Below are 45,575 nucleotides of genomic sequence, written 5' to 3' on the forward strand. Positions count from 1 at the left end.
TATTCACGCTGTAAGCAAGAAAGGGCTGAGTGTTAAGCTCTTACTCTTCACAATCGCTTATAACCTTAAAGTGTTAGATGAAGTTAATTCAATTAAATAAATATTTAAATTTGTGATGGGAATTACGGTTTTTTAATCTTCCTTGAGAAAGATATCTGAATTAAGGGCATATTCAATCTTTTCAACCCATTCATCAATATTTTCTAAGTCGTTTACAATATAATCTTTATTTTTATTAGCTTCAGGTAGCCCCCCTCTATTACTTGTTATTGCTGGAATCCCTAAATAATTAGCCTCCAATACAACCCTACCGAAAGCTTCATTCCATCGAGATGGTACTAGAATTAATTTAGACACCTTATAAATCTCCATAACATCTTTTTGATATGGAACAAATAAAATATTTTCTTTTTTAAAGGGTTTTTTATAAGGACCTACAATTAAAAATTCTTCATTTTTCAATTTTTTTGCAATTTTTAGAACTATATCATGCCCTTTCATGGAATTTTCCCCACCAATAAATGCGATATACTTTTGATTCTCTTTTTTGATTTTAGTTCTATCCAATTTTGAGTGATCAATTTTCGGGTATTTAACTTCCGAATCTAAGTTAAATTTCCTCTTTAATAATTGTTGGATGTATTTAGAATTTGATATTATTTTATAAGCATTTCTTAAAGCAACTTCATTCTTACTCATATAATAGTATATAGCAGGAAATTCAATTATTGATTTAAATATCTTGAGTACTTTCCTTAATCCAACTTCATAATTACGAAATTCATTTAAATTTAGTTCGTCCCTTAGATAATATATATATTTAATATTATTTTTAATACAAAATTCTGTAATTATTGGTGTCATTAAATTTTGGGTAATTGCGATAGACTCTTTTAACTCTTCTTTATGTTTTTCCAATGTTGATAAAACATACTCTCTGTTTAAAATTAGTGTATAAAATCTGGAATATTTTGAGAGAGAAACTCTCAATCCATAGTTTTTACCCTTAATGCCATCTATTATAAAGTCCCCTTTGGGATAAAATTCATCAAAACATATGACAAAAATATGATAACCTTTCTTTTCATATTCTTTTAACTCATATAGAATAGATTTTTCAGCACCTCCAGGAAAGGATGGAAAATACCAAGTTATTAAACACATCTTTTTCATTTTTTCACCGCAATAACTAAAATTGAAGGTCCTTTTCCTCTTTTAAATCTTAAATCATCAATAAATTTAAAAGGTTTCCATAAAATATTAGACACTTTAAAAACAATCTCATCAATACCAACGAACTCTTTCCCACTTGCGGTGCTTTTATTTCTTAACTCACCCCTTATGTTCTCCCTGATTTTCAATAATTTTTCCCTTCCGACAATATACTTTAGACCATAAAATAGAAATTGCTTTGATGATAGATAAAGGTGAAAAAGCAAATTTCCAGCAGAATCACCTTTATAAGTCTCTAAATAAATAACTTCAAACCCATGTTTTTCTAACATATTTTCAATGGTTTTCGGGGAGTAATAAAAGAGATGGGCAGGTGGAGATAACCACTCCCAATATCCACCACACAACTTAAATTCATAGGAACTAATATTTGGTAGGGTAAGAACTAAAAATCCTCCTTTCTTTAAAACTTTGTTAATATTCTTTAAGATTTCATTTTGATTGGTCAGATGTTCTAAAACATCCAATAACACAACTACATCAAAAAACTCTTCTTTGTTTGCATACTCAGATTGTAAAAAATCACAATTTTCAATCTCAATACCAAAATATCTTTTGGTATTTTCACATGCTTCTTTCGAAATTTCTACTCCATAAGGAATAAATCCTCTTTTTTTAACTTCATTTAAGAAAAATCCATGCGATGCACCTATTTCTAAAATTTTAGAATTTTTCTTAACTCCAAATTTCTCTAATAAGTTTAAAATCTTTTCTGCTTTTTTTATAATCTTTAATCTCTGATACTCTGGCACTGAATATTCGAAATTATAATATTCTTTTAATTCCCCATCTGTTGGTAGTGGATTTATAAACATCAATCCACAATTTTTACATTCAACTAAATTGTAATATTTATTTAAATCATCCTTTTTTAGGATTAATTTAAAGTCTTTTTTTCCACATAATGGACATTCTATTTGTTCATCCATTTTCTCACCTTTTTAGTAGAATTTTCCCCCTTCAAAAAATTTGTAAATTTTATTTTTTACATCCTCAACCGGTATGGTTTTTAAACCCTCAACATCTTTATCAACATACTCATATTCGTAATTATAGAACTTCTTTAGGGGTTTGTAATCATTATACCATAAATAATCATAAATTCCATATTTCTTAAAGTTTTTTGGTAATCTATAAATTGGGTTTACTGGACCAAATAACGCCAAAGTAGGCGTTCTCATTAAAAAAGCAAAGTGCATTGGACCGCTGTCTGAGGTTATAAATAAGTCGGCAAATTTTAAAAAATATATTGCCTCTTTAATGTTGAACTTTCCAGCAACATCTTCAACAAAAATATTTTTTTCTTTTAGTTTATTTTTGATATAATTAACTGTCTCAACAGCATCAGGCCCCCCATACAAAATGATGTTAAAGTCTTTATAAATTTCTTCAATTAATTTGACATAATTGTCTCTATCCCACATTCTTGTTTTCCATAAAACAAAAGGATTGATTACAACTGTTTTTTTGTTTTTATCTAATTTTAAATTATTTAATATTTTTTCAACATTTCTCTTTACATCTTCAGAGAAATCAACTGTTATTAGTTCTTCCTCTAAATCCCCTATACCCAAACTCTCTGCAATTTTAAGAGCCATATTCCAATAATGTTCATTTTTTGTGAATCCTAATCCTTTCTTTTTTACTTTAAAGTTAGATAAAATCTCCCAACCACCTAAATAACCTAATTTATACTTTGGATTTAGAATCTCTAAATAAAATGTTTGATTTATTCCCCTATTCATTATAATTCCCAAGTCATATCTCTCATTTTTCAATTTATAAAACTCTTTCATTAAATCAAAAATCCCTCCCTTTAGAACAATTATCCTATCCAATTCATCAACTTTGTCAAAAATATCTTTATCAGTAATTAGATGAATTTCTGCATTGGGAAAATGTTTCTTAAGTGTTTTTATAAATGGCGTGTCCATTATTAAATCCCCAAATCCCATTGGCTTTGTGCATATCAATGCAATTTTTTTGAATCCTTTTTGATAATCTACACTTTTCTTTGGAAAATACTTATATCTAATATAAAAAGGAAATTCCAATGTTTTAACAACAACGTATTTGATGTAATTTTTTAGGTGTTTTAATATTAGTTTATCCATCTCTCCCACCATTTTGTAAATAAAAACAACCTAATCTTATAGATATTATGAAGTTTATTATTTCCTACTAAGGCGTCATTCTTATAAAATTCAACTAAATCCTTAAAATTTAATTCCTCCAATATTCTTATCCCATCATCTAAAATATTTTTATACTTTCTTTTTAGAATCCACTTATCCAACGGTGGTTCAAATCCTCCTTTCCCCCTATTTAAAATCTCTTCTGGCAGAATATCTTTAACAATCTCTCTCATTAATTTTTTTGTTTTAAAAAAATCAACCTTCCATTCGTTAGGAATTTTTTGGCTGAACTCTGCAAATCTATAATCTAAAAATGGACTTCTAACCTCTAAGGCATTTGCCATCGATGCCCTATCAACCTTAACCAAAAAATTATCCGATAGAGTTCTAAATAACAAATCAAAAACCCTAATTGACTCAGGTAAATTATTATTTGTTTTATTTAAGGAGTATTTTAAGTGTTCCTCCACCCATATTTTACCCCTATTGGAGATCATAAATTTCCCATCAAATAATTTAGAGTAAAATTTCTCATTATTTTCAATTAAAGATAAATTAATCGCTTCTCTAATTAAAAATAAAGTGTAATTTTTCAGTAAATTGTTATTGAGGATTTTTAAAAGTAACATTCTAACAAACTTGGGGATTTTTTTTAAGTATTCTATCCTTTTGCTAATCAAATGAAACCTATATCCGCCAAAAACTTCATCTCCTCCATCCCCACTCAAAACAACAGTAACAAATTCTCTTGCCATTTCAGAAACTTTATAAGTAGGAAATCCACTATAATCTCCAAAAGGTTCATCATAAATCCAGATATATTTATCAATTAGTTTCTCAAAATCTTCTTCCTTAAAATAATAATGGTGATGGTTTGTTTTAAAATAATCAACAACTATCTTAATATATGGTGTTTCATCATACTTCCCCTCAAAACCAATAGAGAAAGTATGTAACTTACTTAAATCAGTGAAATCTCTCATAATCCCAACAACCGTACTTGAATCTAACCCCCCACTTAAAAACGCTCCAACTGGAACGTCACTTCTCATCCTTATCTTGACGGCATCATATAGGAGTTTTTTTCCTTCTTCAATTAATTTATTTTTATCATAAATTGGTTTATAATCCGGTAGTTCCCAATAACAAAACTTTTTAATTTCTTTTTTATTCAAATCAAATATCAAATTCTGCCTTGCCTCTAATTTAAAGATGTTTTTATAAATTGAATAAGGTGAAGGAATAAATCCCAAAGCAAAGTATAACTCAACTGCCTCCTTATTAATATTTTCTTTTTTGTTTATCTTTTTAACTGCCAAAATTCCCTTCAATTCAGAAGAAAAAATAAATTCTTCCCCATCCCAATAATAATAAAGTGGTTTAATCCCTAATCTATCTCTTGAACAAAAAATTAAATTTTTTTGTTTATCAAAAATACAAAATGCCCACATACCGTTAAATTCCTTAACGCAATCAAAGCCCAATTTATCATAAAGTTTTAAAATAACTTCCGTATCTGTACCAGTCTCTGTTTTTAAATTAAATTTTTCTTTTAACTCCAAATAATTATAGACCTCTCCATTATAAACAATAATTATATCTGCATTATCCAATTCTTCATCCCTATAGGTGATTTTATCCTCTTCAATGTTATAACCCATTGGTTGATGTCCCTTCTCTGACAAATCCAAAATTGCCAATCTAACATGCCCCAAACCAATAGAATAATTTTTAGAATTGAGGATAAAAACCCCTTCATCATCCGGACCCCTGTGTCTTATAGCGTTATTCATCCCATCAATTTCTTCTTTTAAAATCCCCCTATCAAACCTAACAATCCCGTTTATCCCGCACATTATTACACCAAAAATTAAATTTTTAACAGCCAATCTCTATTCTCTAAAAACCAATTACAAAATCTTTTTAAACCTTCCTCGATAGTAACTTTTGGTTTATATTCCAAAAATTTCTCACTCTTAGTTAAATCAGCGTAGGTTCTTAAAACATCCCCATCTTGTAGAGGTAAAAATTTCTTTTTTGCTTTTTTGTTAAGGTATTTCTCAATTAACTCAATAAAATACATTAACTTGACGGGTTTGGAATTACCTAAGTTAAAAATCTCATAATCAAAGTTCTTTTCAATAGCACTTACAATGCCCCCTATAACATCGGATATATACGTAAAATCCCTTTCCATATTTCCATAGTTATAGACCTCAATCTCCTTACCTAACAAAATATTCTTTGTAAATTTGAAATACGCCATATCTGGTCTTCCAAACTCACCATAAACTGTGAAAAACCTCAAACCAACCATTTTAATGCCGTATAAATAATAAGTATAAGCCATTAACTCGTTACTTCTCTTAGTTGCTGCATATAATGAGATTGGATTATCAACCCTATCCTCCTCACTAAAAGGAATCTTTTTATTCCCTCCATAAACTGAAGAGGAAGATGCATAAACAACCTTCTCTATATCAAATCTCCTTGCAAATTCAAAGATATTCAAAGTCCCTAATTCGTTGGATCTAATATAGGCCCATGGATTTTCTAAGGAATATCTAACTCCTGCCTGAGCACCTAAATGAACAATTAAATCAATTTCTTTGTCTTTTAAATTTTCAACCAATCCCTCCCAATCTGAGAAATCTAATTTTATAAACTCATAGTTTTCGTAATTTTTTAAGATTTCATTCCTTTTTTCTTTTAATAGAGGGTTGTAATAATCGTTTAGATTATCTATTCCAATAACTTTTACATCTTCATGGGTATCCAACAAATATTTACTCAGATGAAAACCAATAAATCCAGCACATCCAGTGACTAAAATGTTTCTATATTTCATCTCCCCACCCCATAATATTTAAATCCTAATTTTTTAACCTTTTCAACATCTAAGATGTTTCTTCCATCGAATATAACTTTTTCTTTTACTAAATTTCTTATTTTCTCCCAATCTTCTTTGTTATAGTTGTATTCAGTCGTTATTATTATCCCATCCGCATCTTTAACTGCCTCATATAAATCATCTAATACATATAGGTTGTATCCATAGAATCCCTTGGATTTATCCAGTTTGTACATGTTAATGGTGTTTTCCCTCGCTTTTGCAACGTAATCAAACCCCTTAACAATTGCTCCACTACCTAAAAGTAGATCTATCAACTTTATTGCCCTACTCTCCCTTAAATCGTCAGTATTTGGTTTAAACGCTAAACCTAAGATAGCAAAAACCTTTCCATTTAGGTTTTTATAGTAGTTTTTAATCTTTTCAAAGAACCATTTTATTTGTTCTTCATTAACTTTATCAGTTGATCTGATTAATATTGGCTCTATATTGTTGTTTTCAAACTGTTTTATCAATGCTTTAACATCCTTAGGAAAACAACTTCCGGCATATCCAATTCCAGCATTTAAAAACTTATTTCCAATTCTATCATCCAACCCCATAGCATAACTCACAGTTTTTATATCTGCATTAACTATATCAGATAATTTTGCCAATTCATTTATAAAAGATATTTTTGTTGCTAAGAAAGCATTTGAGGCATATTTTATCAACTCCGCTGTTTCCCAATTAGTTATTATAAAAGGAACATTTTTTTCTTTAAAATAGTTATAAACTTTGTTCATTATTTCTATTGGCTTTTTGTTTTCTAAGTTTTCAAAACCTAAAACTATCCTCTCTGGATTAAAGAAATCATAGACAGCAATCCCCTCCCTTAAAAACTCAGGATTTGAAACAACATCAACATTATAACCACTTAAAAGTTCTTTAACCTTCCTATTTGTCCCTACTGGAACGGTAGATTTTATAACGATAACTTTATAATCGTCTTTGTCTATTGTCTCTTTTATCTTCTCAACTGCAGAAAATAAAAACCTCAAGTCTGCATCACCATCTTTATCTTGTGGGGTTCCAACGCATAGAAATATGACGTCCGATCCCTTTATTGATTCGTAGGATGTTGTGAAAGTTAGATTTTTATTTACATGCTTTTTTAATAATTCTTCTAATCCTTCTTCATATAAAGGACATTCTCCTCTATTTAATGCCTTAACTTTAGTTTCATCAATATCAATTCCAACAACATTAAAACCAAACTCTGCTAAACCAACAGCCTGAATTAAACCAACATAACCAGTTCCTATGACTGAGATCTTCTTCATTAAAATCCCCCCTTGAGTAAGTTATTGATTTGAGAGTTATTAATAAATAAATTTAAAAAAGAAACTAAGAGTATAATTTTTAAATTAGTGGCTCTGGTTGCCTTCCTTTTAAACACGGTAATTCTTCAACACTTATTAAAATGGGCTTTTCAACATCCTTTGCCCTCTCAAGCAAGAGTTCTTTCCCTATCTGACTTAAAGCAAATATTGGAACTGAGACACCAATTTGTGCCTTTATTTTTCCTTTTAAACCTTCTCTAATATTTTTTGAAGCACATGCAGTTACCAAATCAAAATATTCTACAAATTCTTCTGGATTTTCATTAATTCCTGTTGTATGAACCCCGAAGGTGATGATTTTTATTTCTTCATTCTCTAAACTCTTGCACTTTATGGCATCATCTAAACTCGTTAATGAAACCCCTATCCTTTTATAACCCAACTCTATGGCTTTTTCAACACCTTTTATCTGATTAATTTCTGCAGTTTTAGGATTTAAAACATGTCCTCCTGCTTTTTCTATCTTCTCTATAACTTTTGGGATTGGGGATGTCTTTACAATTCCCGATATCCTTCCGCAAAGCCCCTGAACAAGTTTTGGGTTATTGGTTATAACAGTCCCTGCACAATCTGCAACAATAACAACAACATCCAACAAACCCCTTTTCAAAGCACTCATAAAAATCTCCGAAGTTCCAAAGCCAACAATACAATCCTCAACCTCTACAACCCTGTTTTCAGTGAAAAGTCCAAAATCCTTTATTCTAAATTCTATATTTTCCTTTATACTTTCTTTATTTATCTCTCTAATGCCCCTATGCCTATCAAAAAGAGGACAGTATTTTATTTTTGGTTCTCCAACTTCAACAACCTTCCCATTTTTCACAACAACCCTCGCCTTCCCCAAAGCCTCCATTATATGCTCATCTTCCATACTAACCATCCACTTAAGTTTATTATTATAAAATCAATTGGAATTTCTAAAAATTAAATTTTATTCATTTTTGTTGTTTTGTTCTTCTTCAGTATTTCTTACTTCTTTTTTCTCTTTTTCTTCCTTAACTATTTTTTCAATTATGACATTTCTTGGGACGATGAAGATTTTAGTTTCTGATAAACCAACCATCTTTCCCCCAATTTTTGTAATTTCATTTTTCAACTTTGATAAAATTGCAGCGTATTCTTCATCTATGTCTCTTTCTAAGTGAGGGGTGTTTGCAATAACCAAGTATCCTGCCTCAACCATGACAATAATATTTACTGCATCTTTCCCATCATTTAAGTCACAAACCTTTATTCTTATTGATTTTTCCTCCTCTACTGGAGCCATTGGAAGTTCAACATACTCTTCAATGGTAATCGGTGCAGGTTGTTTTATATCAGTTTTTCCTGACCCAAATAGTTCTTTTAACTTTTCAAAAACCATTTAATCACCTTTTATATATTTTAATATGGCATCCATCAAGTTATTTATACCCTCATAAGTTTTTGCTGAAACCAACAATACCCTATTACCCAACCTGTACTCCACGTAATCCTTCAACCGCCGCCTTTCGTCATCATTTAATAAATCACATTTATTGACAACTACTATAATAGGTTTTCGATATCTAAATTTTAATAAATGATGTAGTTTTTCAAAACTTTTTGATAATCCTTCTTTTCCATCAACCACATGGACAATCATATCCGCATCATCAATTTCTTCGTATGTTTTTTCTAAAACGCTTCCTATCATGATTGGAGATTGTTTTTCATGGACATAGAGCCCTCCCAAATCCACAAATACAACATCTACAAATTTTGGTTGCTTCTTTTCCCTACCTACTTTTAGTTTTCCCCAGTATCTTTTTATCGGCATTTTTGTAGTTCCTCCAACTTCAGAAACAAGGGAAACATACTTACCAAACAACGCATTCATTATAGATGATTTTCCTGCATTTTCAGGGCCTAATATTGCAATTTTAAAGATATCATTATCCATAGTATCACATTTTTGTTTTATTATAATAAATTACAAATACTTATAAATATTTGGCGAGTTATAAATATTTTTAACTTTTACAAAAATAAATATAGTGATTTTTATGAAATTGGCGGTTGTATTTGATAGTGCTGGGACGTTGGTAAAAGTTAAGAGAATAATAAAAGAAATAAAAACACAGAAGTTTTTGTGTAATAACCTAACTGTGGATATTGTTGATGAAAAAGTTGGGAGGGCGTTGGTGATTATTAAAGATGATCCTTTGAAGGTTGTGGATAAGGAGGATCCTGAAAAACATATATCAGAACTCTTAAAAGAAGTTGATTGGGGGATATCATACTGTAATAAACCAATAGACAGAGATGGAATTTTTAAAGACAAAAAAACTAAAGTTAAGGAGTTGCAGGATACCCTAAACGTTATGAAGAGATTTAAAATTCAAACTGGATATGGATCTGCAATAATAGTGGATACGTTAAATGGAATTATCGAATACACCATAACTACAGGGGGCTGCGTATTTCCAGAAGTACCTGAAACTATTAAAAAACTAAAAGAATTAGGGGTTAAGGTATTCATTGCGTCTGGAGATAGAAAGGAGTTTATAAAAAGATTGGCTGAAATTACGGGAATTAACGAAAAATATATAATGCCTGAGGCTCATCAAGAGCAAAAGAAAGATTTGGTTCTAAATTTAAAAAAAGAGAGGTATTATGTAATAATGGTTGGAGATGCAGCAAATGATGTCCCAGCAATGTTGGAGAGCGATTTGTCAGTTGTTACGCTCCAAAATGGAAATATTTCAAAAAAAGCACTCGAGGTAGCAAAGGTTAAAATATACAACATAAAGGAAATCCTCAACATATGTGAAGATTTAATTAACAAAAACAAAGGGTGATTTTTTTGAGATATTTAAAATTATGCAGTATTAATGAGGCAAAGGAAATTGTAAGGAAGTATTTGGATAAATACAAGAGTGTTGAGGACGTGGATTTATTTAATGCAGTTGGTAGGGTTTTAAGTGAGGACGTAATATCCGATGTTGATATCCCTCCTTTTGATAGGTCTCAGATGGATGGATATGCAGTTAAAGCGGAAGACACTTATGCAGCAGATGAGGATAATCCAATAACTCTAAAAGTTATTGGGAGTTTAAAGGCAGGGGAAGTTAAAGACCTTGAAGTTAAAAATGGAGAGTGTGTAGAGATTGCAACTGGGGCGGGGATTCCAAAAGGTGCAAATGCAGTAGTTATGGTGGAGTACACTGAAAGATTGGGGAATCATGTTAAAATTTACAAGGCAGTTGCACCACACGAGAATATCCAGTACTGCGGAACAGACATAATGAGTGGGGAGTTGATTTTAAGGGGGGGAACTAAATTAACGCCAAGGGATATTGGCTCTATTGCCGCAATCGGGAAAAATAAGGTTAAAGTTTATAAAAAATTAAGTTTTGGTATTATATCAACAGGAAATGAGGTTGTAAGTCCTGGAGAAACGTTAGGAGCATATAAAATTTATGATATAAATGCATATACTTTAGGTTCATCCATTTTAGAGAATGGATGGGATTTTAAGTTTTATGGTATTGTTGGGGATGATAAGGAGGAATTAAAAAAGGCAATTGAAAATGCATTAAAGGAAAATGACATTGTTCTTTTGAGTGGGGGAACATCCGCTGGAGTTGGGGATTTAACAGAAATTGCAATACAGGAACTTGGAGGGGAGGTTTTAATACATGGTATAAAGATAAAACCAGGAAAGCCTACAATAATTGGAGTTGTTGATGATAAATTGGTTGTTGGTCTCCCAGGTTATCCTACATCATGCCTTATAGTGTTTGATGTCCTGTTTAATGATGAGAAAAAAACCTTAAAGGCATTTTTCCCAATGAGGCATATCTCTGCAAAAGGAAGAACTGAGTATTTGCCTATTTCATTGGTAAAGTCAAAGAATGGTTATTCAAGTTATCCAATAACAAAGGGAAGTGGGGCCATAACATCCCTATCAAATGCAGAGGGGTATGTGGTAATTGAAGAAAACAGAGAAATTTTAGAGAATGAGGAGGTTGATGTCCATCTACTTGGAGACATAATGATTGGTTTGAATATCATAGGAAGTCATTGCATTGGTGTTGATATCATTTTAAAGGAAGGAGGCATATTTGCAAAAACCATCAATGTGGGTTCACTTGGGGGAATTATGGCAATAAAAAGAGGAGAGGCAGATATTGCAGGAGTTCATCTCTTAGATGATAGTGGGGAATATAACATCCCATTTATAAAGAAATATAAGGTTAAAGATGCGGTTTTAGTGAGGGGTTATATTAGAGAGCAGGGTTTCATGTTTAAAGGAGATGTTAATAGTATAGAGGATGTTGTTAAATACATCAAAAAATCCAAATTTATAAACAGAAACAAGGGTTCTGGAACAAGGATTTTGTTTGATAAATTTTTGAAAGAACATGGGATCGATAAAGATGATATAGATAGTTACAACATCGAGACAAAAACACACTCAGCGGTTGCAGTTTCTATTGTAATGGGAAAGGCAGATATTGGAATGGGGATAAGAACTGTTGCAGAGCAGTATGGACTTAATTTTATCCCAGTTGCAGAGGAACATTATGATTTCCTCATTAGAAGGGAGAAATTAGATGATGAAGATGTTAAAAAATTCATAGAAACACTTAAAAAAGTTGAATTACCATTTAAAAAACCAAAAAATTGTGGGGAAATTATATTTGAATGTTAATTAGATCAAATCAAGGTTGCTTTCAACAGAGATGTATAACTGTCCTTTTGGTTTGTTGTATACATAATCTCCAGTAAACTTATAGAACTTCCCTTCAATTGGGGTTCCTTCATCTTTTTTTGATAATTTTATAACAGGATTCTCAACAATTCCCTCAAATTTGAATGATGGAAGGACTCCTTCAACTTTTCCATAGACAACAATTGCTCCTTTTTTCATTTCCCCACCAACTCTCGCTTCAACATCCCCTTCTATGATTATAATTCCTCCCTCTTGGTGGATTCCGGTTAATAAACCAGCATTTCCTTTTATGTGAATGGTTCCTCCTCTCATGTATTCTCCAATTTCATTTCCAACATTACCTTCAACAACGATCTTTCCTCCACTCATACCTCTCCAATCTCCCCTGTATGCAGAACCAACATAATCTTTTGCATCTCCTTTAATAATTAACTCCCCACCTTTCATGTTTTGTCCAGCCCAACTGTCAGCGTTGCCATTAACAATAATTTTTCCCCCCTTCATTTCACAACCAACATACATTCCAGCGTCTCCTTCAACAATAATTTCCCCTGTTGTCATCTTTTCTCCAATTCTCTTCAACTTAATTGAGGAGTTTTTTATGATTATTCTTGATACCTCAGATTCATTCAACTCAACATCAAACAAATCTTTTAATAAGATCTTCTTGTTCCCTTGTGGTAATTCTATGTTCTTTATTTCATCCAATGACATGTTTTCTATCTTCTCTGGAATAACCGCATCCATCTCTACTGGAACAATGATATCCTCTTTTAACGTAAGGATTAACTCCTTCATCATTCTCACCGTCTCATCTTTTAAAAAATTTAAAAATAGAATTTAGTTTATGTCTGTTGCATCAATTTTGATAACTTTCCAACTGTTTGCATAGGCATCTTGAACTGGGTAGTTGTCTAAGTTAACTGAGTAGTATCTTGTGAACTTCTCTCTTAAGTCCTTCATAATCTCTTGCTCTAAGGACTCATCAACTTTAACATCTACGTATATTGTGTCTCCATAGATCTCTTTAACAACTTCTCCATCTTTAACAACAACTTCTCCTTTCTTCAATACGTAAGATGCGTATCTAAATGCCTTCTCTATTTTCTTACCATCCTTTTCTTCTGGGTCTATATTGTAGATAGCGATGTCTGCATCTGCCCCAACGCCAAGGTGTCCTTTCTCTTTGCTTAAACCTAAAACTTTTGCTTGGTTACCTCTTGTAATTTTTGCTATTTCATATAAATCGTATTCTTTATCGTTATCTGCTACATGGCTTCTTTGTAATGCCCATTTGTGGACTTTGTTGTATAACCACTCATCTCTGTATTTTTTACTCATCAACCATGCAATAACTCTTGGGTATCTTGTGAATGGTCCTGCGTTTGGATGGTCAGTTGTTAATAATACTTTGTCTGTGTTTGTGTTTAAGAATAAATCCAAACCAATTGCCCACTGAACTGCATAGACAGGTCCTTTTGGGGAGTAGATGAATGGAACAACTCCTGAACCTGTCTCAAGTTCAACGTCACAGTTTGCCCATTTCAATCCATTTGTCATGTGTAAATCATATTCCATCGGTCCATCTGCTGTCATTGTTGTTGTTTCATCTAATGTAACCTGTCCAACATCAATTACAAGGTGGTCATTTTTATTTACATACTCTGCAATCTCAACACCCTTACTCCCAAAGTCCTTCCATGAGGTTCCTCCATAGGAGTGGAACTGAACGTGTGTGTTGTAGTATACAGTTTCCCTCTCTCCATATCTTGGTTTTGCCTTAATATCTTTAACACAATCCATTGTTGCAAGTGTTGTTTCCCAGTTTCCTGGGTGTCCTAAGTTGTTTGGGTGGACGTGTATTGAGTGAGGTAAACCGAGCATTTCGTTGACTTCTGCAAGACCCCTAACAATTTCTCTTGGTGTTATGTCAAAGTATGGAACTTTATCATCTATACCGTGGACGTTTTTACCCCAACCCCATGCTTCTGTTCCACCTGGGTTAACTATCTTTATTGCAAAACCCCTCGTTGCTCTCAAAAGCCATGCTACATAAGCAGCACATTTTTTAAGGTCCCCTTCTTTTAAATACTCAATAACAAACCAGTTGTTTCCGAATAATGGCATTGCTGCTTTATCCAGTTGTGGGGTTTCCATAAACTCTTCGTGTGTGTGTCTTGCTATTAATGGTGGCATTGCTGCTTCAATAACAGTCGTATATCCCATCTCTGAGTATTGGTAACCAGTTTTGTATGTTGAAGGAACTGAAAATCCTGTCCCAGTTCTCAATCCTTTTTTTGCATAAACATCTTTTTTACTATCTTCTGGTCTAAACATTCTACCAACGTTAACTTTTGCCCCAGCAACGTGGGTGTGAGAATCAACTCCACCCGGCATTACAACCTTTCCACTTGCATCGATAACTTTTGCATTACTTGAAACTTCCTCAACTATTTTACCATCTTTGACACATATGTCCATCTTTTCTCCATTTATTCCATTCAATGGGTCGTAAACAATCCCATTTTTTATGATGTATTCCATTTAATCACCTTCTTTTTTTATTTATTCCAAGTATGTTCTCATTAATTTTGGCATGTCTAAGAATTCTTCTTCAGTTTTTTCAATTTCTACTGGTAAAGGTCCTTTGTATGATGGCATTGCTGTGCTGTTAGTTTCAGGTAAGACAACTTTGTTTGCCCAAGGTCCCATTGGAATATAGATCATTCCTTTTGGCATTGGTTCTGTTGCCTTCTTTGCAAATACAACAACTTCTCCGTATTCTGATTTTACCTTTATTTTGTCTCCCTCTTTAATACCCAACGTATTCATTTCATCTTCATTTATGTAACAAACTCCTGCTGCTTTAACATATAAATCCAAATTTTTCCCTGCTTCTATTGCCTCTCCCTGCCAAATTGTTCTCCCAGTGTTTAAGTAGAATTTCATTCTATCACCTTAATATTTTTAAAACAATCTATCCTCATTTTGGTAACTATTGTTTCTCAACAACCAACTTTATCGCATCAACTGGACAAACTTCAACACATGCACCACATCCACCGCATAAATCACCATTTACTATGGTTATTAGGCCATCCACAACTCTTATGACGAGTTCATCTGTTTCTGGACCTTTTCCACCCCAAGTGTTTGGATCTTTTGCATTCACTGGGCATGATACTACGCAATTTCCACAACCATGGCACTTCTCTGGAAATACGACCAACTTATACATTTAACCACCTCATTATCCTCTATTTATTTCGCCAATAATTTCTCAAATGCTTTTTTCCATGCAACTGCCTTTGTCTCTTCCATACCAACTTTTGTTCTCTTAACTTTTATAGCATTAATTGGACATGATTTTTCACATGCCCCACATAAGACACATAAATCTTGGTTAACCACCAATTTTGGAACTTTTTGTGCTTTTTCTTTTGGTTTTGGGAATGTCAATGCATTACATGGACAGATTGCTACACAAGCACCACATGCATTACATGCATTCTCATCAATGATGAGTTCCCCTTCAAATGGCTTTTCAACTTTAATCGCACTAACTGGACAGATATTTTCACACCACCCACATGTAACACATAAATCTTTATCAATTGTTGTTTTTCCTTTGATATCTTCGTATAATTTTGGTTTTTCAATTCTCTTTGCCAATGGACACTTGTAACAGATAACCTCTATTGCATTGTGTGGACATGCAACCTCACAAACCTTACAGAATACACACGCATCTTTATCGACTTCAATATCCTTTATTGGGTTTGGACTTAATGAGTTCATGTCGTTTGGAATTAAGTCAATTGCATCTGCTGGACAGTATTCAGCACAAATTCCACATAAGACACATTTGTCTTTGTTTATAGTAATTTCCCCAAGAACTAGGTTCTTTCTTGGTGGAAGTTCTCTCTCTACATCAATTGCTCCTTGAGGACAGACGATTTCGCACTGTCCACATAAAACACAGATTTCTTGATCTAATGTTATATCCCTTAATATCTTTGGGTATTGTGGGAGTTCTTTTATGGATTTGTCGTTGATTTTTAAATCAATAGCGTTAAATGGACATGCACATGCACACATTCCACATAAGACACATTTTTCCCCACTAATATCCAATTTTGGAGCATCAATGTCTCCTTTTGCTATCGCCCCTAAAGGTCCCATGGTAATTGCCTTTGTTGGACAAATATCAAAACAGATTCCACAACCAACACAGATGTGGTCGTTCCATGTTAAAACTCTCTTTTCTACTCCATACCTTGATATTGTTATGGTCCCGTTGTATTGTTCTTTTGTTTGCATGTTCATTCCTCCACAAATTTTAGAGCGTTCATAGGACATTTACTTATACATTCCCCACATAAAAAACAACGATCTTCATCAATTTTTACTTCAATACCATCTATTGATATTGCCTCACAAATGAGACATGCTCCACAAGCGAGGCATTTGTCATTATCAATTTTTATTTTTGCGTTGTAAATAACCTTTATGAGTTTTTTTGCAATGTCCTTTTCGTTACTTAGAGAGTGGATTATTCTTGCTCCATATTCCACTGGAAGTTCTGCTATTACCTCTGAAATTTTCATGATTCTATCTGAGGGATACCTACCATGAAGGTAATGGGAAATCATTGACCTGTCTATATTTAAGTATTCTGCAATCTCCCTTTGTAGTTTTCCTTCCTTTCTCATCTTCATTGCTACAAGTGCTTTTATTCCTGATAGTATATGCTCTGGCATACTCTCATCTCATGTGAGTCATATTCAACATTATTTTATGAGGTATATAAATAATTCTTCTAATTTCAAATAGTAAACTATACATAATAGCGTGGGCTTTACTCACATAATTTGAAAAACCTATATGTCCTTAATGTTTATTAATTATATTTTAATTTTTAAGGTAATCTAAACGTATTACAACAGTTTGCATTTTCCAGTATGGTTGTTAATCCATTCAAGTTCAATGAAATCTAAGGTTAGAGAACCTAAAAATTTATAAATTTTAGTTCCTAATAATAGCACACAAAAAGTAAAAGGTGATGCGATGAAAATATTGTTGATAGGTGGAGGAGCAAGAGAAAGTGCAATTGCACATGCTTTAAAAAAGAATGCGAATGTTAAATTATACACATTAATGAACAACAAAAACCCAGGAATAGCGAGATTATCTGAAAAGATATCATTAAACAAAGAAACCAACTTGGATGCAGTTAAAAGTTTTGCAGAGGAAGTTAAACCAGATTTAGCAGTTATTGGACCTGAGGCTCCATTGGGTGCAGGAGTATCTGATTTGTTGTGGAGTATGGGCATTCCAACCGTAGGACCAAAAAAACTCCCTGCTCAAATTGAAACAAGCAAAGAGTTCATGAGGAATTTATTTAAAAAATACAACATAAAAGGTTCATTGCAATACAAGGCATTTGAAGAGTATGGGGAAGAGTTGGAGGCATTCATTGATGAAATGACAAATCAAGGTAAGGATGTTGTTGTTAAACCTGTTGGATTGACAGGAGGGAAAGGAGTCAAGGTTGTTGGAGAACAGTTGAAGGATAACGAAGAGGCAAAACAATATGCAAAAGAAGTGTTTGAGAAGGATATCGGTGGAGGAAAGGTAATTATTGAGGAGAGGTTAATTGGTGTTGAATTTACATTGCATGGGTTTGTTGATGGAGATACAATAAAATTCACACCTACGGTTCAAGACCACCCACATGCTTATGAAAACGATGAAGGGCCTATAACAGGAGGGATGGGTTCATATTCATGCCCTAATTTGTCACTTCCATTCTTAACAGATAAAGATTTAGAGGAAGGTAAAGAAATTATGGAAGAGACGGTTAAAGCAATCAAAAAAGAAGTTGGTGACTACCAAGGATTCTTATACGGGCAGTTCATGCTCACTGCAGAGGGGCCAAAGATTATTGAATACAACGCAAGATTTGGAGATCCTGAGGCAATGAACATATTGGCAATCTTAAAGAATGATTTTGTTGAGGTTTGTGAGGCAATAGCAAATAAGAAATTGAAGGATGTTGATGTTGAATTTGAAAACAAAGCAACAGTATGTAAGTATGTTGTTCCAAATGGCTATCCAACAAACCCAGTAAGGAATAAAGAGATAATTGTTGATGAAGAGAAAATAAAAGAAACAGGGGCAATACTACATTACGCATCAGTAAATGAGGTTGATGGAAAGTTGTATATGACAGGTTCAAGGGCAGTTGCAGTTGTTGGAGTTGCAGATACGATAGAGGAAGCAGAGAAAATTGCTGAAAAATCTATCCAATATATAAAAGGAGAAGTCTTCCACAGAAGTGATGTAGGTAAATTAGATTTAATCAAAAAGAGAATTGAGAGAATGAAAGAATTGAGAGGATAATTTTTTTATTTTTTGAGATTGTTTGTTATGCAATATTCCAATAAAATTATTTTTTAATTTTACTGACAGTGTGATTACGATATTCCCTTCTTTATTAGTTCTTTACCACACTCTTTAACCACTTCATAAAACGATAGTCCATATTTGTATCTCAAATATTCTATGCAGTTTGATACTATCGCCATAAATCTAACGAATCCAATATTGCTCTTTTCAGATGTTGGATAGTTTCCTTCGATTTCTAAAATCGATTATCTCTTCGCTTGCGGAGCAAGCGAGCAGTGAAACACTTAGTATTTCACCCAATCGATGTTTTCACCTTGTGATAACAAGGCGAGTTACGAAAAACCGATTTAAGTACTACCTATTTCTATTTTTTGGTTTTAATTTTAATAGTGTTAAATCACACTATCAGTAAAATGAGATTTAAATATCGATTATATCCTAGGTAATCGTATGTAATCATAAGAAGTAATTCGAGACAAAATAACTAAAAATAATGGACCATATAATATAATTTTTAGACTTTAGATTACGTTTTGGTTGTTCGGTTTTAGTAAGGTATTTATCTATCGGAGTTATAACTATTTTAATAGGATTTTGTATTCACCACATTTTTTACCACTTTTGTATTCGATTTTTTAGTTCGTTATCAGGTTTTATTATACTTACTGGTTAATTTATAGTTGTTTGCGTTAGATGTTGGAAAACACCTTCAAATTAAAGAAAATATATGCTTTATCTTAAAATTGGGAGAAACACAACCATTTAAATGATACATAGATAAATCCATAAATTTCGCAAACAACATCTATTTAAAATTGTGATGCGAATTTTAGGATTATTTATAGTTGTTTAAGCTATAAATGAACATACTACAATGAAAAAAACATTTAGGTGAGGTCATGAGAGGTTTTATTATTGGGAGGTTTCAGCCATTCCACAATGGGCATTTGAATGTTGTAAAGAAAATATCTAAGGAAGTGGATGAATTGATAATAGGCATTGGAAGTGCTCAAAAAAGTCATACTCTTGATAATCCATTCACTGCGGGAGAGAGAATAATGATGATAACAAAAACACTAAATAATTTTGATTTTTCATATTACGTAATCCCAATAAAGGATATTGAGTTCAATGCAGTTTGGGTTTCTTATGTTGAGGCACTGACACCGCCTTTTGATATTGTTTACTCTGGAAATTCACTTGTTAAGGAGTTGTTTGAAGAGAGGGGATATATGGTTAAAAAACCAGAGATGTTTAACAGAAAAGAATACTCAGGGACTGAAATTAGAAGAAGAATGCTAAATGGGGAAGAATGGGAGCATTTAGTTCCGAAAGATGTTGCTGAAGTTATAAGGGAAATAAAGGGGGTTGAAAGATTAATCAGGTTGAGTGAGAAGGATTATTAAAATTGAAACTGGAGGGTTTAAGATGAAAAATTATAGGTGTGTTGAGATGGAAGTTCATCCAGAGGAAATCTTGGAGTATATGCATAGAGATATTGAAGAAGGGGATTATATTGAAGTGTATTTTGGCAGGGTTCATGTTGAGGGAACTGTAATTCTCGCAAGTGAGGGATTTTTTAGGGTTGATACTAACAACGACTTATTTGGAACTTTGGAATTTGAGGCTTCGTCAATTATTGATGATTTAATAGAGTTAGTGCATATAAAAGAAGATTACAAAGAAAAAATTATTTTAAGGGTAAAATAACAGTTGGAGGTAGTTACATTGAAATTTCATGAATTTATGGGGGCAATAACAAAAGAAGGAATAAGTATTGCCGAAAAATCCAGAGAAATTGTAAGAAATAAGATAAAGAATGTTTTAGGAGATAGAATAAATAAATACTCAAAGGAAGAACTTGCTATTATTGAAAGGGTAGTCCATGCTACTGCTGATGAGGAATATGCAAAGTTGATATATTTTAAAGATAATCCAATAGGGGAAGGAGTTAAGGCAATAAAAGAAAATAAGCCCGTGGTAGTGGATATAAACATGATAAAAGCAGGAATAAGGTACAACAATACATATTGCTTTATAAATGACAAAAAAACTTATGAACTTGCACAAGAGGAACAGATCACGAGAGCAGTTGCCTCAATGAGAATTGCAAAGGATTTGATAGATGATGGTGTTGTTGTTATTGGAAATGCTCCAACTGCATTGTTGGAAGTTATAAGAATGATTAATGAGGAAGATATAAAACCAAGGGTTGTTGTTGGGGTTCCTGTAGGTTTTGTTCAGGCAAGTGAATCAAAAGCATTATTGAGAGAAACCGACATCCCATCAATAACAACCATAGGGCCAAAAGGAGGAACCCCTGTTGCAGTTTCAATAATTAATGGAATTATAGCGATGAGTAAAAATGAGAAGGTTTAGATTTATTGTTCTTTTTCCCCATATAATATTTTTGCGATTTCTCTCAGTGTTTCTACCCCTTTTGCCTCTGTTTTTAATAATGGAACGTGTGCAATAACTTTGTCTCCAAATTTCTCTTTTATCATTTCTAACCTCTTTTGTTGTAGTGCTCTTCTTGCCCTACAGAATTCACACTCAACATCCCCTGGGATTAATTGGTTTACAATAACAGCATCAATTGGAATACCATATTTCTCCAAAGCCTTCATTGCTCTTTCACTTTCCAAAATACTCATCTCTTCTGGAATAACAACCAATCTAAATGCAGTTCTTTCAGGATTTGAAAGGATTCTTCTTGCTTTTTCTATTTTTTTCTTCATCCTTTCAAGTTCTTCCAATGCCTTATCATAGTCGATATCATCACCTTTACTTCCAAATGGCATTAATTTTTTCATCATTTTCATTAATCCACTCATCTGCTTCTTGAACTTAATCATCTTAGCCATGTATTTGTCCATTATTTCAGGAAGTCCAAGGAATCTCAATGTGTGTCCTGTTGGAGCGGTATCAAATATAACTACATCAAACTCATTGTTATCCATGTATCTTAAAAATACATCAAATGCAGCACTTTCATCAGTTCCAGGGGAAAGGGAAGCCATTTCCAACTGTTCCTCCAAAACGTCCCCTAACATTGGGTTTTCATCCATCTGTGCTTTTAATTTTTCCTTGTATTCTTCCATTGCTTTCTGAGGGTCTATCTCTACAACATATAGGTTATCGAATCCCTTAACTTTTGTTGGTTCGTGTCCAAATTCCTGCTCAAACGCATCCCTCAATGAGTGTGCAGGGTCAGTTGAGACAATAACTGTTTTTAATCCCTGCTCTGCACAATAGATACCGGTAGCAGCACTCATTGTTGTCTTTCCAACTCCTCCTTTTCCACCAAACATGATGTATTTTGTTCCATCATTCTCCAATTTTTTTGTTGTGATACTCTTCAATGAATCTTTTATTTTTGATAACATCCCATCACCTTTTATTCTTTTGTTTTGTTGTTTTTATTATCTACATTGGAATCTCTTAACCTCTGCAATAATTCATTAACATCAACCATGGTGTTTATACACCCATCCTTTATTAGCGCCTGCCCTTGGGCAGGGATACCTTTTCTTGAGAGGTAGTTCATACCATAAAACAAATCCCTACTACATGCAACACCAAATACGCCATCGGGCTTAACATCCCTTAGAATCCTTTTTAGGAATGTAGAACCTGGGACAATAAATACCTTATAGCCATTTTCTTTAGCAGTTTTTATGATTTCTCCAATACAGCATCTCCCACAAAATACACACTCTACACCATTTGGAGTTAACTTTGCTGGACATTTCGCGTCTCTCAAACAATGAGGGAGAATTAAAACTTTGTTTTTTGATTTTTTAAATTGTTCTTCATAATATTTGTTGTAAAACTCAGTCCCTACATTGTAGAAGGTTTCTTCTGTACCAATAAGAAGGAATAATTTTAATAGGATAGAGTAAAAGTTATCCGCTATATATATAAAAATTTTTGGGAATATTAATTTGTTCCTCCTAATCAAATACACTCCAACTACAATACTTATAAGAAGCATTAAAATCAATATTGTTATAAGTAGTATGGAAAATAAACCTATAATCTCTAATACACTCATGCCAAAAATTTCCATGCTATCACAATAATTTGGTTATTTAAAATTTTGGGGGTGTAAAAATTCCAAAAACAACCCTAACTCTTACTTACGAATTTTTTAGCGCGGGTTGTGAAAATTCCAAGTCAGATGTGGCTATTGTTATCGATATTCTTAGGGCATCAACAACCATAAACACACTTTTACAATTGTGCAATGAGGTATATATAACTGATAGTATAGAGAAGGCAAACTCATATGAAAATACCATAAAAATTGGGGAAAGAAATGGCAAAAAAATTGAAGAATTTGATTTTGGCAATTCTCCAACAGATATTTTGAAGAATAAAGAAATAATATTGGAACATGTAAAAAATGGTGGAAAGGTTGTGTTAACAACAACAAACGGAACAAGGGTAATGAAAAGAGTTTTTAAAAATGCAAATTATGTTCTAATTGGTTCAATAACAAATGCAAAATATGTTGCTGAGAAAGCGGTGGAATTATCCAAATCGGGAATAACCCTTGTCCCATGCCATAGAAAAGGAACATTTGCAATTGAGGATGTAATAGGGGCTGGATTGATAGCAAGGTATATTGAAGAGATTAGCAAAGAAAAAACCAAAAATGAAGAAGTCCTCGCAGCAAAGTTATTAACAAAAGGAGATTGGAAGAGTTTAATCCTAAATTCAAATTCAGCAGATAACTTAAGAAATCTTGGTTATCACGGGGATTTAATGTTTTGTATCTCTGAGAATTCTCAAAATGTTGTGGGAATGTTTGATGGGGAAAAGGTGGTTAAGATTTAGATTTAAATTGATTTAAATCACTTTATTCGATCTGACCTCATCAAAAAGGATGGGATACCTCACTTCGTTCGGTATCCTCTCATGGGTTATGTCATTTATTTTTTATTTCCCTTATAACTTCATCCACAATCTCTGATGCTAATCCAATGTAGGTTTTTGGATTCATCAACTCTTCTAATTCCTCTTTTGTTAAGTATTTCATAACCTCTTCGTTTTCTAATAAAACCTCTTTTAAATGTCTCTTTTCATCATGTGCCTTCATTGCACACCTTCTAACAACTTCATGGGCTGTTTGCCTACCCATTCCCCTCTTTGCAAGTTCAATCATAATTCTTTCTGCCATGATAAGCCCTTTTGTTAATTCAAGGTTTTTCTCAACGTTTTCAATATTTACCCTCAACTTTTTCATCCCTTTAATTGCCAAGTTTAAGATGTGGTCTAATAAAACACATGCCTCAGAAAAGATGCATCTTTCACTTGATGAGTTTGTTAAATCCCTCTCTTCCCACAATGATATGTTATCAAATTCTGCCAATGCCAAACTCTTAACTACCCTTGACAATCCACAAATTTGCTCAAATGTGATTGGGTTTCTCTTATGTGGCATTGTTGAAGAGCCGGTTTGTTTTGTTGGGTCGAATTCTTCCTCCAACTCTCCAATTTCAGTTCTCTGCATACTTCTAACAGTAACTCCAATTTTATTCAATGTTTGAGCAATTAAAGCGAGAAGTGCAATAAACTCAGCATGCCTATCTCTTTGAATAACTTGGTTGGATATTAAAACTGGATTTAATCCTAAAATTTCCCCTACTCTTTTATGCACTTCTAAACCTTTCTCGCCAAGTGCTGCCATTGTTCCTACTGCACCAGTTATCATTGAAACGCAAATCCTTTCTTTGCAACTTTCTAACCTTTCAATATGCCTCTGTATCTCAGATGCCCATAAAGCAAATCTCATCCCATAAGTTGTTGGGATTGCGTGTTGTCCGTGTGTTCTCCCAATGCAAACGGTATATTTATGCTCTTCTGCCTTCTCCAATAAAATATCCCTCAATTCCTTCAATTTTTTCTCCAATATGGCAATTGCCTCTTTGAATTGTAATGATTGGGATGTGTCAACAATATCGTTTGAAGTTGCACCGAAGTGGATATATTCTCCTGCGTTTCCTTCACAAACTTCTGCAAATGCCTTAACCATAGCAACAACGTCATGCCTTGTTTCTCTTTCTATTTCTTTAACCCTCTCCAATTTAACATATTTTGTTGATGCCTTTCTATTGATTTCTTCTGCTGCCTCTTTTGGTATTATGCCGAGTTCTGCCTCTGCCTTTGCCAATGCTGCCTCAACTTCAAGCATCTTTTGTAATTTGTTCTCTTCTTCCCAAACCTTCTTCATCTCTTCTGTTCCATATCTGTAGTCAATTGGATGTACTGCCATTTTTTCACCGAGTAGGTATTTTTGATAATGTTCCAAATTATTTTGTTATGTTTTAAATAAATTTTGGAACTAAATCCTTTTTAAGTAGTTCTTTACAATATCTTCAATCTTTTTATTATAATTTAAATGTATTGGAATAATAACCCCTCTTTTTCCAATAAGTATGATTTTGTTGTTCTTTATTGTATATCCCTCAAAACCTTTCCAAGTAATGAATCTCCAACCAATATAAATTCCATTATTGTAAATATCTATCCTGTGTTTAATAAAGAATAAAACAATAAACAAACCCATAGCCACAATAAACGCAAACATAAAAGAAAATCCAAATCCTTCAGGCAATCTATCCCAATATAAATACAAAAATCCAAAAATAGGAATAATAAAAACTGATAAAAGCCCGATAAACATTAAACAATATTTCTTTCCAAATATGTTAAAGTCATAGTCCCTATAAGAATATAAAACTTCTTCCCTTCTATTTTTGTCTGATTTTATTGCTAAATAAAGTCCATAATATAGAATCCCCGTTAATGTAAGTTGAATCAAACCAATGTAAAATATAATAATTAATACGTATTGGTTCATGCCCACCACTTTAGTTTATTTTATAATAAACTCTTCGTTTTCCTAATATCTCTCTCAATCTTTTCCATCTCCTTTGCATAACCAATAGCAATCTTCCTCATAACTTCTTCAACATCAAAAATACCAATATCTTCCAATCCAATGCCTTCAACATGCTCTGGAATACCTTTTGAATTAACATTAATCCCTAAATGAATCTTTGCAGAACTTACTCCCCTTGTTGCTATACACACGGATAATTTTTTACCACTGCAGTATAAATCATCCCCTTCTCTATCCAACTTAACACCAAAATCCCCAATAACGTCTTTAGCAATGCAGATTAAAATCCTCTGCCTCAAATAAATCATTTTTAAATCTGGATTGTCAAAATGCTCAACTATGAAGTGTATGCAGTCATCTCCTTTAATTGGGATTTCAAACTCCCCCTCCTCCTTAACATCTTTTAAATCTTTCATATCCTCTATTCTAACCTCCATTCCTCCCCTAAACGCAACAACACTATCTTTTTGAACATCAAACATGTTAAATGCCCATAATGGTTCTATCTCTTTTCCAGTATATTTTATTTTCTCTTTTGGAAATATAACATTCATAAACCCAATATCTAAAATCTCCGCATGCATTTTATCACCATGGAAGTGGATGATATTCCCTCTTGATAATTGGTATATCTGAGAAGCAATCTGATGTTATTCCATTCAAAATAAATCCGTCCATATTCTTTAATTGAACTAAAAGGCATCCTTTTATTGTAACATTCACATCTGGGGCATTTTCTTTCATCCTATCAACCAACAGCAACAAGTCCTTTATTTTCCCAATATTCTCTAAACTGGATATTCTTTTAAGTTCTTTTTTATTTTTCTCATGAACAATAAGTTGGTGAACCATTATCTCATCAACACCAATGTCGTTAAGTTTTTTTGCTAATTCAACCAACTCCATATCATTGAAATTTGGGATATAAATGGTTCTAACGATTGTATGTAAATGCTTTACTGAAAGTTCTATATTTTTAATAACCTTATCAAAGGTATCTGCATTTGTTAATTTTTTGTGCGTTTCTGGTTTTGATGTACTTAAACTAATCATCACCAAATCTAAGCCCAAATCCTTAAATTCCTTTATCAAATTCTCATTTAAAAAAACACCATTTGTTTGCAAATCACACCTCAATCCGAGGGATTTTACATATTCAATACCTTTCTTTACTTTTTCGGGATATAGAAGAGGTTCCCCATATTGGCTTATAGTCACTGCTATGCAATCATCTAAATTCCCATAGATTCCTGGCTTTATATTTGTTAATTTAGAATAGCAAAAAATACAGTTATGATTGCATTTTTGTGTAATCTCGATTGTAGGGTGATGATGTGGATCTTTGTTATTCAAATCCAACCCTTCACAACCTATGCAGTGCTTAACAACCTTTAAATTTTTTACAATCTCTTCCAATTTATCACATATATTACTCCTTAAAACAATCTTCAAAATTTCACCCCAAAAATAATTAAACAAAAAAATAAAAATAGAAAAAAACACTTTTCAGTTATTTTTAAATTACTCCAACAAATAAAAATACTTCTCAGTCCAATCGATAATACCCTTTCTTACCCTTTTATTTTTTATGGCATCAATGATTTCATCCACGATATCATCAACATCCCTGCCTGTTGCATCTATTTCATAAACTATTCCTTCACTTTCAGCCAAACAAACATCCAAAATCTCTGCTTCAACATTTTCCATGACTTTCTTTTGCTTATATCTTCTCTCTTCCAATCTCTTTTTAATAACTTCAGGATTGCATCTCAAAACCACAATGTAATCTACATCTAAAAGATGACTAACGTGCCCATCAAGTATTACATTATCTAAACCATAGAGAAACTCTCTAAGTTTATCAAAATCGATCACATAAGAATCCATTTCCTCATCTTTTTCAGAATACAACTTATATTCCTTCACAACTTCAGTTATATCTATATGTCTAAATCCCAATTTTTCTGCAAGTTTTTTTGAAATTGTTGTTTTTCCAACTCCTGGGGTTCCTGTTATGGCGATTTTAATGTTCTCCACCTTTCTATTTATTCTTCATCATCTATTTCAATATTTTGTGGTGAGTATCTGTCAATCTCAACATTGTCTTTAACTGCAAGGATGACGTATTCTCCTGCTCTGCCCAACTTATAACCCAATGTTTCCAAATACTTTTTAAAATCAAGGAAATCTTTAATAATCCCTTCCACTGGAATCTCTTCAAGGTTAACTATAACAATATCATGTTCGATTATCTCTCTAACTCTAATGAAATCTTCAGGGGTTTTGATTCTAACGGTTAGTATTTTTGGTGGTATTTTTATAACCTTTTCTATTACCTTTTCCTCAATATCTCCATCATCTTCTTTTTTTTCTGTTAGTGGGATTTGTTCTGAACCGACAATCTCATATGCAGGGACTTCTTCTCCAATAACTATATAATCATCTTCTTTTATTGGTATTTGTTGTGGAAGTTCCTTATTCCCAACAAATATTCGTTTTATTTTTTTGAGCATATTTCTCCCTCCATGCTATAAATGGATATTTTACATAAAAATTAAATAAATTAAAATCGATAAATTTTAAAAATTAATCTTGGAGATCAACACCTCATAATGTATAATGACTATATATCTTACTTTCACTTATTTTTAAACTTTTGGATAAATATAGAATATGCGTAAAATCAAAATAAATCTATATTTTTTACGATATACTATCTAAATTATATTTTTATATATGTGTAGAATTTACTCCACTACAAGAGATATTCCTATAAATATCAACACAGCACCAATACAAACCTTAAATGATGGTATCTTACCTAAAATAATTGCTGATAGCATTATTGTAACAAATGGATATATACTTGATATAACAACACCTTTGATGGAGAAGATATTGATAAACCTTTGTAGAAAAAGTACTGTCCAACAACACCAGCAATTAATGATACCAAAGTTAAGTAAATAAAAACCCTATAATCTATCTTCAATGTCATTAGTTTCCCAGTTGAAGTAAATATGAGGGAAATTATTATAAAGTCCATTAATGATTTAATCAGTATTGCTGTTGCTGAGTCAGTTAGTTCTAAGGCTTTTTTCTCAATTATTGGACATAAACCCCAACATAACGCCGCTAACAATGCAAAAAATTCACCTTTCATCTTATCACCCAAATAGTTAAAAAATCAACAATAAAAAATAAATAATGACAGTACTCCATAATAGTCTATATTTAATTTTTATCGATTTTTATGGATTGAGATTTTTAAATAAAAAGAGGAGGGAAATGATGTTCCTAACTTTGGATGAGTTTGATTTTGATGGAAAAACTGTTTTGTTGAGGGTGGATATAAACAGCCCAATAGATTTGAACACTGGGGAAGTTTTAGACGATACAAGGATTAAAGCATGTAAAAAAACAATTGAGGAACTCTGCAATAAAAATGCGAGAGTGGTTATTCTTGCTCACCAAAGTAGACCAGGGAAAAAGGACTTTACAACCTTGGAAATGCATGCAGAAAAACTTTCCGAGGTTTTAGATAGGGAAGTTAGATATATAGATGATATATTTGGCTCTTATGCAAGAAACGCTATAAAGAACATGAAAGATGGTGAGATAATACTTCTTGAAAATGTAAGATTCCTTGCAGAGGAGGTTTTAAAAGATTGGAAAAAATGGAATGACATAACACCAAAAAAGCAGGCAGAAACACATTTGGTAAAGAAATTGTATCCATTGTGTGACTATTTTGTAAATGATGCGTTTGCAGCAGCACATAGGGCGCAACCATCTTTGGTGGGCTTTGCATATTATTTACCAATGATTGCCGGAAAGATTATGGAAAAGGAACTGAGTATTTTAAGAAAAGTATTAAAAAATCCTGAAAGACCATGCATCTTTGTTTTAGGTGGGGCTAAGGCAGATGATAGTATAAAGGTAATGAAAAATGTTTTAAAAAATGGTTCAGCAGATAGAGTATTAACAACAGGAATCGTGGCAAACATCTTTTTAATAGCAAAAGGTTACAAACTTGGTGTAAATGAGAAGGTTATTGAGGATATGGGATTAAAAGACCAAATAGACGTTGCAAAAGAATTGTTGGATAAGTATGAAGATAAAATTATAACTCCAATAGATGCTGCTTTAAATGTTGATGGAGAGAGAAAAGAGATTGATTTAGATTTAGATATTGAAGTAGAATACCCAATCCACGATATTGGGGAAAGGACAATTGAACTATACAGTGAAATTATTAAAGATGCAAAAACAATTGTTGCCAACGGTCCAGCAGGGGTGTTTGAAAACAAAAACTTCCTAAAAGGAACAGAAAATATACTAAAAAGCATAGCAAACTCCAAAGCATTTTCCGTTATTGGAGGGGGACATTTATCCGCCGCTGCAGAGTTGGTTGGTGTTGCTGATAAAATAGGACATATAAGCATTGGAGGAGGAGCGTGCCTTGAGTTTTTAGCAGGAGAAGAATTGCCAGTTATTGTTATGTTGGAAAAATCCTACCAAAAGTATAGGGGATAATTATTTATTTTTCCATGTATTATTTTTTATCTCAATTTAAAAATTTGGTTAAATAGAAAGTTTTAAAAGTAATGGTATTAAAAATTAGAAAGGCAATATTACCAACGAAAAAAGGGGATTTTATGAATTTGAAAAAATTGGCAGAAGAGATAAAAAATTTTGAAGGTGTCATAAGAAAAAAGGAAATTAAGAATGTTGTTAGTAATTTTGTTTTTGAGGAGGAATATGATTTTGATATTATCGTTGATTTTGGAGATGATGCCGCTGTTGTTGGAATTGATGAGGAAAATGCCATTTTATTGGCAGCAGATGGAATTTGGGGTAAACTTTTGGAAGCAGACCCCTGGTGGGCTGGTTATTGCTCAGTATTGGTTAATGCAAATGATATAGCGGCAATGGGAGGTAAGCCAATAGCAATGACAAACATCATAAGTATTAAGGATTGCAGTATTGGGAGAGAGGTTTTAAATGGAGTTAAGGAAGGTGTTAAAAAATTCGGCATTCCTATGGTTGGAGGACATACGCATCCTGATGCACAATGCAATGTTTTAGATGTTTCTATCACTGGGATTGTTAAGAAGGATTGCATCTTAAGGAGTGATAATGCAAAGATTGGGGATAAAATCATTTTTGCCTATGATTTGGATGGAAAGTTGCATGAGAAATTTAAACTCAATTGGGATACAACAACTATGAAATCAAAAAAACTTGTTAGAGAGCAGTTGAAGGCATTAACCATTATTGGAGAAGAAAAACTTGCAAACTCCTGCAAAGATATAAGCAATCCCGGAGCTATTGGGACTTTAGGAATGCTATTGGAGGTTTCTAAGAAAGGTGGAGTTGTGGATATAACAAAGATACCTAAACCAGAAGATGTGCCATTAAACTACTGGCTTAAAGTTTATCCAGGAAGTGCATTTGTGTTTACTGTAAAGGAGGAAAATGTTAAAAGAATCATTGAGATTTTGGAAGAGGTTAACATAACTGCAGAGGTCTGTGGGGACGTTATAGGGGATAATAGATTAATCATCTCGGATGGAGAAGAGAATGAAGTTGTCTTTGATTTTGAGAAGGAGTATATTTGCGGATGCTAATATTTTAAAAAATAAATCAATTATTTGCTTTTAACAAACTCTATAACCTTATTTTTAATTGTCTCAAACTCATCGCCATATTTTCCTTGTGCTAAATGTTCTCTTCCCCCACCCTTTGCAACATATCTTATCAATTCAACCATATCCATATTTACATTTTCCCCTCTCTTACACAAAATATTTCCATTATCGTTCAATAAAACCACAATAGCGTTATCTACTGCCAAATTATCAGCAATATTTAGCATCTCTTTTGGATTACCCTCAACCTTCTCAACTAAAACCTTATAATTTCCAACCTCTTCAAACTTATTCATTAACTCGTATTTTTTAAGTTCTCCAATCTTCTTCTGCAATTCCTCAATAATTTTCCTCTGCTCTTTCCACTCATCAAAGAACCTCTTAACTGTTTTTGGTAACATCTCTGGCGGAATTCCCAAGATTTCACTTGATTCTATTAATGTATCTTCCATCTTTTGAATTTCTTCAACTGAATTTATTCCACTTGTGTATTCAATCCTTTCAACACCATCCTGGATCCTTTCAGTTCTCAAAATCTTTATAAATCCAACTTCTGATGTGTTCTCGCAGTGCGTTCCACCACACGCCTCAATATCAACACCTTCAATCTCAACGATTCTCAAAACATTTCCTGGGACAACTCCCCCTTGATAAATCCTAAATCCATACTTCTGCTCTGCCTCATTTCTATTCATGAATGTTGATTTTATTGGAATGCCTTTTAAGACGATTTCATTTGCAATTCTTTCAATTTCCTTTAACTCCTCCCTGCTAATTCTCTCATAGTGGGTAATATCCAACCTTGCCTTATCAACCTCAACATTTGAACCCGCCTGCCAAACGTGTTTACCTAAAACCATTTGACATGATGCGTTGATTATGTGTGTTGCTGTGTGATTTCTCATCAACCTCTCTCTATTTTCCCAGTTAATGACGCCTTTTACAACATCTCCTTCTTTTAAACCACTAACATCTTTAAGTTTGTGATAGACAATGTTGTTTTTCTTTTGAACCTCTACAACCTCCTTGTCATTTATAAATCCAACATCATACTTTTGCCCACCACCTTCTGGATAGAAGAGCGTCTTGTCTAAAATCACATAATTATCAACAATCTTCAATATCTTTGCCTCAAACCCCTTCTGTTTTGGATTTTTGTAGAATAAAAGTTCTGTTTCTGGAACATCCACATCTGGCAATTCTTCTTTTTTGTCCTTTGTTTCTTCTTTCTTCTGTTCATGTCTCTCTGCAACTATTGTGTAGAAGTTGTCTGGGATGTTTATTTTTACCTCTTTCTTTGTTTTTTGCCCAATTTCTTTTGCAATATCTTCAACAACCTCTGGTGGCAATCCATGACTATCATAGAGTTCAATTAAATCATCTAAACCAATCTCATTCTTGGATTTAACCAATCTCTCAACAATTCCTCTCCCTCTGTTGAGTGTTTGTATGTATTTTTTCTCTTCAACCTCAACAATTTCCATAATGTAATCTTCCATCTCTAAGAGTTCTGGATAAAGGTCTTTTAAGTTTTCCAATTGCATTTGGATAATATCTTTTAATGATAAAGTTAATCCTGCCTTTTCCATGTATCTCAACGTTTTCCTTAAAACCAACCTTGCCAAATACCCATCCTTAACATTTGAAGGAACAATTCCATCCCCAAACATAAATGCCAAGCATCTTGTGTGGTCACCTATTGCGTAGATGTTTTCTAATGGACTTATTAATTTATTAAGTTCCTCAACATCCATTCCAATCTTATCAGCAACCCTCTTCCTCAAAATCTTCAAATCACCAACATCCTCAATATCCATTAAGCCTGCAACCTCTGTAATCTTTGCCAATATTCTATCATCAATATCTTCAATTCCAGCATTTTCCTTCAATTTCTCAACTATATCCCCAAATACTGCATCATAAGCAGTTGGTGTTCCCTGTGAAGCCCAAACAAACCTCTCAATTCCATAACCAGTATCGACAATCTTTAATGGAATTTCCTTATAATCATTTCCAACTTTCTCATACTGCATAAAGACAAGTGTGGCTAGTTCAACACCGTGCGTAATAACCTCATAGCATGGTCCAGCATTCCCTCCTCCTTCCCACCAACTTTCTATGAACGTTAATGATTTCTCATCAATACCAAGTTTTTTCATGAAGTTAAAGCATAACTCAACGGTTTTATCTGTCCAGTATTTGAAATCATCTTCTTTGTTAAATGCATGGTGCCCTCCCATTGTAAAGCACGTCATGTGCCTTCCAGTTCTCCCAACATTGTCAATATCGTTCAACCTAATACATGGTTGGGCAATTACCAATGGATTCGCTATTGGCTCAACAATTCCCTTTGTTACCCATGGTTGGAATACAGCGATTGAAGCAATGGTTAAAAGTATGTCGTCTCTCCACCTTCTTGCCGTGACTGGGTATCTTTTTATTGGTGTGTGCCCATTTTCTGCAAAGAAATTTAAAAATTCCTTAACCATCTCATTGTATGTGTATTTTTTCTTTGTTATTGGATTGCCAATGAATGTATAAACATCACATGGACTGTCTCCACATGTTTCCCTATCATCATCCAAAGTCCAGAAGTATTGCCCACATTTCTTACATTTTTTTCTTACAAATCCCAAATCTTCAAAAAGTTTAACCTTATAATCGTGCTTTACCTCCATCATATCACCAAATGAACTTTATAGTCGTCTGCAATTAAATGATATTTAACCTACTTAAATTTAAATCATGTTGTTGGACGTTCCTCAAATTGAAATTTAAGATTAAGATTTATGCTTATTTAAGATTATTTAAATCTTTTGTCTAAAATATTATGAACAATAACAATGCAATGGTCTGCATGCAACTCCAATGGAGACAAAGATACTTTTTCTGCTCCAATATCCTCTAAAAAATCCTCATCCTCTTCTCCAATACCAATATGATCCCCCAAAATAAACACAACATCTTCATTTTCACCAATCTTAACATTTTCAAAATCTTCTCCCGCTTTATGCAAATATAAAATTCTTTTTCCTTCATTCTTTTTCTCTAAAATAATCTCTCTAAATTCTTTCTTAGATACGCAAATTCCTGGTGTGGATTCTATCCATTCGGTTCTTTTATTTTCTGGAGTTTCTTCAAATTTTTTTAGTGCCTTTTTTATAAATATGGCTATATTTCTTTCATCTGGGGAAACTTTTTTTAACTCACCTCCAACAAACTTTATTGCAACTGGTGGATTTGGTTCACCATAAAAAACTGCATAAAAAACAACATCTCTCCTAATATCATGAGATAAGAAAAAAGCACTACTAACACACCTACAAACCAAATCCAACCTTCCGCAACTTCCTGGAAGGTCTTTTAAATTTATATTAGAGGAAGTTATTGTTTTATTTGCCTTGAAAATAAATTCTCTCAACATTTCACCTCAAAATTGTTAGTATCAAATGAACAACTATTCCAATCAATATTGAAATTCCAAAATTTTCCCATTTTTTGTACGATAGGAATACGAATATTAAAGCAATTATATCTATACATAAATTTTCCAATTTTATGGGAAAAGACACTAATGAAGTAACAAAAAGTGCAGATATGATAGCAGAGGATGAATAGGCAAAATACTCATTCACACCTTTTAATTTTTTAAATCTCTTATTAAATATTATTGGCAATAACCTCATTAAATATGTCCCAATTGAGACAACCAATATTGCTAAATAATGTTTCATGTTATCCCAATCTTATTTTTTTATTTTTTAACACTACCAACGGGCTTAAAATGCCCGCAACCAATATGCCAATTGATGGATAACCAAAATAACAAAACACCAATGCAATAACCCCTCCAACCGCTATTGATAAACCTGATTTTTTAAGATTTGGGATTAACAAGATAAAATACAATGCAGTTAATGAAAATAACAAAGAAAGGGTGATAATCTCATTGGATAATAAAATATCTCCCCCAAAAATTCCAATTAGCGTCCCTAAAATCCAAGATAAGTAACTTCCAACCTCTAAACCCAATATGTACTTCTCATCCTTTTCCTTTGATGATATAGAAGATGCAAAAACCTCATCAGTTAAACCATAAGCGGTTATAAACCTTTTTTTTAAATCAAACTTCTGAGAGATGAGATGACTATAAATTATATGCCTCAAGTTTAAAATTAAGGCAACAGATACTGCATCAATAACTGAGTAAGGCAATAGAGAAATTAAAGCAAACTGACTCGCCCCTGCGAAGATTAAGGCAGAGATTAAAAATATTTCAACCTTACTAAATCCTAAAGCCAATGTAGAGATCCCAAAAGTAATGGCAACTGGTAAATAACCAATAGCAATTGGAAGACTCCTAACTAACCCTCTTTTAAACATATTCCCAACCTAAAATAAACTTTTAATTTTCACAATCTCCGTTGGAGAGTAGATTATCACAACAACTGCTGAAACCTCTTTGTTTAATGCCTTATAGATATGGGGAACATCTCCACAAAATTCAATCTCTTCCCCAACCTTCAAATGCTTTGGAGAACTTTTAGAGCCAACAATCATCTCCCCCTTCACAACCAAAACTCTCTCAATAACTCCTTTTTTGTGTGGTTTTGCTTCTCTAACACTATTTGCCTTTAATTTCATTAAATAAACCTCAATTTTTTTATTCTCTGATTGTTCTATCAACTTTACAGTTATCCCTGATTCATCGACTTCATTAAACTCTTTTGGCAGTAATTCTCCAAAAGGAACATTTAATGCATCCCCTATTGCCCATAGTGTTGAGATTGTCGGATTTGCATTTCCAGATTCTATGCTCGATAATGTTGATTTTGAGATTTTGGCAAGTTCTGCAAGTTTAGATAATGATATTCCTTTCTCTTTTCTTAATTTTGATATTCTTTTCCCAATAATTTTTGAGATGTTGTTGTTCATTATATCACACATTTTGTTATATATTGTTCGTTATATAGAACAAAGAGTATATAAAGTTTTTTATAAAGCAAATGATGCACAACAGTAAAGTTTAAATATCTTTTTAAGTATAGGATAAGTACCATTTAATGTTAGATTTAGATGCCTACTTCTGTTGGGTAAGAAGTTATTATTATATTCATTATAATGATCTTACCCAACAGGCCCTTTGGGCTGGGAACCGTCGAAAAAACTTGAGGTGAAAAAATGGCAAGACTTCACTCAGATAGAAGAGGTTCCTCCGGTTCAAAGAGGCCTATGAGGAAAGAAGTTCCTGAATGGGTCACTTTGAAACCAGAGGAAGTTGAAGAATTGGTTGTTAAATTAGCAAAAGAAGGTTATCAATCAGCAATGATTGGAATGATATTGAGAGATAACTATGGGATCCCTGATGTTAAGTTGATTACTGGAAAGAAAATATCAAAAATAATGAAGGAAAATGGTATATATCCAGAAGTTCCAGAAGATTTACTTAATTTAATGAGAAGAGCAGTTAATTTAAGAAACCACTTAGAACAAAACCCAAAAGATTTACACTCAAAGAGAGGATTGCAATTAATTGAATCAAAAATTAGAAGGTTGGTTAAATATTACAAGGAAAAAGGAGTACTACCAATGGATTGGAGATACACACCAGAAAAAGCAAGATTATTGGTCGAATAATCCAACAATTTTTCTTTTTATTTTTTATTTTGTTAGGATATATTAATTTATTTAAATTAATGGTTGAATAACCAAAAAATATATTGGGAAGTAATCAAAAACATATTAAGATTAAAAAGATTATTAATGTATTCTTGCTGACCTCCTCTCCGCCCTAAAGGGCGAAGGTTCTGACACAGAACACCCCACTACCTACCGTCGCCAGTAGGTCACAGGGCAGGGTCAGATCTGCCCTCAATAAACAATAGTTGCTTTTTTTTATATATAATAAAAAGGAAGGTAATGATTACTATGCTTATTTGTCTAAAGTTAAAGAAAAAGGGCCGTATAAACAAACTCTATGGTTTGGTGTTGATTTGGGGGTTTATAATTTGGTTGTCATTGCAGATAATAAGGGAGAGAGTTTAAGGTTTGATGGGGAAATAGTTAAAGGGCATAAGAGAAGATTAAAAAAGAAAGAGTTTAACAAATATACGAAAGTGGGTAATAAAATTAGCAATTACTCAAGATATATTAATCATGTAATTTCTAAGGAGATTGTTAAAAAGGCGAAGCAGTATAATGCTGGGATTGTGTTAGAGAAGTTAAAGGGATTGAAAAAGAGTAAGTTGAATAACTCAACACCAAAAAATATTAGGAGGGTATTACATATATGGAGTTATGCTGATTTAATTGAAAAGATAGAATACAAAGCAAATTTAGAAGGGGTTCCAGTTGTTGAGGTCTCTCCAAGAAATACTTCTAAAACATGTAGTCGGTGTGGTTATGTTAATAGAAGGTTGAAGAATGAGAGGATTTTTATTTGTTCGAAATGTGGTTTAGAGATTGATAGAGATTTAAATGCGGCAATTAATATTGCTAAGAAAGTAGCTTCTAAGCAAGTTTAATTCCTCTTCGCCTTAAAAGGAGAAATTCCTTAGAGACAAATAATGGTGATGATATGAATACCATTGGAGATATGTTTAGAGTAACTACATGGGGAGAAAGTCATGGAAAGGCAGTTGGGGCAGTTGTTGATGGATGTCCTGCAAATCTACCGTTATCTGAAGAGGATATTCAAAAAGAACTCAACAGGAGAAGGCCAGGTTATAGTTTATTCTCAACTCCAAGAAAAGAGGAGGATAAAGTTGAAATCCTCTCCGGAATTTTTGATGGCAAAACCACTGGAACTCCAATATTGGCATTAGTTTACAACAAAAATCAAAGACCCAAAGATTACAGCAAAATAAAAGACACTCCAAGGCCGGGACATGCTGATTTAACATACCATTTAAAATATGGGCATGTCGATTATAGGGGGGGAGGAAGGAGTAGTGGAAGAACAACAATTGGAAACGTCATTGGTGGTGCAATAGGTAAGAAACTTTTGGAATACACCTATAACATCAAAATTATTGGATACACAATAAAGATTGGTAAGATTAAGGGAGATTTTAATTATTATAAAAGTGAAGAATTCTTCAACAACATAGATGATGATTCTTTAAAAAACTTTATTGAAAAAATTGAAAGCAATCCATTAAGATGTCCCTCATCAAATGAGAGGGAAATGGAGGAGTATGTTTTAAATGCAATAGAAAATCAGGAGAGCATTGGCGGAGTTGTTGAGATAGTTGCATTAAACGTGCCTATTGGTGTAGGGAACCCAATATTCAATAAATTAGATGGTGAATTGGCAAAATCTCTGATGAGTATAAATGCAGTTAAAGGTGTTGAGATTGGAAGGGGGTTTGAGAGTGCGGAGATGTTTGGAGGTGAAATGAATGATGAGATTTATTTTGATGATGAGAAAAACATAAGACTAAAAACCAACAACTGCGGGGGTATTTTAGGAGGAATAAGTTGTGGAACTCCAATTGTTGTTAGAATTGCCATAAAACCAACACCATCAATATCAAAAAAGCAACATACTGTTGATTTAAAAACCTTAGAAAATGTAGATATAGAGATTGAAGGTAGGCATGATCCAATAATAGTTCCAAGGGTTATTCCTGTAGCGGAATCTATGGTGGCAATAACTCTTACTGATTTGATGATGAAAGGTGGGTTTATACATCCTTGCAGAATCTAATGAAATTTAAACTTTAGTTCTTTAGCATTTTTAATAGCAAATCAACGGCCTCATTGATTGTTAGGGGTATATCCCCTACATTGTATCCCATATTCCTCAATCTAATAAAAAGTTTAGATACGTCTGGAACATCCAGATTTAATTTATCCAAATCCAAAGAAAACAGTTCTTTTGGAGTTCCTTCAAATATAATTTTTTTATTTAATACATAGCATCTATCTGCTAAAGAGGTAATATTTACATCATGAGTAATTAAAATTACAGTCTTTCCATTTTCTTTAAATGATTTTATCAATTTAATGACTTCAATCCTACTCTTTGGGTCTAAAGCAGAAGTTGGCTCATCCATCAAAATAACTTCAGGTTCCACTGACAAAATACATGATATAGAAACCTTCTTTTTTTCCCCACCACTTAAATTGTATGGGTGCCTATCTTTTAGATGGTAAATCTTCATGTCTTCCAATACCTTATCTGTAACTTCAAGTGCCTTCTCTTTTGAATAGAGGTGGAGTGGGGAAAATGCAACCTCATCCCAAACTGTTGGATTGAATAGCATAACATCAGGATTCTGAAAAACAAAGCCAACTTTTCTCCTAAACTCCATAATTAATTCTTTATTTGTTAATATTTCATCAGTCAGTCGTCTGCCTTCAAAATAAACTTCTCCCTTATCGGGAAATACAAGTCCATCCAAAATCTTTAAGAGTGTTGTTTTTCCAGCCCCATTAGGTCCTAAAATAGCCACTATCTCATTTTTATATACACTTAGATTTACATTATCCAATGCTAAGACACCGTTGGGATATCTATAAGAAACATCAATGAGTTTGTATATCTCTTTCATAATATCCCCCTATCAAACAATAAAAGCACAATAACCAAAGTTATTGACAATATAAGGAATATAATATCCTTCATTTTGATTTTTTCTTTGTAGATGTATTTTACTTCTCCAGTGTAGCCCCTTGACAACATGGCATAATAAGTATCTTCTCCCATCTCGTAGGTTTTTATAAATAATGCTCCAATTGCTTTTCCACCTTCCTTCCAACTTTCTACCATCCCTAACTTACGGATTGTCCTTGATTTTCTTGAATATATCATATCTAAGACAAAATTTAGAAGTAAAAATATGTATCTATAGGCAAGGTTTGTTATTGTAATAATGACGTCAGGAATTCCCAATCTACCAACAGCAGTTGTTACTTTATTCCATTGAGTGGTGATGGGGATGAGGACTGCATAAGATACGCAGGTAGCAACTCTTAAGGTAAATGTTGTTGCATAAATAACCCCCTCATAAGTTATAGATATGTGTGGATTGTTAAATATAGCGAAAATATCATGACCTGGGGTTACAATGTTAAATATCACTGGAATGACTATAATTCCTGCAAAAATAGGGATAAAGATATAAACTCTTTTCAAATAGGTAATTATTGGAATATTTGATAAGTATGCAAATAATATTGCAATTAAATTGAAAATAATTAATGTGGTAATATGCTTAGATAAAACAGACCCTATGAGAAATATCACCAATGTTATAATCTTTACCCTACTCTCAACATTTTGCAAAAATCCGGAAATTTTTGTATATTTTTCAAAAAATATGCTCTCATTTAGATATTTTATTATATGCTCTATAGTTTTATCGAATAATTTATTCATGCTTTCACAACTTACTTTTATATAATATAACCATGGTTAAAAATTTTAAATTTAAATTCTTCTGAAATTTAAACATCATTTACACAAAAAAGTAAAATTAAATAAAGTTATTTATCTTTTACGTAGTTCCTGGATTGACTACCTTGACCAATGCATAGTACGCCCCAATACATAAAGTAACTCCAACTATTGCAGATATGATATAGCCGATTGATGCATGAACTGGATCATCCCATCCTGGAATGTCATAATCTGGGAGGGGAGCATAACTCCAAATATCAGCCAAATGAAGCAATCCACTAACTTGTTGCTCACCTACTTTTTCAGCAATATCTTCTGGTCCCCATTCACCCCAGGCATCACCATAGTTCCAAACTAATAATATACCCAAAGGACAGAGGATTATCATAGCAACAATTACATAGAGAAATTTTTTAACTAAAGGGTCTTGCCAGTTCATACATTCACCCCACTAACCTGTTGTTCTTTTGATGTAAATATGTCAGGTCTTACTTTCCTTACATACCAAACAACTATTGCGGTAACTACTGCTGCTGCAGGTCCTGCAGTTAATAAATGAGCAAACGCCATTGCTGGAACTGAAACGGTGAATGGATATGGACAGTAACCTGGTTCTATAAATGGCTGTAGTCCAAACTCAAAACCTGCAACAATTGCTGCTGCAACGATTCCAATATATGCCCCAATACCGCTTGCAACAACTTCCCCAAACCTGTCTTTCAAAAATTTATAAACATAATAACCAACAAATGGCAAAACAATACCCATATTAAAGCAGTTTGCCCCTATACATGTAATTCCTCCATCTCCAAAGAATATCGCCTGTATAACTAAAACAATAGATACTGCAATGGTTGCTACCCATGGGTTGTCCATCAATATTGCTATTAACGTTCCACCAACCATGTGTGCTGTTGTTCCATCTGGAACTGGAAGGTTGAACATCATAACTAAGAAGGAAAAAGCCGTTAAAACCCCAAGTAAGGGTAACTTTCTGGGATCTAACTTTTTAAGTTCTAATATGCTTTTGTACCATAGTGGTATCATTACTAAATAGAAAAAACCACATGTTATTGGGCCGAGATAGCCATCTGGTATGTGCATAGTTTCACCTTTTGAATTTTGTAATATTTTTTTGAACATATGTGGTATAATATTAATATCACATTTAATGTAATATTATTTAAACTTTTCTATTGTAATGTAATGAAATAGTATTAAAATATTAAAAATTTATAATCAAACTATAACCCATTAAAAAGCAATTAAATTATCCAACCATACTTAACCTACAAAAATACAGTTGTTTGCGTCACAAAAGCCATCTAAAACAAGTTTTTCTAATTTTAAATGTTAATAAATTTAAATATTAATATAATTCAATCTAAGAAATGAGTTAGAAGGTTATGCACTATAACCCATTGAAAACTGAAAAAGATATGTTCGATTAACTATAAAAAATAGATTTAAAACTTTCCTTTATTGTTTTTGTTTCATGGATTTTATGATTTCTATGAATCTGTTTAATACCCTCTCTCTCAAACCCTCAACAAACTTCAAACTTCCAGCACATTCGTGCCCTCCACCATCCAATGACGCCTCAGGAATCTCATCCATAAGTTGTTCAACAATCAGGTTTAAGTTGAAATCGTATTGCTCATGCACCGCATCTGTAGCCCTTACAACTCCAAAATCAGGCCCGTAGGCAAGGGTTATTATTGCTCTATCCTCCCCAAACTCCTGAACTTTGAAGTCATGAGCAAACCCACATGTTTTTCCCGGGGCTGGGAAGGTAAATTTGTGGGCGTATTTTTCCACATCTAATACATTTAGGATAATTCCATTTTCGAGTTCCGTTGTTTTTATTGCTGGGAGAACTGCTTTCATTTGCCTATCTACCATCTTCATTGCTTGCTCATGGAGTATCTCTATCAATCTCTCATGCCTTGCAAATTCCTCATTATTAACTCCCAATATATCATCCACAATTCCCTTTCCATCCATGAACCTTAAGTAGAATGCCTCAAAGTCCATACATAAGGATATTTTTTCTAAGTATTCCCTATCGTAGGAATTTCCTTTTCCATATTTTTTGCTGAGTTCGTTTATCCTTTCAAGGGCAATTTTTATATATTCTTCTACCTCCTCTCCTTTTGCATGGTCTCCAACAACCGCAATTCCTGGGAGGTGTTTAATGCTCTCTGAAACATTTGGATTTATCATCCTTGCTATCTCAGTTGCCAAAACTCCAGCGGTTAAATTACTATCTCCACCAACTAAGTAAGGATTAACATGGGCATCAACGTATTCGTCAACCTCAACCTTTCCATCAATAACTTCTCCTGGGAAGTGGTGGTCTATAACAATAACCTCAATACCATAAGCCTTTGCCTTAGAAATTGCAGGAATATCCTCATCGGTACTTCCATTATCAACCAATATTATTAATGGCAACTTCTGCCCGAATTTTAAATGGTCTTCAATGGAAAACACCAAATCCTTAGTAACATCCTCCAACTCATAAAATGGTGCTTTTGATGGTCTTCTTTTGAAGAAGTGCCATTGGGCATCTTCGTCTATTGCAAACTCCTGTATTATTGGGAGTATTGCCCTCTCTAATGCCAATCCTCCACAATAACCATCTGTATCAGCATGGTGCCTTATTATAATTGGCTTTCCATCCAATATTGCTCTTCTTATTCTTTTTGCAACATCTGCCATCTTTGGTCTTAATTTTTCCAAAACCTCACTTTTTACTAAGAATTCTATATCCCTTGCTGGTTCTGATTTTCTCTCTATCTCTGCCTCAATCTTTTCCTTAACTTCTCTTGCCTCATCTTCCTCCAACTTTCTCAATTTAATCCTTTCAATTTGGAGTTTTCCTTCCCTTATCGATACCCTTCCAATAACATCAATGATATCTCCAACTTTAACCTCAGGATGTGCCCTTAAACCAGCAATCTCTATTGCCGCAACCCATGCAACATCAGTTCCATCTGTAACTGTAAATACCGTTGGTCCTGGAGTTTGGACAATTTGAATAACCTCTCCCTGTATGTGAACAACCTCATCTTTCATCTCTATGATTTTACATGCTATATCTTTAATTGGTGATAATGGGACTTCTTTTTCTAATTTAACTACATTATAATTGGTTATTGGTAAATATCTAAAGTCAATTTCCCTCTTATCTGGTCTAACATCTATTACTTGGACAATAACTTCATCCCCTATATTGAAATCCTCCATTCTTTTGCCAACCATCTCTCTTGGTCTTAAAAGACCTCTTGTTTGTTCATTCAATGAAATAAATATCCCATATCTCTCAATTCTTGATACGGTTCCTTTGTAGAGTTTCCCTTCTTCTATATCACTAAATGTGCAGAGTTCATCAACCTCATATACATTTTTTAAATTCTTTCTTCTTTCCTCCTCTTCCTTCTGACATTTAGGGCATAGTGTTTTATCCTTATCCTGCGGGTATTTTCCAATAATCTTTCCACATTTATCACATTTCACTATCTTCCCACTACCTCCACAAAAATCACACACATCATAAACTGGAACTTTACCAGTTCCCTTACATTCCTTACATGGAACCTCTGCTAAATCCAAATCATACTTTGCTCTTTTTGATACATTTTTTAGGTGTGCCTTTGGATTAAACTCCTCAACATACCCAGTTCCACCACATACAGGACATGGTTTGTATTTTACTATTTTCTTTCCTGTTCCATTACAAATTTTACATTTATCTATCATAATCATCCCCATAATCTTAATTTTTATTAAAAATTAAATTAAATGTTTGAAAATAAAAATTTGAATAAACCTACAAAAACGAATTTAACTAAATATAGTTGAGAAGAGATGCAACTTATATATTTTACAGTTAATGGTTTTAATACTTTTCTGCAAAATTATGCTGTTTGCGTTTTTGTGTTATATTTCCTCAATCCCTATGCAGTAGTCATAGAAATAATCTCTAACAATCCATAACGCATTTTTGTATTTTTTTGAGAGTTCTAAGGTATTTTTTATTGTTTTTTTATTCCCCCTCTCAAATATCTCCACAACAATAAGTTCTATAATTTCAACAACATCCCTATCATCATAATCAAAATGCTCAAAACTTGCAACCTCCTTTAGCATTTCCAACAATTCATCATCACTTGCATTTTTAATAAATTGGTTTCTTAAGAAGGATTTGAATGTGTAGAGGTTTTTTCTCTCAACAGGAATAAGTTTTAAGATTGCCTTGCCTTTTTCCACCAAACTATCTTCTTCTCCAATTAAATCACCCCAGAGATTGTGCTTTAAAATTATGTCTTTTAAAATTTCTAAAATTTCTTCCTTTGGTTTTTTTCTGAGGGATTCAAACAACTCGTCTCCATCAATATAGTTGTTGTTTTTATATGCCTCAATTAAAGCATAGGCGTGTTTGCAGTTGTATTTATATGGGCATGAACAGGAGCCAAAATAGTTGCTTAAATCAACCTTAACATCATAGATATCTCCACCAACAACCTTTCCATAAAGAAAATCCCCAAATTTCACGCAGAACTTAACGAGCCCATTTTTGTAATATTCCTTTCCCCTTTCAACAATTTTATTATCGTAATGCATGTTATCCCAAAAATAAAGATTTTTTAATCATAAACAAAATCCAAAATTCCACCAATTACTGGAACTATAGTCGTTTGCGGAATTCTTTGCACTTATTTAGACATAATGAAATTTTGAAAGGAGATAAAATTATGGCTAAAATTTAAAATAAAGAATAATACTTCCTTTACTGACAGTGTGATTACGAGAATCCTTTCTTTATTAGCTCTTTACTGCACTCTTTAATCACTTCATAGAATGATAATCCATATTTGTGGCTTAAATATTCTATACAGTT

The 45,575-nt window shown here is 33.0% G+C and carries 46 protein-coding genes and 1 pseudogene; 12 read left to right on the forward strand and 35 right to left on the reverse strand.

Going from position 1 to position 45,575, the window contains the following annotated elements; translation table 11 throughout:
- Positions 1-132 precede the first annotated feature (132 nt).
- The 9 genes from METFODRAFT_RS01665 to METFODRAFT_RS01705 all read right to left on the reverse strand — a co-directional run bounded on the left by METFODRAFT_RS01665 (position 133) and on the right by METFODRAFT_RS01705 (position 9,525).
- On the reverse strand, positions 133-1,173 hold the full coding sequence (locus tag METFODRAFT_RS01665; RefSeq protein WP_007043791.1) for a glycosyltransferase family 4 protein: 1,041 nt from the start codon (positions 1,171-1,173) through the stop codon (positions 133-135).
- Positions 1,170-2,162, reverse strand: coding sequence for a class I SAM-dependent methyltransferase (locus METFODRAFT_RS01670; RefSeq protein WP_007043792.1), 993 nt, complete (start codon positions 2,160-2,162; stop codon positions 1,170-1,172). Before METFODRAFT_RS01670 ends, METFODRAFT_RS01665 begins: the two co-directional genes overlap by 4 nt.
- 12 nt (positions 2,163-2,174) lie before the next feature.
- Complete coding sequence (locus METFODRAFT_RS01675; RefSeq protein ID WP_007043793.1) at positions 2,175-3,347, reverse strand: glycosyltransferase family 9 protein; 1,173 nt, start codon at positions 3,345-3,347, stop codon at positions 2,175-2,177.
- On the reverse strand, positions 3,335-5,224 hold the full coding sequence (gene asnB, locus METFODRAFT_RS01680; RefSeq protein WP_048115299.1) for an asparagine synthase (glutamine-hydrolyzing): 1,890 nt from the start codon (positions 5,222-5,224) through the stop codon (positions 3,335-3,337). The genes METFODRAFT_RS01675 and asnB overlap by 13 nt, the downstream gene beginning before the upstream one ends.
- A 14-nt stretch (positions 5,225-5,238) precedes the next feature.
- Positions 5,239-6,216: an NAD-dependent epimerase/dehydratase family protein gene (locus METFODRAFT_RS01685; protein WP_007043795.1), complete on the reverse strand. Its 978-nt coding sequence runs from the start codon at positions 6,214-6,216 to the stop codon at positions 5,239-5,241.
- Positions 6,213-7,541: a UDP-glucose dehydrogenase family protein gene (locus METFODRAFT_RS01690; protein ID WP_007043796.1), complete on the reverse strand. Its 1,329-nt coding sequence runs from the start codon at positions 7,539-7,541 to the stop codon at positions 6,213-6,215. Before METFODRAFT_RS01690 ends, METFODRAFT_RS01685 begins: the two co-directional genes overlap by 4 nt.
- 79 nt (positions 7,542-7,620) lie before the next feature.
- Positions 7,621-8,475, reverse strand: a complete 855-nt coding sequence (locus METFODRAFT_RS01695) for a methanogenesis marker 8 protein (RefSeq protein WP_007043797.1) — start codon at positions 8,473-8,475, stop codon at positions 7,621-7,623.
- Between the two features lie 60 nt (positions 8,476-8,535).
- On the reverse strand, positions 8,536-8,967 hold the full coding sequence (locus METFODRAFT_RS01700) for a cell division protein SepF (RefSeq protein WP_007043798.1): 432 nt from the start codon (positions 8,965-8,967) through the stop codon (positions 8,536-8,538).
- A complete protein-coding gene (locus METFODRAFT_RS01705) occupies positions 8,968-9,525 on the reverse strand; it encodes an Era-like GTP-binding protein (RefSeq protein WP_007043799.1) in 558 nt (185 codons plus the stop codon).
- A gap of 103 nt (positions 9,526-9,628) precedes the next feature.
- On the opposite strand from METFODRAFT_RS01705, the gene METFODRAFT_RS01710 reads away from it, so the two are divergent.
- Entirely contained in the window at positions 9,629-10,423 is a 795-nt protein-coding gene (locus tag METFODRAFT_RS01710) for an HAD family hydrolase (protein WP_007043800.1), read from the forward strand.
- A gap of 5 nt (positions 10,424-10,428) precedes the next feature.
- On the forward strand, positions 10,429-12,279 hold the full coding sequence (locus METFODRAFT_RS01715; RefSeq protein ID WP_007043801.1) for a molybdopterin biosynthesis protein: 1,851 nt from the start codon (positions 10,429-10,431) through the stop codon (positions 12,277-12,279).
- Here the strand turns inward: METFODRAFT_RS01715 and fwdC are convergent, their stop codons facing one another.
- From fwdC to METFODRAFT_RS01745, 6 genes are read right to left on the reverse strand one after another with little or no spacing between them, the layout of a single operon-like run.
- Positions 12,280-13,098 carry a tungsten-dependent formylmethanofuran dehydrogenase subunit FwdC gene (gene fwdC / locus METFODRAFT_RS01720; RefSeq protein WP_048115304.1) on the reverse strand — a complete coding sequence of 273 codons (819 nt, stop codon included), beginning with the start codon at positions 13,096-13,098 and terminating at the stop codon, positions 12,280-12,282.
- A 42-nt stretch (positions 13,099-13,140) separates the two neighbouring features.
- Positions 13,141-14,844, reverse strand: a complete 1,704-nt coding sequence (gene fwdA, locus METFODRAFT_RS01725) for a tungsten-dependent formylmethanofuran dehydrogenase subunit FwdA (RefSeq protein ID WP_007043803.1) — start codon at positions 14,842-14,844, stop codon at positions 13,141-13,143.
- 21 nt (positions 14,845-14,865) lie between these two features.
- Positions 14,866-15,249 (reverse strand): tungsten-dependent formylmethanofuran dehydrogenase subunit FwdD, encoded by a 384-nt coding sequence (gene fwdD, locus METFODRAFT_RS01730; protein ID WP_007043804.1) that lies wholly within the window; start codon positions 15,247-15,249, stop codon positions 14,866-14,868.
- A 46-nt stretch (positions 15,250-15,295) separates the two neighbouring features.
- Complete coding sequence (locus METFODRAFT_RS01735) at positions 15,296-15,538, reverse strand: ATP-binding protein (RefSeq protein WP_007043805.1); 243 nt, start codon at positions 15,536-15,538, stop codon at positions 15,296-15,298.
- Positions 15,539-15,561: 23 nt separating this feature from the next.
- Positions 15,562-16,620, reverse strand: coding sequence for a tungsten-dependent formylmethanofuran dehydrogenase subunit FwdF (gene fwdF / locus METFODRAFT_RS01740; RefSeq protein ID WP_007043806.1), 1,059 nt, complete (start codon positions 16,618-16,620; stop codon positions 15,562-15,564).
- A gap of 2 nt (positions 16,621-16,622) precedes the next feature.
- Positions 16,623-17,060: a 4Fe-4S binding protein gene (locus tag METFODRAFT_RS01745; RefSeq protein ID WP_007043807.1), complete on the reverse strand. Its 438-nt coding sequence runs from the start codon at positions 17,058-17,060 to the stop codon at positions 16,623-16,625.
- A 307-nt stretch (positions 17,061-17,367) separates the two neighbouring features.
- Here METFODRAFT_RS01745 and purD point away from each other — a divergent pair, with 307 nt between their 5' ends.
- The 4 genes from purD (at position 17,368) to METFODRAFT_RS01765 (ending at position 21,087) form a co-directional block, all read left to right on the forward strand.
- Positions 17,368-18,702, forward strand: a complete 1,335-nt coding sequence (gene purD, locus METFODRAFT_RS01750) for a phosphoribosylamine--glycine ligase (protein ID WP_007043808.1) — start codon at positions 17,368-17,370, stop codon at positions 18,700-18,702.
- Positions 18,703-19,607: 905 nt separating this feature from the next.
- Positions 19,608-20,114, forward strand: coding sequence for a nicotinamide-nucleotide adenylyltransferase (locus METFODRAFT_RS01755; RefSeq protein ID WP_007043809.1), 507 nt, complete (start codon positions 19,608-19,610; stop codon positions 20,112-20,114).
- Between the two features lie 22 nt (positions 20,115-20,136).
- Complete coding sequence (locus METFODRAFT_RS01760; RefSeq protein WP_007043810.1) at positions 20,137-20,418, forward strand: DUF2097 domain-containing protein; 282 nt, start codon at positions 20,137-20,139, stop codon at positions 20,416-20,418.
- A gap of 36 nt (positions 20,419-20,454) precedes the next feature.
- Positions 20,455-21,087, forward strand: a complete 633-nt coding sequence (locus METFODRAFT_RS01765; RefSeq protein ID WP_048115324.1) for a cobalt-precorrin-8 methylmutase — start codon at positions 20,455-20,457, stop codon at positions 21,085-21,087.
- Positions 21,088-21,089: 2 nt separating this feature from the next.
- Here the strand turns inward: METFODRAFT_RS01765 and METFODRAFT_RS01770 are convergent, their stop codons facing one another.
- Both METFODRAFT_RS01770 and METFODRAFT_RS01775 read right to left on the reverse strand, forming a co-directional pair.
- Positions 21,090-22,094 carry a TRC40/GET3/ArsA family transport-energizing ATPase gene (locus METFODRAFT_RS01770; RefSeq protein WP_007043812.1) on the reverse strand — a complete coding sequence of 335 codons (1,005 nt, stop codon included), beginning with the start codon at positions 22,092-22,094 and terminating at the stop codon, positions 21,090-21,092.
- An 11-nt stretch (positions 22,095-22,105) separates the two neighbouring features.
- On the reverse strand, positions 22,106-22,777 hold the full coding sequence (locus METFODRAFT_RS01775; RefSeq protein WP_173361548.1) for a DUF116 domain-containing protein: 672 nt from the start codon (positions 22,775-22,777) through the stop codon (positions 22,106-22,108).
- 113 nt (positions 22,778-22,890) lie between these two features.
- Here METFODRAFT_RS01775 and comB point away from each other — a divergent pair, with 113 nt between their 5' ends.
- On the forward strand, positions 22,891-23,547 hold the full coding sequence (gene comB / locus METFODRAFT_RS01780; protein ID WP_007043814.1) for a 2-phosphosulfolactate phosphatase: 657 nt from the start codon (positions 22,891-22,893) through the stop codon (positions 23,545-23,547).
- 91 nt (positions 23,548-23,638) lie between these two features.
- On the opposite strand, the gene purB is transcribed toward comB, so the two are convergent.
- The 7 genes and pseudogenes from purB to METFODRAFT_RS11850 form a co-directional block, all read right to left on the reverse strand.
- Positions 23,639-24,985, reverse strand: a complete 1,347-nt coding sequence (gene purB, locus METFODRAFT_RS01785) for an adenylosuccinate lyase (RefSeq protein ID WP_007043815.1) — start codon at positions 24,983-24,985, stop codon at positions 23,639-23,641.
- Positions 24,986-25,054: 69 nt separating this feature from the next.
- A complete protein-coding gene (locus tag METFODRAFT_RS01790; RefSeq protein WP_007043816.1) occupies positions 25,055-25,573 on the reverse strand; it encodes a hypothetical protein in 519 nt (172 codons plus the stop codon).
- 20 nt (positions 25,574-25,593) lie between these two features.
- Positions 25,594-26,199, reverse strand: a complete 606-nt coding sequence (locus METFODRAFT_RS01795) for a DUF366 family protein (RefSeq protein ID WP_007043817.1) — start codon at positions 26,197-26,199, stop codon at positions 25,594-25,596.
- Positions 26,200-26,203: 4 nt separating this feature from the next.
- A complete protein-coding gene (locus METFODRAFT_RS01800) occupies positions 26,204-27,067 on the reverse strand; it encodes a radical SAM protein (protein WP_048115314.1) in 864 nt (287 codons plus the stop codon).
- A 69-nt stretch (positions 27,068-27,136) separates the two neighbouring features.
- A complete protein-coding gene (locus METFODRAFT_RS01805; protein WP_048115327.1) occupies positions 27,137-27,646 on the reverse strand; it encodes an adenylate kinase family protein in 510 nt (169 codons plus the stop codon).
- Positions 27,647-27,663: 17 nt separating this feature from the next.
- Positions 27,664-28,131 (reverse strand): hypothetical protein, encoded by a 468-nt coding sequence (locus METFODRAFT_RS01810; RefSeq protein WP_007043820.1) that lies wholly within the window; start codon positions 28,129-28,131, stop codon positions 27,664-27,666.
- A gap of 234 nt (positions 28,132-28,365) precedes the next feature.
- Positions 28,366-28,781, reverse strand: a pseudogene (locus METFODRAFT_RS11850) (EamA family transporter).
- 128 nt (positions 28,782-28,909) lie between these two features.
- Between METFODRAFT_RS11850 and METFODRAFT_RS01820 the strand changes: the two are divergent.
- Together METFODRAFT_RS01820 and METFODRAFT_RS01825 are read left to right on the forward strand one after the other, a co-directional pair.
- Positions 28,910-30,154 (forward strand): phosphoglycerate kinase, encoded by a 1,245-nt coding sequence (locus tag METFODRAFT_RS01820; RefSeq protein ID WP_007043823.1) that lies wholly within the window; start codon positions 28,910-28,912, stop codon positions 30,152-30,154.
- A gap of 122 nt (positions 30,155-30,276) precedes the next feature.
- Positions 30,277-31,248 carry a methanogenesis marker 2 protein gene (locus tag METFODRAFT_RS01825; RefSeq protein WP_048115318.1) on the forward strand — a complete coding sequence of 324 codons (972 nt, stop codon included), beginning with the start codon at positions 30,277-30,279 and terminating at the stop codon, positions 31,246-31,248.
- A 20-nt stretch (positions 31,249-31,268) separates the two neighbouring features.
- Here METFODRAFT_RS01825 and alaS read toward each other — a convergent pair whose 3' ends face one another.
- From alaS to METFODRAFT_RS01850, 5 genes are all read right to left on the reverse strand, one after another.
- Positions 31,269-33,947: an alanine--tRNA ligase gene (gene alaS, locus METFODRAFT_RS01830; protein ID WP_048115321.1), complete on the reverse strand. Its 2,679-nt coding sequence runs from the start codon at positions 33,945-33,947 to the stop codon at positions 31,269-31,271.
- 125 nt (positions 33,948-34,072) lie between these two features.
- Positions 34,073-34,690, reverse strand: a complete 618-nt coding sequence (gene trmY / locus METFODRAFT_RS01835) for a tRNA (pseudouridine(54)-N(1))-methyltransferase TrmY (RefSeq protein WP_048115329.1) — start codon at positions 34,688-34,690, stop codon at positions 34,073-34,075.
- Between the two features lie 4 nt (positions 34,691-34,694).
- Positions 34,695-35,003 (reverse strand): AzlD domain-containing protein, encoded by a 309-nt coding sequence (locus METFODRAFT_RS01840; protein WP_007043827.1) that lies wholly within the window; start codon positions 35,001-35,003, stop codon positions 34,695-34,697.
- Position 35,004: 1 nt separating this feature from the next.
- Complete coding sequence (locus METFODRAFT_RS01845) at positions 35,005-35,652, reverse strand: AzlC family ABC transporter permease (RefSeq protein ID WP_007043828.1); 648 nt, start codon at positions 35,650-35,652, stop codon at positions 35,005-35,007.
- 9 nt (positions 35,653-35,661) lie between these two features.
- On the reverse strand, positions 35,662-36,204 hold the full coding sequence (locus METFODRAFT_RS01850) for a helix-turn-helix domain-containing protein (RefSeq protein ID WP_245528870.1): 543 nt from the start codon (positions 36,202-36,204) through the stop codon (positions 35,662-35,664).
- Positions 36,205-36,450: 246 nt separating this feature from the next.
- Between METFODRAFT_RS01850 and METFODRAFT_RS01855 the strand changes: the two genes are divergently transcribed.
- The 3 genes from METFODRAFT_RS01855 (at position 36,451) to aroC (ending at position 38,977) form a co-directional block, all read left to right on the forward strand.
- Entirely contained in the window at positions 36,451-36,906 is a 456-nt protein-coding gene (locus METFODRAFT_RS01855) for a 30S ribosomal protein S15 (protein ID WP_007043830.1), read from the forward strand.
- A 248-nt stretch (positions 36,907-37,154) separates the two neighbouring features.
- Positions 37,155-37,793: an RNA-guided endonuclease InsQ/TnpB family protein gene (locus tag METFODRAFT_RS01860; protein ID WP_083820826.1), complete on the forward strand. Its 639-nt coding sequence runs from the start codon at positions 37,155-37,157 to the stop codon at positions 37,791-37,793.
- Positions 37,794-37,846: 53 nt separating this feature from the next.
- Positions 37,847-38,977, forward strand: coding sequence for a chorismate synthase (gene aroC, locus METFODRAFT_RS01865; protein ID WP_007043832.1), 1,131 nt, complete (start codon positions 37,847-37,849; stop codon positions 38,975-38,977).
- 13 nt (positions 38,978-38,990) lie between these two features.
- On the opposite strand, the gene METFODRAFT_RS01870 is transcribed toward aroC, so the two are convergent.
- From METFODRAFT_RS01870 to METFODRAFT_RS01895, 6 genes are all read right to left on the reverse strand, one after another.
- Entirely contained in the window at positions 38,991-39,824 is an 834-nt protein-coding gene (locus tag METFODRAFT_RS01870; RefSeq protein WP_007043833.1) for an energy-coupling factor ABC transporter ATP-binding protein, read from the reverse strand.
- On the reverse strand, positions 39,821-40,651 hold the full coding sequence (gene cbiQ / locus METFODRAFT_RS01875; protein ID WP_007043834.1) for a cobalt ECF transporter T component CbiQ: 831 nt from the start codon (positions 40,649-40,651) through the stop codon (positions 39,821-39,823). Before cbiQ ends, METFODRAFT_RS01870 begins: the two co-directional genes overlap by 4 nt.
- Before the next feature lie 118 nt (positions 40,652-40,769).
- Positions 40,770-41,111, reverse strand: coding sequence for a PDGLE domain-containing protein (locus METFODRAFT_RS01880; RefSeq protein WP_007043835.1), 342 nt, complete (start codon positions 41,109-41,111; stop codon positions 40,770-40,772).
- Complete coding sequence (gene cbiM / locus METFODRAFT_RS01885) at positions 41,108-41,776, reverse strand: cobalt transporter CbiM (RefSeq protein WP_007043836.1); 669 nt, start codon at positions 41,774-41,776, stop codon at positions 41,108-41,110. Before cbiM ends, METFODRAFT_RS01880 begins: the two co-directional genes overlap by 4 nt.
- 375 nt (positions 41,777-42,151) lie before the next feature.
- Complete coding sequence (locus METFODRAFT_RS01890; RefSeq protein ID WP_007043837.1) at positions 42,152-44,434, reverse strand: DHH family phosphoesterase; 2,283 nt, start codon at positions 44,432-44,434, stop codon at positions 42,152-42,154.
- A 180-nt stretch (positions 44,435-44,614) separates the two neighbouring features.
- Positions 44,615-45,298 carry an SWIM zinc finger family protein gene (locus METFODRAFT_RS01895; RefSeq protein WP_007043838.1) on the reverse strand — a complete coding sequence of 228 codons (684 nt, stop codon included), beginning with the start codon at positions 45,296-45,298 and terminating at the stop codon, positions 44,615-44,617.
- Positions 45,299-45,575 lie beyond the last annotated feature (277 nt).

Origin of the sequence: Methanotorris formicicus Mc-S-70, assembly GCF_000243455.1 — an archaeon.
GTDB lineage: Archaea > AGJL01 > Methanococci > Methanococcales > Methanococcaceae > Methanotorris > Methanotorris formicicus.

Coding starts and splice junctions, on each gene's coding strand:
- METFODRAFT_RS01760 (WP_007043810.1), top strand. CDS start 20,137: ATGAAAAATTATAGGTGTGTTGAGATGGAAGTTCATCCAGAGGAAATC.
- asnB (WP_048115299.1), bottom strand. CDS start 5,224: ATGTGCGGGATAAACGGGATTGTTAGGTTTGATAGGGGGATTTTAAAA.
- METFODRAFT_RS01690 (WP_007043796.1), bottom strand. CDS start 7,541: ATGAAGAAGATCTCAGTCATAGGAACTGGTTATGTTGGTTTAATTCAG.
- fwdC (WP_048115304.1), bottom strand. CDS start 13,098: ATGAAGGAGTTAATCCTTACGTTAAAAGAGGATATCATTGTTCCAGTA.
- METFODRAFT_RS01880 (WP_007043835.1), bottom strand. CDS start 41,111: ATGAACTGGCAAGACCCTTTAGTTAAAAAATTTCTCTATGTAATTGTT.
- METFODRAFT_RS01855 (WP_007043830.1), top strand. CDS start 36,451: ATGGCAAGACTTCACTCAGATAGAAGAGGTTCCTCCGGTTCAAAGAGG.
- purB (WP_007043815.1), bottom strand. CDS start 24,985: ATGGCAGTACATCCAATTGACTACAGATATGGAACAGAAGAGATGAAG.
- METFODRAFT_RS01795 (WP_007043817.1), bottom strand. CDS start 26,199: ATGCATGCGGAGATTTTAGATATTGGGTTTATGAATGTTATATTTCCA.
- METFODRAFT_RS01895 (WP_007043838.1), bottom strand. CDS start 45,298: ATGCATTACGATAATAAAATTGTTGAAAGGGGAAAGGAATATTACAAA.
- METFODRAFT_RS01890 (WP_007043837.1), bottom strand. CDS start 44,434: ATGATAGATAAATGTAAAATTTGTAATGGAACAGGAAAGAAAATAGTA.
- METFODRAFT_RS01745 (WP_007043807.1), bottom strand. CDS start 17,060: ATGCCAGAGCATATACTATCAGGAATAAAAGCACTTGTAGCAATGAAG.
- METFODRAFT_RS01685 (WP_007043795.1), bottom strand. CDS start 6,216: ATGAAATATAGAAACATTTTAGTCACTGGATGTGCTGGATTTATTGGT.
- METFODRAFT_RS01870 (WP_007043833.1), bottom strand. CDS start 39,824: ATGAAAGAGATATACAAACTCATTGATGTTTCTTATAGATATCCCAAC.
- METFODRAFT_RS01735 (WP_007043805.1), bottom strand. CDS start 15,538: ATGTATAAGTTGGTCGTATTTCCAGAGAAGTGCCATGGTTGTGGAAAT.
- METFODRAFT_RS01665 (WP_007043791.1), bottom strand. CDS start 1,173: ATGAAAAAGATGTGTTTAATAACTTGGTATTTTCCATCCTTTCCTGGA.
- aroC (WP_007043832.1), top strand. CDS start 37,847: ATGAATACCATTGGAGATATGTTTAGAGTAACTACATGGGGAGAAAGT.
- METFODRAFT_RS01845 (WP_007043828.1), bottom strand. CDS start 35,652: ATGTTTAAAAGAGGGTTAGTTAGGAGTCTTCCAATTGCTATTGGTTAT.
- METFODRAFT_RS01710 (WP_007043800.1), top strand. CDS start 9,629: ATGAAATTGGCGGTTGTATTTGATAGTGCTGGGACGTTGGTAAAAGTT.
- fwdD (WP_007043804.1), bottom strand. CDS start 15,249: ATGAAATTCTACTTAAACACTGGGAGAACAATTTGGCAGGGAGAGGCA.
- METFODRAFT_RS01755 (WP_007043809.1), top strand. CDS start 19,608: ATGAGAGGTTTTATTATTGGGAGGTTTCAGCCATTCCACAATGGGCAT.
- METFODRAFT_RS01825 (WP_048115318.1), top strand. CDS start 30,277: ATGAATTTGAAAAAATTGGCAGAAGAGATAAAAAATTTTGAAGGTGTC.
- METFODRAFT_RS01765 (WP_048115324.1), top strand. CDS start 20,455: ATGGGGGCAATAACAAAAGAAGGAATAAGTATTGCCGAAAAATCCAGA.
- cbiM (WP_007043836.1), bottom strand. CDS start 41,776: ATGCACATACCAGATGGCTATCTCGGCCCAATAACATGTGGTTTTTTC.
- METFODRAFT_RS01670 (WP_007043792.1), bottom strand. CDS start 2,162: ATGGATGAACAAATAGAATGTCCATTATGTGGAAAAAAAGACTTTAAA.
- METFODRAFT_RS01820 (WP_007043823.1), top strand. CDS start 28,910: ATGTTCCTAACTTTGGATGAGTTTGATTTTGATGGAAAAACTGTTTTG.
- cbiQ (WP_007043834.1), bottom strand. CDS start 40,651: ATGAATAAATTATTCGATAAAACTATAGAGCATATAATAAAATATCTA.
- purD (WP_007043808.1), top strand. CDS start 17,368: ATGAAAATATTGTTGATAGGTGGAGGAGCAAGAGAAAGTGCAATTGCA.
- METFODRAFT_RS01850 (WP_245528870.1), bottom strand. CDS start 36,204: ATGAACAACAACATCTCAAAAATTATTGGGAAAAGAATATCAAAATTA.
- METFODRAFT_RS01700 (WP_007043798.1), bottom strand. CDS start 8,967: ATGGTTTTTGAAAAGTTAAAAGAACTATTTGGGTCAGGAAAAACTGAT.
- METFODRAFT_RS01775 (WP_173361548.1), bottom strand. CDS start 22,777: ATGGAAATTTTTGGCATGAGTGTATTAGAGATTATAGGTTTATTTTCC.
- METFODRAFT_RS01810 (WP_007043820.1), bottom strand. CDS start 28,131: ATGCTCAAAAAAATAAAACGAATATTTGTTGGGAATAAGGAACTTCCA.
- METFODRAFT_RS01705 (WP_007043799.1), bottom strand. CDS start 9,525: ATGGATAATGATATCTTTAAAATTGCAATATTAGGCCCTGAAAATGCA.
- fwdF (WP_007043806.1), bottom strand. CDS start 16,620: ATGCAAACAAAAGAACAATACAACGGGACCATAACAATATCAAGGTAT.
- METFODRAFT_RS01695 (WP_007043797.1), bottom strand. CDS start 8,475: ATGGAAGATGAGCATATAATGGAGGCTTTGGGGAAGGCGAGGGTTGTT.
- METFODRAFT_RS01840 (WP_007043827.1), bottom strand. CDS start 35,003: ATGAAACATTATTTAGCAATATTGGTTGTCTCAATTGGGACATATTTA.
- METFODRAFT_RS01675 (WP_007043793.1), bottom strand. CDS start 3,347: ATGGATAAACTAATATTAAAACACCTAAAAAATTACATCAAATACGTT.
- METFODRAFT_RS01770 (WP_007043812.1), bottom strand. CDS start 22,094: ATGTTATCAAAAATAAAAGATTCATTGAAGAGTATCACAACAAAAAAA.
- alaS (WP_048115321.1), bottom strand. CDS start 33,947: ATGGAGGTAAAGCACGATTATAAGGTTAAACTTTTTGAAGATTTGGGA.
- fwdA (WP_007043803.1), bottom strand. CDS start 14,844: ATGGAATACATCATAAAAAATGGGATTGTTTACGACCCATTGAATGGA.
- METFODRAFT_RS01790 (WP_007043816.1), bottom strand. CDS start 25,573: ATGAACCAATACGTATTAATTATTATATTTTACATTGGTTTGATTCAA.